General features: G+C 40.1%; 50 protein-coding genes (2 of these 50 cut by a window edge). 2 read left to right on the top strand and 48 right to left on the bottom strand.

What is annotated here, in order from left to right; genetic code table 11:
- From ACPBEH_RS08900 to ACPBEH_RS08800, 21 genes are all read right to left on the bottom strand, one after another.
- Positions 1-758: the 5' portion of a M42 family metallopeptidase gene (locus ACPBEH_RS08900; RefSeq protein ID WP_424348932.1), read on the bottom strand. 355 nt of this gene lie to the left of the window's left edge; the window shows 758 of its 1,113 coding nt (coding positions 1-758); its start codon is at positions 756-758; its stop codon lies off the left edge, out of view.
- 12 nt (positions 759-770) lie between these two features.
- Entirely contained in the window at positions 771-1,835 is a 1,065-nt protein-coding gene (locus ACPBEH_RS08895; RefSeq protein WP_424348931.1) for a M42 family metallopeptidase, read from the bottom strand.
- Positions 1,836-1,849: 14 nt separating this feature from the next.
- On the bottom strand, positions 1,850-2,368 hold the full coding sequence (locus ACPBEH_RS08890) for a GrdB-related putative oxidoreductase (RefSeq protein WP_076632139.1): 519 nt from the start codon (positions 2,366-2,368) through the stop codon (positions 1,850-1,852).
- Between the two features lie 15 nt (positions 2,369-2,383).
- Positions 2,384-3,730: a PTS sugar transporter subunit IIC gene (locus ACPBEH_RS08885; protein WP_104964579.1), complete on the bottom strand. Its 1,347-nt coding sequence runs from the start codon at positions 3,728-3,730 to the stop codon at positions 2,384-2,386.
- 65 nt (positions 3,731-3,795) lie between these two features.
- Positions 3,796-4,512, bottom strand: coding sequence for a GntR family transcriptional regulator, LSA1692 subfamily (locus ACPBEH_RS08880; RefSeq protein WP_025015974.1), 717 nt, complete (start codon positions 4,510-4,512; stop codon positions 3,796-3,798).
- 16 nt (positions 4,513-4,528) lie between these two features.
- The gene (locus ACPBEH_RS08875) at positions 4,529-5,482 is read right to left on the bottom strand and encodes a N(4)-(beta-N-acetylglucosaminyl)-L-asparaginase (protein ID WP_424348930.1); all 954 of its coding nucleotides are present in this window, start codon (positions 5,480-5,482) and stop codon (positions 4,529-4,531) included.
- A 168-nt stretch (positions 5,483-5,650) separates the two neighbouring features.
- Entirely contained in the window at positions 5,651-6,556 is a 906-nt protein-coding gene (locus ACPBEH_RS08870; RefSeq protein WP_424348929.1) for a glycine betaine ABC transporter substrate-binding protein, read from the bottom strand.
- 11 nt (positions 6,557-6,567) lie between these two features.
- Complete coding sequence (locus tag ACPBEH_RS08865) at positions 6,568-7,410, bottom strand: ABC transporter permease (protein WP_035146647.1); 843 nt, start codon at positions 7,408-7,410, stop codon at positions 6,568-6,570.
- A gap of 4 nt (positions 7,411-7,414) precedes the next feature.
- Positions 7,415-8,614 carry a quaternary amine ABC transporter ATP-binding protein gene (locus ACPBEH_RS08860; RefSeq protein ID WP_011375386.1) on the bottom strand — a complete coding sequence of 400 codons (1,200 nt, stop codon included), beginning with the start codon at positions 8,612-8,614 and terminating at the stop codon, positions 7,415-7,417.
- A gap of 330 nt (positions 8,615-8,944) precedes the next feature.
- Positions 8,945-10,429, bottom strand: coding sequence for a glutamate/gamma-aminobutyrate family transporter YjeM (gene yjeM / locus ACPBEH_RS08855; RefSeq protein WP_112260932.1), 1,485 nt, complete (start codon positions 10,427-10,429; stop codon positions 8,945-8,947).
- A gap of 209 nt (positions 10,430-10,638) precedes the next feature.
- Positions 10,639-11,301: a beta-phosphoglucomutase gene (pgmB, locus tag ACPBEH_RS08850; protein WP_424348928.1), complete on the bottom strand. Its 663-nt coding sequence runs from the start codon at positions 11,299-11,301 to the stop codon at positions 10,639-10,641.
- 19 nt (positions 11,302-11,320) lie between these two features.
- Positions 11,321-13,510, bottom strand: coding sequence for a glycoside hydrolase family 65 protein (locus ACPBEH_RS08845; RefSeq protein ID WP_424348927.1), 2,190 nt, complete (start codon positions 13,508-13,510; stop codon positions 11,321-11,323).
- An 18-nt stretch (positions 13,511-13,528) separates the two neighbouring features.
- Positions 13,529-14,914, bottom strand: coding sequence for a PTS transporter subunit EIIC (locus ACPBEH_RS08840; RefSeq protein ID WP_234057543.1), 1,386 nt, complete (start codon positions 14,912-14,914; stop codon positions 13,529-13,531).
- 31 nt (positions 14,915-14,945) lie between these two features.
- Positions 14,946-16,379 (bottom strand): glycoside hydrolase family 1 protein, encoded by a 1,434-nt coding sequence (locus ACPBEH_RS08835; protein WP_424348926.1) that lies wholly within the window; start codon positions 16,377-16,379, stop codon positions 14,946-14,948.
- 228 nt (positions 16,380-16,607) lie between these two features.
- Positions 16,608-17,462 (bottom strand): AraC family transcriptional regulator, encoded by an 855-nt coding sequence (locus ACPBEH_RS08830; protein WP_424348925.1) that lies wholly within the window; start codon positions 17,460-17,462, stop codon positions 16,608-16,610.
- Between the two features lie 23 nt (positions 17,463-17,485).
- Entirely contained in the window at positions 17,486-18,160 is a 675-nt protein-coding gene (locus ACPBEH_RS08825) for an MgtC/SapB family protein (protein WP_035145195.1), read from the bottom strand.
- 138 nt (positions 18,161-18,298) lie between these two features.
- Entirely contained in the window at positions 18,299-19,675 is a 1,377-nt protein-coding gene (locus tag ACPBEH_RS08820; protein ID WP_112260942.1) for an Nramp family divalent metal transporter, read from the bottom strand.
- Between the two features lie 282 nt (positions 19,676-19,957).
- Positions 19,958-20,176, bottom strand: a complete 219-nt coding sequence (locus tag ACPBEH_RS08815) for a hypothetical protein (RefSeq protein ID WP_104964586.1) — start codon at positions 20,174-20,176, stop codon at positions 19,958-19,960.
- Positions 20,177-20,290: 114 nt separating this feature from the next.
- Complete coding sequence (locus ACPBEH_RS08810) at positions 20,291-20,827, bottom strand: phenolic acid decarboxylase (RefSeq protein ID WP_035146637.1); 537 nt, start codon at positions 20,825-20,827, stop codon at positions 20,291-20,293.
- A gap of 142 nt (positions 20,828-20,969) precedes the next feature.
- A complete protein-coding gene (adhP, locus tag ACPBEH_RS08805; protein WP_424348924.1) occupies positions 20,970-21,983 on the bottom strand; it encodes an alcohol dehydrogenase AdhP in 1,014 nt (337 codons plus the stop codon).
- Between the two features lie 97 nt (positions 21,984-22,080).
- Positions 22,081-23,241, bottom strand: coding sequence for a cation:proton antiporter (locus ACPBEH_RS08800; protein ID WP_251933884.1), 1,161 nt, complete (start codon positions 23,239-23,241; stop codon positions 22,081-22,083).
- Positions 23,242-23,594: 353 nt separating this feature from the next.
- Here ACPBEH_RS08800 and ACPBEH_RS08795 point away from each other — a divergent pair, with 353 nt between their 5' ends.
- Positions 23,595-26,255, top strand: a complete 2,661-nt coding sequence (locus ACPBEH_RS08795) for an HAD-IC family P-type ATPase (RefSeq protein ID WP_424348923.1) — start codon at positions 23,595-23,597, stop codon at positions 26,253-26,255.
- A 64-nt stretch (positions 26,256-26,319) separates the two neighbouring features.
- On the opposite strand, the gene ACPBEH_RS08790 is transcribed toward ACPBEH_RS08795, so the two are convergent.
- The 14 genes from ACPBEH_RS08790 to ACPBEH_RS08725 form a co-directional block, all read right to left on the bottom strand.
- Positions 26,320-27,321, bottom strand: a complete 1,002-nt coding sequence (locus ACPBEH_RS08790) for a nucleoid-associated protein (RefSeq protein WP_424348922.1) — start codon at positions 27,319-27,321, stop codon at positions 26,320-26,322.
- Between the two features lie 423 nt (positions 27,322-27,744).
- On the bottom strand, positions 27,745-28,728 hold the full coding sequence (locus ACPBEH_RS08785; protein ID WP_424348921.1) for a serine hydrolase: 984 nt from the start codon (positions 28,726-28,728) through the stop codon (positions 27,745-27,747).
- Between the two features lie 15 nt (positions 28,729-28,743).
- Positions 28,744-29,562, bottom strand: a complete 819-nt coding sequence (locus tag ACPBEH_RS08780; RefSeq protein WP_424348920.1) for a DUF4767 domain-containing protein — start codon at positions 29,560-29,562, stop codon at positions 28,744-28,746.
- A gap of 73 nt (positions 29,563-29,635) precedes the next feature.
- Entirely contained in the window at positions 29,636-31,336 is a 1,701-nt protein-coding gene (locus tag ACPBEH_RS08775; protein ID WP_424348919.1) for a DUF6792 domain-containing protein, read from the bottom strand.
- A gap of 161 nt (positions 31,337-31,497) precedes the next feature.
- Positions 31,498-32,454, bottom strand: a complete 957-nt coding sequence (locus ACPBEH_RS08770) for a beta-galactosidase small subunit (protein ID WP_424348918.1) — start codon at positions 32,452-32,454, stop codon at positions 31,498-31,500.
- Positions 32,438-34,315, bottom strand: coding sequence for a glycoside hydrolase family 2 TIM barrel-domain containing protein (locus ACPBEH_RS08765; protein WP_096584141.1), 1,878 nt, complete (start codon positions 34,313-34,315; stop codon positions 32,438-32,440). The genes ACPBEH_RS08770 and ACPBEH_RS08765 overlap by 17 nt, the downstream gene beginning before the upstream one ends.
- Before the next feature lie 112 nt (positions 34,316-34,427).
- The gene (locus ACPBEH_RS08760; protein ID WP_096584138.1) at positions 34,428-34,943 is read right to left on the bottom strand and encodes a DUF3278 domain-containing protein; all 516 of its coding nucleotides are present in this window, start codon (positions 34,941-34,943) and stop codon (positions 34,428-34,430) included.
- Entirely contained in the window at positions 34,936-35,139 is a 204-nt protein-coding gene (locus tag ACPBEH_RS08755; RefSeq protein ID WP_096584135.1) for a helix-turn-helix transcriptional regulator, read from the bottom strand. Before ACPBEH_RS08755 ends, ACPBEH_RS08760 begins: the two co-directional genes overlap by 8 nt.
- Positions 35,140-35,261: 122 nt before the next feature.
- Positions 35,262-35,999 (bottom strand): oxygen-insensitive NADPH nitroreductase, encoded by a 738-nt coding sequence (gene nfsA / locus ACPBEH_RS08750; RefSeq protein ID WP_096584132.1) that lies wholly within the window; start codon positions 35,997-35,999, stop codon positions 35,262-35,264.
- A gap of 81 nt (positions 36,000-36,080) precedes the next feature.
- A complete protein-coding gene (locus ACPBEH_RS08745; RefSeq protein WP_424348917.1) occupies positions 36,081-36,683 on the bottom strand; it encodes a hypothetical protein in 603 nt (200 codons plus the stop codon).
- A 124-nt stretch (positions 36,684-36,807) separates the two neighbouring features.
- Positions 36,808-36,951, bottom strand: a complete 144-nt coding sequence (locus ACPBEH_RS08740) for a hypothetical protein (protein ID WP_011375404.1) — start codon at positions 36,949-36,951, stop codon at positions 36,808-36,810.
- 63 nt (positions 36,952-37,014) lie between these two features.
- Positions 37,015-37,695, bottom strand: coding sequence for a type 1 glutamine amidotransferase domain-containing protein (locus tag ACPBEH_RS08735; RefSeq protein WP_424348916.1), 681 nt, complete (start codon positions 37,693-37,695; stop codon positions 37,015-37,017).
- Between the two features lie 74 nt (positions 37,696-37,769).
- Positions 37,770-38,405 (bottom strand): YcjF family protein, encoded by a 636-nt coding sequence (locus ACPBEH_RS08730; RefSeq protein WP_424348915.1) that lies wholly within the window; start codon positions 38,403-38,405, stop codon positions 37,770-37,772.
- 160 nt (positions 38,406-38,565) lie between these two features.
- The gene (locus ACPBEH_RS08725) at positions 38,566-38,886 is read right to left on the bottom strand and encodes a helix-turn-helix domain-containing protein (protein WP_251933912.1); all 321 of its coding nucleotides are present in this window, start codon (positions 38,884-38,886) and stop codon (positions 38,566-38,568) included.
- 395 nt (positions 38,887-39,281) lie between these two features.
- Between ACPBEH_RS08725 and ACPBEH_RS08720 the strand changes: the two genes are divergently transcribed.
- A complete protein-coding gene (locus ACPBEH_RS08720; RefSeq protein ID WP_424348914.1) occupies positions 39,282-39,920 on the top strand; it encodes a DUF6287 domain-containing protein in 639 nt (212 codons plus the stop codon).
- 63 nt (positions 39,921-39,983) lie between these two features.
- Here ACPBEH_RS08720 and ACPBEH_RS08715 read toward each other — a convergent pair whose 3' ends face one another.
- The 13 genes from ACPBEH_RS08715 to ACPBEH_RS08655 all read right to left on the bottom strand — a co-directional run.
- The gene (locus ACPBEH_RS08715) at positions 39,984-41,462 is read right to left on the bottom strand and encodes a hypothetical protein (protein ID WP_424348913.1); all 1,479 of its coding nucleotides are present in this window, start codon (positions 41,460-41,462) and stop codon (positions 39,984-39,986) included.
- A gap of 60 nt (positions 41,463-41,522) precedes the next feature.
- Complete coding sequence (locus ACPBEH_RS08710; protein ID WP_424348912.1) at positions 41,523-44,183, bottom strand: AAA family ATPase; 2,661 nt, start codon at positions 44,181-44,183, stop codon at positions 41,523-41,525.
- Positions 44,184-44,187: 4 nt separating this feature from the next.
- On the bottom strand, positions 44,188-44,880 hold the full coding sequence (locus tag ACPBEH_RS08705) for an ABC-three component system middle component 1 (protein WP_424348911.1): 693 nt from the start codon (positions 44,878-44,880) through the stop codon (positions 44,188-44,190).
- Positions 44,873-46,288: an ABC-three component system protein gene (locus ACPBEH_RS08700; RefSeq protein WP_424348910.1), complete on the bottom strand. Its 1,416-nt coding sequence runs from the start codon at positions 46,286-46,288 to the stop codon at positions 44,873-44,875. Before ACPBEH_RS08700 ends, ACPBEH_RS08705 begins: the two co-directional genes overlap by 8 nt.
- 212 nt (positions 46,289-46,500) lie before the next feature.
- The gene (rpsI, locus tag ACPBEH_RS08695; protein ID WP_004270614.1) at positions 46,501-46,893 is read right to left on the bottom strand and encodes a 30S ribosomal protein S9; all 393 of its coding nucleotides are present in this window, start codon (positions 46,891-46,893) and stop codon (positions 46,501-46,503) included.
- A 13-nt stretch (positions 46,894-46,906) separates the two neighbouring features.
- On the bottom strand, positions 46,907-47,350 hold the full coding sequence (gene rplM, locus ACPBEH_RS08690) for a 50S ribosomal protein L13 (RefSeq protein WP_011375413.1): 444 nt from the start codon (positions 47,348-47,350) through the stop codon (positions 46,907-46,909).
- A 134-nt stretch (positions 47,351-47,484) separates the two neighbouring features.
- Positions 47,485-48,234, bottom strand: a complete 750-nt coding sequence (truA, locus tag ACPBEH_RS08685; RefSeq protein WP_424348909.1) for a tRNA pseudouridine(38-40) synthase TruA — start codon at positions 48,232-48,234, stop codon at positions 47,485-47,487.
- A gap of 148 nt (positions 48,235-48,382) precedes the next feature.
- The gene (locus tag ACPBEH_RS08680) at positions 48,383-48,730 is read right to left on the bottom strand and encodes a transcriptional regulator, SarA/Rot family (protein WP_424348908.1); all 348 of its coding nucleotides are present in this window, start codon (positions 48,728-48,730) and stop codon (positions 48,383-48,385) included.
- Positions 48,731-48,905: 175 nt separating this feature from the next.
- A complete protein-coding gene (locus tag ACPBEH_RS08675) occupies positions 48,906-49,871 on the bottom strand; it encodes a WxL domain-containing protein (protein ID WP_424348907.1) in 966 nt (321 codons plus the stop codon).
- Positions 49,872-50,002: 131 nt separating this feature from the next.
- The gene (locus ACPBEH_RS08670; protein ID WP_011375417.1) at positions 50,003-50,155 is read right to left on the bottom strand and encodes a hypothetical protein; all 153 of its coding nucleotides are present in this window, start codon (positions 50,153-50,155) and stop codon (positions 50,003-50,005) included.
- Positions 50,136-51,146: a WxL protein peptidoglycan domain-containing protein gene (locus ACPBEH_RS08665; protein WP_424348906.1), complete on the bottom strand. Its 1,011-nt coding sequence runs from the start codon at positions 51,144-51,146 to the stop codon at positions 50,136-50,138. The genes ACPBEH_RS08670 and ACPBEH_RS08665 overlap by 20 nt, the downstream gene beginning before the upstream one ends.
- A gap of 58 nt (positions 51,147-51,204) precedes the next feature.
- Positions 51,205-52,242 carry a DUF916 and DUF3324 domain-containing protein gene (locus tag ACPBEH_RS08660; protein ID WP_424348905.1) on the bottom strand — a complete coding sequence of 346 codons (1,038 nt, stop codon included), beginning with the start codon at positions 52,240-52,242 and terminating at the stop codon, positions 51,205-51,207.
- A 13-nt stretch (positions 52,243-52,255) separates the two neighbouring features.
- A protein-coding gene (locus ACPBEH_RS08655) for a WxL domain-containing protein (protein WP_424348904.1) crosses the window boundary here: on the bottom strand, positions 52,256-57,671 show its 3' portion. The gene runs 986 nt beyond the window's last position; the window shows 5,416 of its 6,402 coding nt (coding positions 987-6,402); its start codon lies off the right edge, out of view; its stop codon occupies positions 52,256-52,258.

The raw sequence follows: 57,671 nt of genomic DNA, 5'->3' as shown, positions 1-57,671 counted from the left end.
CTGTTTTCATTATCGAGTGGTGTGTCCTTAGCTGTTGTGACATCGAGTGCAATTGCTAAATCCGGTTGAATTTGATGAACCGCTGTCCGTGCACCACGAATCCCCACTTCTTCTTGTGTCGATCCTGTGAAAAAGAGCGTTGCTTCATGCGGCTTTTGCGCTGTTCGTTTCATCACTTCTAGCTCCGCACCCAAACTAAAACGATCATCCCATGCTTTCCCAGCTAAGAGGTTAGGATCATTCATTTGCCTAAACGGAATATACGGTGTAATCATATCTCCAATACGAATTCCTAACGCTTTGATTGCCTGACAATCAGCGACCCCCATGTCCAAAAACATCGTCATTGGCGTCATCACCTTATTTTTGACCTCGTCGGGTAAACCATGTGGCGCTCGACTACCCACAATACCAATATATTTTTGACCAGTTGCTGTCGTAACAGTCATTTCTTGAGCAGGCATCACGTGTCCCCACCAACCACCAACCGGTAATAACTTAAGATAACCTTCTGGTGTAATCTGACGGACCACAAACCCCACTTCATCCATATGCGCTGATAACATCACTTTGGGTCCTTCTGTTGTCGTGCCGTTTTGCTTTAGAATGATTGATCCCAAGTTATCATAACTAATCTCATCTACATATGGTTGGGCATAATCATGCACTAACCGACTCACTTCACGTTCACGCCCACCAATGCCATCAGCTTCACTGAGTCGGCGCAATAAATCTATATCGATTATCTCTTCTACCATTTTTTCACCAACTTATCGATTTTCTGCTTTAAACGCTTGAAGACTATCATTATCGATTTGCTTAATAAATTGAATCAATCCCGCCTTAGCAGCTTGATAATCAGCAGCAGCAATTACCGAGCGTGGCGTATTCATATTTCTAACCGGAATATTCACGAAAAGCGTTGGACAACCCGTCCGTAACTTATTCACCCAACCTGCTTCAGAATCGGCCAATGAATAGTAATATTGATAAGGAATTTGATCTTGTTCACAAGTTTCACGGAAAGTTTGAAGTAATAACCGATTAGGTAAAACCGTTTTATCATAGTAATTCAATAAAACGCCATCCCCTAACACCCCTATTCGGTCATCAGAATCAGTTTGATAATCAAAAGCGGCATCTGTATCTAACATAATTGCTAAATCAGGCGCCACTTTATTCGTCGCCGTCTGGATTCCCCGCAAACCCACTTGTTCCTGAACTGTGCAGCCTACATATAAATCAAATGGTAATTCAATATTTTGTAAGGCTTGCAATAGTTCAATCCCCAGAATAGGTGCATAGCGACCATTCCAATTACGACTCATCAATGCGCCACTTTCAGTTTGAACAAATGATGTTGCAAAACTGAGCGTATCACCTAACTGCACACCAGCCTTTTCAACTGCTGCTTTACTTAAAAAGCCAAGGTCGACTTGCACTTTATTCATCTTATCGACACCTTGATTATTTTCCGTTTGGGCTAAAATTGTGCCTTGATAAGATTGCCCAGCAAAATCGCCTTGAATACTAGCCCCTAACAAACTATTAGTTGGCATGTCGCCGAGTAATAAAGCTTGCAGTAAGCCATTATCTAACACTTTAGTCACGATTAAACCAACCTCGTCCATATGCCCCGAAACCATCACATGCGGCGCATTTGGTGTTTGACTCTTTTTAACCGCATAAATCGATCCTAAGTTATCGTAAATCACTTCGTCTGCTAGTTGCGCATAATCCTGTTTTAAACGCGCCGCAACTAACCGTTCATTGCTAGCAACCCCGTTAATATCGGTTAGTGCCTGCATCAGGTCGATTGTTTCTTGATTTAGCATTTCATCACCCACAATTAATAGATTTTATCGCTTGGAAACTCAGAAATATCACCGTGATTAGCTTTTATCCGGCAGAGTGCCAAGATGTCTTTTAAAGCATCACTCAAGCCAGTCCCACCTTTTTTAGGCATCTTAACAATATCAACACGTTGGCGATATTGATCAATTACTGACTGGCATTCTTTAGACATCGCAGCCACAACTGGAATATCAGTTTTTTCGGTCACTAAAGCCCCCGTTTGGGCACACATTTCAGCGTATTGTTCATAGTGAAAAGCTGGCCCACAAATGACAACATCTGGGTGCAACTTTTTAATCATCGCTGCCAACTTCAGGCTGACCTCATCTTTGTGATCCATGAAATTTTGATCACCACAATATAAGGTCACCGCGATTTTTTCATCCTTTTCTAAATACTTTTCAAACATATCGGCAGAACCCATCGCCATTTTTTTACCACCCAAGGGTAAATCGCCACGTTCGGTGCCACCTAAACCTGCTTGAATTTGATCCAATAAAATTAAAATTTCCATGACTATTCTCCACCTTTACAAATTCAAGTCTGCTTCCGTTAAATCATCAAATGAAATATCTTCTGCTTTAGCCATCTCTGCGTCTTGTTCTTCTTTGATATATTGTTTATCCAATGTCTTAATGAATGGGTAGTAAATTAAACAACCTAATGCTAATAATGCGAATTGATAGAGTGAAGCCACAATGCTCCCGGTTGAAAGGTAGCCGGAAAAACCGATTGGTGTTGTCCATGGTAAGGCCACCCCGTTGGTATATGGAATCAGCCCCCATTTTGTTACCATCGTTGATAGCAAGAGGTTGATAAGTGGTACTAAGTTAAATGGAATAATGAGAATAGGATTCAACACAATTGGCAACCCAAAGATGATTGGTTCGTTAATGCCGAAAATTCCTGGTAAAATAGCCAACTTCCCAAGTTGTTTAATTCGTTGTGAGCGACAGAATAAGAGCATCACGATTAATAGTGATAAGGTACTCCCGCCGCCACCGAAGTTAGTGAAAAAGTTTGAGAATGGGTCAGTGAAGATGTTAGGCAATGCCTTATGCGCTTGGAAAGCATCCAAGTTTTCCATTGTTAACACTTTAGAAATTGGTGCAAAAACAGAATTAGCAACTGCTGGTCCGTTAATGCCAAAGAACCAGAAAATCGTGCAGGCAAATCCGTAGATAATCTGGGCAGTTAAAGTATTACCGGCCCCTTTTAATGGCACTTGCAAAATCTCGAAGATGAAATTATACAGTGTTTCGTATGGTGTTAGTCCGAAAATAATGCGAATTGCGAAGAAAATTAACATCACTACTGCACTTGGAATTAATGCTTCAAATGATTGCGAGACTGCAGGTGGTACACCATCAGGCATTTTAATCGTCCACCCTTTTTCAGTGACATAACAATAAATGGGCACTGCAACAAGTGCGACAACTAGTCCCAAGAAAATCCCATTTGTGCCAAGGTAGTTCATATCCAAAGCTCCATCAACGGGTTCTTTTAGATTTTCAACAACCATTTTAGTCGGTGTTAGGATTAAAAAGGCCACTAAAGCAACTGCGGCTGCTTGAATTGCATCCGTATTTTTTTGTTTGCCATAAGCGTAAGCCGTACTAAAACAAGTGAAAAAACCAACTGTATTAAAGACAGCACGAGAAACGTTAGTAAACCAACTTTCCCAACCAGTCCCTAAGAATTGCCCCCAGAATTCAGACCAATGCGGAATTGGAAAGTTAGCAATTAATAGGAAAATCGAAGCGACAATAATTAAAGGTGTTGTGATCAAGAAACCATCCCGAATAGCGATTAAAACTTTATTACTCCCCAGTTTTATTGCTAACGGCATCAAGAATTTTTCTAATTTATCAAACATGTTTAATCCTCCAGATTAAAATTTTGTCTTACCTACCTGCTAATGAACAATACCTCCTTCTGACATTAATGTTTACGACTCAAGATATTGTGGAACGTGTACTTGTCAGCCCGATAATGGGAATTATCATAAAAGATTGGGTAGCCATCCATCGAATAGGCGACCGTATGCGCCAAAAAGGCGGGCTGTCCTGGTGTTGTTTCTAATAATTCGCTTAACCCCGGTTCTAAGATAACAGCTTCTAATTCTTGTTGCGCATAACCAATTGGCATCTCTTGTTCAATCAAACGGTAGAGAGAGCCTTGCGCTTCGTGGGCCGTCAAGTTGGGGAGTATTCTTTGTTTAAGGTAAATCTGTTCGTGCGTCATTGGTTCGTTATCGGCCATCCGGATGCGTTCAATCTGCCAAACCGGTTCTTGCTCGTTGAGTTGTAATTTAGACGCAACGTAGTCTGGATAGACAATTGCGCGGCGCAAATCTAACACCCGAGTGCTCGCGTCCAAGTGTAATTCCTTGGCGGCTTCGGTAAAACCCACTAAACCGCTAGCCCCACTAGAAATTTTGCCTTCGGTCGCTAAAACATAGGTCCCACGATTCCGATCACGGACCACAACCTGTTGTTTTTCGAGTAAGTCAATTGCCTTGCGGATTGTTAACCGTGTCGTCGCAAACTGCGCGGCTAAGTCCGTTTCTGACGGTAATTTTTGATGGACACCATAGATTCCCGCCCGGACATCTTCGTTTAACGCTTCTGCAATTTCGACATATAGATACTTCGCCATTTTCTAAATACTCCTTCTAATCAATTGGGGCCTTAATTCGTTTTTCGTAAGCTATTAACCAAGCTTCGGATATTGGTTCAATAATAGTGGTCTGATCCGGCCCTGGATTAGCCATATAAATTTGCGGTGTCTGTTCATCATTTCCCGCCGCAAAAGTGAATTCAACATTGGTGGCCACGCCCCATTCACCTTGATTATTCAATGCAATCAGTGAGAATTCACCCACCTTGCCGTAGCGTTTCTTAAGTTTTTCAACAAATGGATAAACGGCTTGATCACAAGCGGCTTGCGGCGATAATCCTGAACCCATCAATCTGACAATTTCGTAAGAAAGACAGCCCTTCATCAAATCTTCGCCTAATCCCGTTGCGGTGGCGCCACCGATGTCACTATCCACATAAAAGCCACTGCCAGATAACGCGGAATCGCCTGTGCGTCCTGGCTTTTTCATGAATAAACCAGAAGTCGAAGTTCCGGCTGCCATGCCAGCATCTTGATCCAAACTCACCATGCCAACCGTATCGTGTCCGTCATAAGGACTAAGATTTTTTTCGTTAATTTCTTGAACGCGTTTAGCCCATAGCTTATGCGCGCGTTCGGTTAACATGTTGCGTGCTTCAAACCCATTGAACATCGCATATTGTGATGCGCCGGCACCTACTAGAAAACTATTAAAATGATCATTGCTCAATTGGCGCGCAACCGAGATGGGATTTTTGACATCGCTAATCCCCGCAACCGCTCCGATCGCAAACGTATTACCATCCATAAAGGCCGCATCCATTTCAACTAGTCCTTGCGCATTCGGTAAACCGCCATAGCCAACCGATTTAAAAAATGGATAATCTTCGACTTCTTTGATAGCGATTTCAATTGCATCCGTACTTTTGCCGCCCGCTTCAAGCGTCGTCATCGCTTTGGATAATCCTTCATAAGCCATTCGCCATGTGCCAATCATTGCATGCGTCATAATCGTTCATCTCCAAATTGTAAGCGTTTTAATAATTGTAGTATAAACAAAATTGTATATACAATCAAGTTATTTTCCAAAATAAAAAAGCGTTGCGGCAAAAGATTCCTTTTGCGACAACGCTCTTTTCAATCATCAACTATTGATGACCGGATAACACCTATTTTTTTATTTCGTTTTTAAATCGTCAATTGAGTTCACATTGGTCATGTACTTCGGCACAGCCAAGCCAACTTTGGCGCCTTCTAAGTTAGGTCCTAAGTCTTCAAACTTGCCTTGATAATCCTTGTAGTACAAACCAGATGTCTTTGGTAACCAAGCAGCAACCTGTGCATCGGCCGCTTTAGTTGCGACTGACGCCCACATTGGTTGGATTTCCATTGCCTGAATTGTTGGTTCATAACCTTGTTGACGGAGTACTTCCGCAACAACGTTGGTTGAGGCAATTTCAGAATCCCAAGCGACATAAGTTAACTTAATTTTCGTACCATGAACTTTTTTAACACCCTTGGTCCATTTAGCAACTTGTTTTGGATTAGCTTTAATCCAATCTTTAGCCGCCTTTTCTGGATCGACGCCATCATTAACTTGTAACATCACTTTTGACATTTCCGCTGGTGTCCAGTGGAACCGGTCAAGGATGGTATAAGCTTCCGGCATATCTTTTTTGAGCCCTTTTCGAACAATCGTATTGATATGTTCAGCCTGACCAAAGACATTTTTAGGATCCTTCAAAAACTTGATTGGATATTTTGTAAACATCCAATGCGGTTGCCAACCCGTAATCACGATTGGCCGCTTGTCAGCAATTGCTTTGTCCAAAGTACTGGTCATCGCAGCGGTTGAACTGGTTTGTAATTGCCAGTTTTGGCCTTCCAAATGATAGGTTGATAAAGCCTTTTGCGTTGAAGCCATAATACCAGCTCCGGCGTCAATCCCTGTAATCGTATAGTTGATTTGTGGGCCTAACTTCTGCTTAGCATCATATGGCTTAGTTTGTGAGCTACAAGCACTAAGCAACGTTACCAACCCAATTAAGGTGAAAAAAGCTATTAATTTATTCTTCTTAATCACTAAATCCCTCCTTAATGTTGTCGTTGTCTGTTTAGCGCTTGTGTCAAACGATCAATGATAATCGCCAAGATAACGATTGCCAAGCCAGCTGCAAAACCGCCCCCAGCATCGTTCCGACCTACGGCGAAGTAAACCCGGGTTCCAAGACCCATTGCACCGATCATTGAAGCAATAACGACCATTGATAAAGCTAACATCATACTTTGGTTAACGCCGGCCATTAAGGTTGATTTGGCAAGTGGTAATTGCACTTTAATCAACTTCTGCCATTCTGTTGAACCGTAAGAATCTGCGGCTTCAATTAATTCGGTTGGCACTTGGCGAATCCCAAGGTTAGTCATTCGAACCGTTGGTGGCATGGCAAAAATCACTGACGCGAAAACGCCGGGCACCATCCCGATGCCGAAAAAGGCAACCGCTGGAATCAAGTAAACAAAGGCTGGCATGGTCTGCATAAAATCAAGAATTGGTTTAAATATTGCCTGGGCAATATCACTTTTAGCCATCCAAATCCCAAGTGGCACACCAATCACTAATGAGATTAAACTAGACGTCAACACAAGGGTTAACGTTTGCGTCATATCCCGCCAGAAATCTAAGTTCCAGATTAAAAGAAGACCGGCCACTTCAAAGATGATTAAGCCCCACTTCTTCGTATCGCGATTGGCGAAGTAAGTGACACCCGCGATAATCACGATAAATAACCAGATTGGAATTAAATCAAAGACCCATTGGAAGCCATTGATAATCCCACCGATAAAGTTTGTTAAACCATTAAAGAAACCTGTAAATTGTGTTAGCCAATCGACAAAACTGTCCATCCAACTAGCAAGTGGTAATTTAGGAATTGTCATTAAATTAAGCAAAATGGTTCACCTCGTTTCCTGCAAGTGCGCCTAAGACGGCACCGCGAATGATGATCCCACGTAATTGTTTTTTCTCATTTAAGACGGCAAATGGAATCCCGGTTTGTGAAATATCGTCTAGAATATCCGCAATCGGTGTTTCTTCAGTGGTTGTCGGTACGTTTGCATTAACAACGGATTGAAGATCCCGACTTTCTTTACGAACTAATTCTAAAACATCCCGCGCATCGATAATCCCGACCAATTCACGTTTGTTATTCACAACATAAACGGTTGAAACTTCATTTTCACGCATACGTTTCAAGGCCAAACGTGGGCCATCTTTTTCGATATTGACCGTTGTTGGGCGAATCATAACGTTGCCGGCCGTATAAACCTTACTACGATCGACATTTTCGATAAATTTCTCAACATATTCATCAGCTGGACGCGTTAAAATATCTTCCGGTGTCCCAGTTTGAACAATTTCGCCATCCTTCATAATCATGATGTGATCGCCGATTTTGAGGGCTTCGTTTAAATCATGACTAATAAAGATAATTGTTTTGTGCATTGTTTCTTGTAAATCAAGTAATTGATCTTGCATATCTGACCGGTTTAATGGATCTAACGCTGAGAAAGCTTCATCCATTAATAGGATTTCTGGATCATTCGCTAAAGCACGTGCTAAACCAACCCGTTGTTGCATCCCACCAGATAATTGTGTTGGATATTGTTCCCCATAACCGTTTAAACCAACGAGATCTAACGCTTCATTAGCTTTTTGATCGCGCGTTTGTTTATCAATCCCTTGAATTTCTAATCCATAAGAAGTGTTGTCTAGGATTGTGCGGTTTGGGAAAAGTCCGAAATTCTGAAAGACCATGCTCATTTTCTTGCGCCGGACTTCAAGTAATTCTTTCTTATCAATCTGCATTAAATCTTCGTTATCTATCAACACACTACCTTCAGTTGGTTCGATCAATCGGTTAATCATCCGCACCAATGTTGATTTACCACTACCAGATAGTCCCATAATAACGAATATTTCGCCAGATTCGACTTCAAAGTTAGCCCGGTCGACACCGATTGTCGCACCTGTTTCCTTTAGAATCTCAGCCTTACTCTTACCTTGCTTCAATAGTTCTTTGGCCCGCGGCACCCGCTTACCAAATATCTTCGTTAAATCTTTGACTTGTAATTTGACAGTCATAGAATCCCCCTTTGATATAAATTTTTCTGAAAACTATACCTAAAAAGTATACTAGTTTATTGAACAGGTTGCATATCGCCAGATAACCCTCTCATCATTTTCTCATTATTAATATTGTTAACAGCTTTTTTAAACAAATTTAAATATTACTTGTTTCCCAATAGGTTGCACCCTAGAAAATTTAAAATCCATTTAGAAAACTTATTTTCAAATTGCAACTATTTTGTTCAAATTATTAAAATGTAATGAGATTCGCAATTGTTTTCTCTCCAAATTTACCGAGAAATAAAAAAACAGGCCCTCTAATGAGGACCTGTTTTTGATAACGTTTTAAGCAACTTTCTTTTGATAACGGTGATAGAGTGCGATCGCCATAATCGCAAAGACGATTGGCCCGATGACCATCCAAAAAGCATCCATATAACTACCTTCTAGTATTGGTTGCACAATCGTGAAAGCAATCCCGAAGACTAAGACTAAATCGACAACAATTGTCACAGCTTGCACTGATGCTTTAGTCTTAAAGAATTCGTATGGCCGTTCTAAATCTTTGCGCGCCTTAAAGTAAGGGAAGGCAGTCACTAAGAAGAGATAAGGTAATGATGTTGAAACGTTCGACATCAAGGTTAATACGTTATAGAATTCGCTGGCAGCTTTACCACCAAATGAGATAACAGCAATTAATAAACAAACCAAAACAGCTTGTGCCCACATTGCCTTTTCAGGCATCCCGTGTTTATTGACTTCAGCAAAGCCTTTTGGCCATAATGCTTTTGGTGTCCCTAGTACGAATGATTTTAATGGTGAATAAATGAGGACGGCAAAGGCCCCAAGGTAACTGATAAACATGATTAACCCGGTAATCCGAGCAAATAACGTCCCAATCCCAACAGCGGCTGTTGTTGACATCCCAAATGCATGTCCAAATTGATATCCTAGGTTTTGCATCAAGACGTACGTGATATTCCCCATGTTGGCTTTATCGCCACCTAAAACTTGGTGCCAGTTCGTTGAAATCCCCCACATGAAGATTGCAATGGCGTAGATTAAGGTAATGAAGGCTGTCGCAATCATTAACCCCTTAGGGAAAGTCTTTTCTGGATGATCCATACTATCCGTCACGCCACCCATTGTTTCCATCCCCGCATAAGCGAAGATTGAAAAGACAACGAACGACAACATCCCGATTGGTGATTGATAAGAAGCCATCGGACTCTTAACGAAAGTTGTCACACCGTGAATTGGTTCAGCAAGCTTAAAGCCTGTCTTAAACCAAATTGCAAGACTGATCACTAAGAAAGCTGCGAATAAAAAGGCCACAGCCATCCCACTGAAAGAAGCAAACTTTTGAATTTTATCAATCCCACGGCTTGATAGGAAGGTTAAGGCTAAAATCCAAAGCACACCTAAAACACCGACGACTTGGGTCCCATTTAACCCGATAAAATGCCAAGTTGTTGTTTGGTCTGATCCTTGTAAGAAAGTTGAAAATGGAATCCACACTTTCGCAGCGGTCGATACCATCCAAACAATCCATGAGGCTAACCAGATGAACGTTCCGATAAAGGCTGCCTTCTTACCAATTGACGCTTCAAGCCATGAATAAAGGCCCCCACGCGCTTCTTTCAATGATGAACCGTATTCGGCAAACATCAATGAGGTTGGTAAAAAGAAAAAGATAGCTGCTAGGATATACCAGATAATACTGGCATATCCCATTAAATAAAAGGCAATGGTGGTATTCGCAAAGCCAAAAATTGATCCAAAGATCATCAAGATTAAGCCATTGACATTAATCTTCTTTGATTTCTCCATAATATACACAAGTCCTTTTTGTTGGTCTAAGTTAGAATAAATATACAATTCTACCAGTATAATGTCAATCTTATATGAATAAAGAATGGCAAGTAATCGTTTTTATTCATATATTCATTATTTTTATACAGCAACGGCCTTAACCACTATTTAAAAACAAAAAAAGATTGGGACAAAAATAAATTTGTCCCAATCTCTTATTTTAATGATTAGCGTGCATCATAGGCCTTTTGTAATAAATCATATGATAGCGATTCTGTCGTCGGTACAACCCAATCAGCTTCTGGAAATTCAGCTGGATCACCAATCAAAACTGATACTGCATGTGCCGCATTAATCGCAGTCATCCCAGCAATTGAATCTTCTAGCCCAACACAATGTTCAGGCGCGATCCCTAATTGCTGTGCTGCTGCCAAGAATATATCTGGTGCCGGTTTACCATTTTTAATCTGTTGCGGATCGACCAATGTATCGAAGTACGCTGTCAAACCCAACTTATCCAAAATAATTGGCGCATTATTACTTGCTGAAGCTACCGCAAGTTTAACGCCATGTTGTTGTAGTTCGTCTAACAGTGCTTTGATTCCTGGTAAAATATCAGCTTTTGTCAAACTGTTAATCAACTTTAAATAATTCGTATTTTTCTCAGTTGCGAATGTTTGAATTTGAGCTTCTGAATACACGCCCGTTTTTCCAGCAAAGTGAATAATCCGTTGGAGTGATTCAAGGCGACTAACGCCTTTTAAATCAGCTTCAAAATCAGCCGGTAATTCAACACCGATTTTTTCACGGGCTAAAACGCACCACGCACTAAAATGAAATTTAGCCGTATCAGTAATAACACCATCTAAATCAAATAAGACACCTTCCATATGCAATCCCTCATATTAATTAAATTTGTTTCAGATTTCCTGCAACTTTTACTTGAATCGACGCACTATCGTTTAATCGTTCCACTGCGACGGTATTTGGTTGCAGTGTTATCTGAAGTAGTGCCCCTTGGTAGCTCACTCTGAAGCGCACTGTTTTTAATTGTGTTGGTAAGTGCGATTCAACAACTAACTGATTGTTTTCACTATGGAGATTTGCAAAGCCATAAACAATTCCTAACCAAGAGCCACCCATATTAGCAGCGTGTAAGCCATCACTAGTATTCCCCTGTAAATCGGTTAAATCCATCAATGCTGAATCCATATAGTAGTCATATGCATCTTTGCGATCTAACCGACTAGCAATAATCCCAAAAATCGAACGTGATAATGAGGAGTCATGCGTCGTAATCTGACTATAATAATCGAAATCACGCGTTAACTGTCCTACATCAATATCATCTTGGAAGAGCATATCACTCAATAGTGTATCTGCTTGCTTATTAACGCGGTGCCGGTAAATCATTAATGGATGATAATGCAATAGCAACGGATAATGATCTTTCGGCGTTTTTTCAAACGGCCAAGTTGCCATTAATGGTGATTCATCATCTTGTTGTTTGATTTGGCGAACCTGATCATAAGGTAAATACATCGCATCTGCAGCGACCTTCAAATCAGCCACTAATTGCGCACTATTTTCAACAGTGGGCCCTTTGTGTTGTTCCAACAAGTTTTGTGCAAATCGCATATTTTCTTGTGCAATTCGGTTAGTATAGTAATTATTATTCACTAACGCTGTATATTCATCTGGCCCAGTAACTTTAAAGATGCCAAAATACTGCTGGTTGCCTTTTTCGAACCAAGCGCCGTATGATAACCAGAACTTAGCTGTTTCAATGACAATCTCTGCCCCAAATTGATTTAAGAAATCCTCATCCTTGGTAATCTCATAATATTGTTTTACCGCATAGGCAATATCACCGTCGATATGAACTTGTGCCGTTCCAGCTGGATAGTAGGCACTTAGTTCTTGACCACTAATCGTTCGCCATGGGAATAAGGCTCCAGCCCCGCCCATTGTTTGCGCGCGTTTTTTAGCTTCTTCTAGAATATGGTAACGATATAACAATAATTGCTTAGCAATTTTAGGATTCGTATAGCTGAAAAATGGTAGCATATACATTTCTGTATCCCAGAAATAATGACCTTCATACCCAGCGCCACTAACTCCTTTAGCCGCAATATTCGTCTGTCCATCACGTCCTGCTGATTGGTAAAGTTGGAAAATATTGTAGCGAATGCCCTTTTGTAAAGCATGATTACCTTCAATAACGACATCCGACTGATGCCAAAATACGTCTAGTACTTGCTGATTGGTTGCTAGTAGCTCATCATCTGTGAAATTGGCTGCGACCTTCTCAGTTTGATTAATCCGACCAATCGCACGATCAAATCCAAATTGATAATGGTGTAGTGCTGCTATTGTCCCAACAATTTGAAAGCCCGTTGCATTTTGGACAACTTGCCAACCTTCTGGATAGCGTCCAATCATTTCTTGTTGCACGATTGTTTGCCCTGATGATGTACTCGTTGTTTGCCAGTTAAATACTGCCGGGGTTCCCGGTAGTATGATCACTTCAATTGGCAGTTCGCGATTAGCAATTCTTGGATCATCATCGTCTACTTTTTCATGTTGACCCTGTTCGATTAAAAGCCGTTCAAACTTAATTGGACCTCGATAGTCAGGTGCTGATAAGTCGAAAAGTAAACTAAATGCATTGCGATCACATGCTAACAGCGTTTCAACACCTAGGTGTAACACCACGCCTTGACTAGAAATCAGTTCGTATTGCTCAACTAACCGATTTTCACGCATCTTCAGTATCGTTTCTTTTAGTATGATTTGCCAATCATGATTGCTTAGTTGGTCCGTTTCACTAAGTACGATATTAATTGCTTTGGGATTAAAAAGAGTCATAATCGTTTGATGATTATCGGCATACCCCACCGCTTTTTCACCGTATTCAATGGGCGTTGTGCCGTAAAAACCGTTGATTAGCATTCCCGGATGGTTCTTTTGGGAATCATTAGTTGGTAATCCGGCACGAATACCAACTTGTCCATTGCCTAATGAGAAAATTGTTTCTAAATAGGCGCGATCATGGTGCTTAACATCTGCCAGCGTTAATTCATATTGTGCATCGCTCATTGCTTTACCTCCACCACGCTATTTCGCGTCTTTTAAATCTGCTTCTTTTTGGAAAATTAATGTCATGATAAATGATAGGACTAATGATAAGACCATCATCGTAATCCCAGCAATCACATTGGCTGTTCCTTTGGCGCCTGAAAAACCAAGGATTGCCATCACACTATTTTGAGGAACATACAATGTGACATGCATTAAACCACCGAAACAGCCTGCAATACCAGCACTAATCGCTGCTGCCACTAAAGGTTTACGGTACTTCATCGTTACCCCATACAGGGCTGGTTCTGTAATCCCCATGATGGCTGAAATACCGGCCGCTGTTGCTAGTGATTTAACAGATTGATTTTTTGATTTCAAGGCAACTGCTAGTGTTGCGCCACCTTGGGCCAAATTGGCACAAACTTGCGCAACAAGAATTAATGATTCTGTACCGGTCGCCGCAAAAGAGGCCACGAAGATTGGTGTTAGCGCATGGTGCATCCCCGTCATCACAATGAATGGCATTGCTGCAGCTAATACAGCCACCATGATGAACCCTAATTGGCCTTGTAATAGATTAATAACCCAAGCTAAGCCCATTCCGGCGTAATTACCTAAAGGTCCCACAACAATCAAAGCTAATGGTGCTGAAATGAGTAACACCAAAGTAGGATTGAGAATAATTTTTAATGATTTAGGGGTAATCCGATCGACCCCTTTTTCAATGTAAGACATCATCCAAACTGTTAATAGCGCAGGAATAACTGATGCCGCATAACTAACACCTTGAATCGGAATACCGACAAATGAAATTGGCTTACCCGACGTCACCCAAGCTGTAAAACTAGGGTGTAAGAAAATACCAACCACAATCACAGCAATCGATGTGTTCACCTTAAATTTACGTGAAGCAAAAATCGCTAATAGAATTGGCATGAAGTAAAAGGCACCATCACCGATAAAATCAAGTACCCGATAAGTACTAGAAGTTGTTGCCATCCACTTAAAAGTTGTCGATAGCGATAAAATAACTTTAATCATCCCGGCTGCAGTCAATGCGGGAATCATCGGTGTCATACAACCTGTAATGGTATCGATAATTTGATTCCAAACAGATGTTTTCTTAACTGCCTTTGTAGTTGCTGATTCGGCGACTGTTTCAGTATCGCCACTAACAATGCCGTTTGCTAGAATCGCATCAAAAACTTGGTTCACTTGCGCGCCGATAATCACTTGGTATTGCGTTGGCGTTGGATTAACACCAACAACCCCGGCCATATTCTTCAGCTTTTCCGCTTGAACCTTTGTTTCATCCTTTAAACTAAATCGTAATCGAGTTGCACAATGAACAACCGAATTAATATTTGTTGGACCGCCGACAGCTTCAATAATTGCTTTTGCTAAATCATTGTATTCACTCACTATAATCACTCCTTGGTTAACTTAACTTCATTTATTCAAAGACACTAGCACCTTGGCTATTAATTACTTTTTGGTAGAAATAAAAACTATCTTTTTTATATCGTCGATGACTACCGCCGCCGTCATTATCTTGATCGACGTATAAGACACCGTAACGCTTAGCAATCTTACCTTCACTTACACTGGTTAAATCGATAATGCCCCACATGAGGTAACCCATCAATGGCACGCCATCTTCTTGCACTGCTAATATCAAATTCTTAATATGTTCTCTCAAATAATCAATCCGATACGTATCATGAACTTGATCATTATCTAGTTCGTCTTCGGTTCCTAAACCATTTTCTACAATAAATAATGGCAACCGATAACGATCATATAATTGATTCAATGTAATCCGCAAACCTAATGGATCATTTTGCCAAACCCCTTTACTCTTAGGCAGATAAGGATTTCTGAGTGTTGTAAAACCGTTGGTAGCAACCGTTTCTAAATCCTTGTCTTCTGCTGATGTACAAGCACTTGAATAGTAGCTAAATGAAACAAAATCAACTGTATTAGCTTTTAGAATCGCTTGATCATCATCTGTCATATCTAAATGGATTTGTTTTTCTTCAAAGAAATGCGCAATATAGTTGGGGTATGCTCCGAATACTTGAACATCCGCAAACAATAAGTTCTCACGATCACTCTTTACCGCTGCAAAAACATCCTTAGGATCAGCTGTATAAGCATATGTTTTCCCAGCAGCCAACATCGTGCCAAATTGGAAATCAGGATTAATTTTTTTCCCGGCTTCAATGACCAACGCGTTCGCTAATAATTGATGATGGCCCGCTTGATACTGTGTTTCAAGGTTATTTGCGCCAGTTGTAAACTGAACACCACCCCCAATAAATGGAATATGCAAAATCATATTCATTTCATTAAAAGGAATCCAATATTTAATTCGCTTTTGATAACGGGTCATCAAACACTCTGCATAACGGACAAATAATGCGATAACTTCCCGACTTGCCCAACCATTGTATTTTTTAACGAGGTGCAACGGAATTTCAAAATGGCTAAGGGTTACAATCGGTTCAATGCCATACTTATCAAGTTCATCAAGAATGGCATCATAGTAAGCTAATCCTGCTTGATTAGGTTCTGTTTCTTCGCCTGTTGGAAAAATTCTCGACCAAGAAATTGAAAATCGGAAGCTATTAATCCCTAATTCACTCAGTGTTTTAATATCTGCTTGATATGTTTTATAAAAATCGATACCAAAACGGCCTGGATAAATTTCTTTCTTTGCTGGCTGCATTAAATTAGGCACTTGATCCTGATAGACCGCTTTCAATCTTTGGTTATTTAATGGGACTTGATCATAATTAGAGGGTTGGCGACCATCTTCTAAATAATGACCCTCAGTTTGGGCTGCTGAGATTGCGCCACCCCATAAAAAGTTTTCAGCTAATTTCATTATTAATCATTCCTTTTTCTCTCAAAAATAGTTTTTGCCGTTATTATTATTTCTCTCTAAAATACCTGTTAAATTGGCTTATTTATCAACAATTAAATTATACAAAACTATAAATCGCTTTCATTCCCTTTTTATTGCTTAGTTATTCTCATATATTGCGCTCTATATCTTAAACATACAAAAAGCCCAGAACCGTTAACGTAACGGTTCTGGGCTTCGCTTACAGCGCTATTCCTTATCCAAGCGCATTTGTTTACGGTACGCAAGTGGCGAGATTGCCATTGATTGTTTAAACAACCGATAAAAAGTCTTATCACTTTCGAAACCAACCTGCGAAATAATCTCCGTAACACTTAATGTCGAGTTGATCAGTAGCCATTTAGCCTTATCAATTCGGTAATCATTTAAAAAGGTGATGAACGTCTTCCCTGTATTCCGTTTAAAGAAGCGCGTGAAATAAAACTGACTATAACCTATTTCAGCAGCCACTTCCTCCAAAGACAAGTGACCTGTGTAACGTTTTTCAACCATTCGAAAAACAATATCTAGACGCGCTAATATTTCGTCACTTTTAACCTGTTGGCTGGCAGCCGTTTTAACTTTAGTCCGTGGCACCTCACGGATAAAGCGCGTTAATATTTTGTATAAATCTGCTCGCACTTCAAACGTCATCGCAGGCAATTGGTTGGTTTCCTCTTGATAAATCTGGTCTAGTAGTCGGCGGATATCAGTAACCGCCGCGCCCCAGTCTCGACTTAAAGTTGGTAATTCGCTGAATAATACAGGTAAATCGACTTGCGCCATCGTCGTTTTAAAAAATGCTAAATCAAACTGATAAATAATCCGCTCACTGCCTGGTGAAGCCAAAACATAATGTAACTCTCCGCCATCGATTAATACAATTTCACCAGCAGAAACAATATACGGTTGGTCGTTAATCCCTAAATTAATCGTTCCTTTAATGACATAAATTAATTCAATTTCACGATGCCAGTGAGGCGTCGTGAGAATATCGCCTTCATTAACTAACAAACGAAATGGAAATTCCGGACTAAGATGTAGCATCTCTAAGTAAATTGCCATCGTTCATTTCCCCTTCTTTTCAGTTAAATGCTGACCATTCTAATCGTCATAATATTCTTATTCATCGAAATGTCTTCTACAATTTCTGAGTATTGCATCTCTCGTGGAATTTCGATTCGATAAACGTTGGTGTAAATCGTATCCCGTTCATTTTGAGTCACCGAGAAATTGACATCCCGAATCTGAATATGGTGTTCTTCAAAATAAGTTTGGATAAATTCCTTGGTTTCTAGTTTGTGCTTATATTTAATTTCAATTTTCTTCAACGTATTGATATGAATGATTTTCTTTAAAAAGACGATCACAAAAATGACGAAAACGGCACTAATAACGGCAATTTGGTAATAGCCCATCCCAATCGCTAAACCAATGCCAGCTGTCGCCCATAACGAGGCTGCCGTTGTTAACCCTTGAATTTTGTGGCGGGTCACGACAATCGTCCCGGCCCCTAAGAAACCAATCCCACTGACCACTTGCGCAATCAAACGCGCCTGATCAGAACGAATCGTGGTGGCAATCGCTAAATGGTGTAGCGCAAATTGCACATTTTGAGCAGCAATTTCCTGTTGAATCATCGCAATGACACAGGCCCCCAAGCAGACCAGAATATGCGTCCGAATCCCAGCCGGACGATTTTTATACTCCCGATCGGAGCCAATAATCCCAGCGATTACGGTCGCTAGGGTCAACCGAATCATAATATGGACTGTTGTTACTTCAAACAAAATATCATCCCTCCAGAATAGTAACTTCCTTCTAGTCTAGCATACCTATTGGACCGCAATCAAAAAAGCGATTAGCTGCCTTAATATCGGCCAAGCTAATCGCTTATTTTATTAGGCTGCTAGGCCCACTGTTTGTAAAATTAAATAGATATTCAATAATGTTAAGACAATTGTGACGAACCAAGCCGTATATTTCACCCAAGGGCGGTTAACGAATGGTCCCATGATTTTTTCATCACTGGTAAATAATGTCAATGGAATCATTGAAACTGGCAATGCGATACTCAAGAAGACTTGTGAGTAAATCAAAAGGTTTTCAACTTGGGCTTCATTCCCATGATAATAAACCGTGAAGATGATAACTGGTAAGATTGATAACCCCCGCGTGATAACACGACGAGCCCACAATGGAATCTTCATGCGGACGAAACCTTCCATGACAATTTGTCCTGAAAGCGTCCCTGTAATCGTTGAGTTTTGACCTGATGCCAATAAGGCAACAGCAAAAAGTAAACTCAACATTGGGCTAGCAATACTCCCAACAATTTCTTTGTTTTGTAAAGCGTTAAATAAATCAACAAAACGACCTAAATCACTGTTAGTACCATAGAACATTGCTGCCCCAAGGATTAATAGTAAACAGTTAACGACAAAAGCGACTGTTAATTGGATGTTTGAATCGATTACTGTAAACTTGATTGCTTTACGTTTTTCAGCAACATCATCCCGATCGTATTGACGTGCTTGCGCAATTGAAGAATGCAAGTACAAGTTATGTGGCATAACAGTTGCACCAACAATCCCTAACGCTAAGAACAACATCTTCTTGTCAGTCATAATTCTTGGGCTTGGTACAAATCCACGCACAACATCACCCATGTTAGGTTGTGCCAAGATTACTTCGTATAAGAAGACGAATAAGATAACAGCCACTAAGGTTGCCACAATCGCTTCAATTTTCCGGAAACCAAGTTTCATCAATAATAATAAGAGCAAGACATCGAATGCGGTGATTAAGACACCCCATAATAATGGAATATTAAAGATTAATTCTAACGCAATGGCGGAACCAATAATTTCTGCAATATCAGTCGCCATAATGGCTAATTCTGTGACAATCCACAGGAAAATACCCATCTTTTTACCGGTTTTGGCACGCGTCATCTGCGCTAAATCCATCCCGGTAACAATTCCTAAACGTGCCGCCATTGCTTGTAATAGCATGGCAATTAAGTTCGATACTAAAATAACACTGATCAAGGTGTAAGCAAATTGTGCCCCACCGGCAATTGATGTAATCCAGTTACCTGGATCCATGTAACCAACCGCAACCAACGCACCGGGTCCCATGAAAGCCATCAAGGTTTTCCAGAAACCAGCGTTCTTAGGGATCGCAACGGTGTTGTTAATTTCTTCTAGACTACTACCATCAGCATAATGAATAAATTTCTCATGCTTCTGTGAATCTTCTCGCTGTTTCTTATCCATATAAGTACCTCTTTCTCTTCGATTGAGTTATTCAACTATTAGGATTCAATGACTTTGATTTTAGGATGACCTAACTTTAGTCGTCCCCACTGCTCAAATAATCCTTCATTATTCTATCACATCCGAATTGACTTGTCCCTATCCAAGTTTAAAAAAAATACCGATTTGACGGTCTTTTTTTATGAAGCGTTTTCCCTTCATCACTTTAACACGAAAAATGCCCAGATGTCTAAGAACACATCTGGGCATTACTAATAGGAGGAAAATCGTTTAGGTTGATAGCTAACCGGCAACTCTCGTTAACGAAATTCGGCATAATTGCTGCGAATTCACGATAATCTGTTGCATCAGTTCGTGGACAATAAAGCGATCATTCGGCATATAATTCAAAATTAAGACATGCACGGTCTCTTCGCATTTCTCCAAGACCTTGCCTAAATAAGGTTCCGTCATCATTTCATTGGCTTGACATCGTACCAAGTCGCCTACTTTAATCGTCATCTATCATCCACCTCGTTAGCTTATTTGACTACAACTACATTATACCGTAACCGCTTCCTTTTATCAAATATTATCTTATGCTAATGATTAGTTTTGCCAGGAAACTAAATTAGATTAACGATTAATCTTCTTGTAATTTTCATCGAAGTAACGACCTTCTTGAATATCTTCAATCATCCCTTCATATGGTGCTTGGCTAATAACATCTTCATTGTTTTGACCAGCATCACCCATGTAAGTAATTGTAGCGAATTCAGGTACCAATAACTTAGGATATGTTTCGTATTTTTCACGTGATTCTTCCATCAATGCGATATGGTCGTTTTGATAAGTGACCGTAATTTCTGGATGTTCTTCAACCCATTTAGGGAAGAAGATTGTACCGTGTAACTTGTTTTCGTTAGGCATGAAGTCCAAAGCAACATCTGTCCCAGTTGGTTCAGTCCAAGTAATCTTGAAGACACCGTCCGTTAGTTTAACAATATTAGCTTCTTGATCGCGAACCCAACGCCCTGCAACCATCCCACCATGGATACGGTAGTCAACGGTATGGTCGTTTTTAGCATACCATTCGTACTTCCAACCATTATCATACGTGTAAATAAAGTGTGTGCCTAAAAAGTCTTCTAATTCTTTAAATTGTTTTGTCATTAAAATTACCTCCGCGTTATCATGTAATTAATTACATGTTTTTATTACTACGTAAGTGTACGGCTATTTTTAAAATTTGTCAACAAAAAAAGCATTGGGCTAAAAGTTGCCTTTAGCCCAACGCCTCATTTTATTTTTAAGTTTATTTTGTAAAATCAATCACCATTCGGCCTGAAATCTTACCTTCAGCCATTTCAGTCATAATATCATTGATATCTGCCAAGGGTCTGGTTTGAACAATTGGTGTCACTGCGCCTTCTGCAGCAAACTCAAAAGCTTCCGCTAAATCAGCCCGTGTCCCAACAAGTGAGCCGATGACTTCAATCCCATCTAATACTAATCTTGGAATTGAAAGATCCATCGTTTCAACAGGCAATCCAACAGCCACCACTTTGCCCGTTGCACGCACAGCATCTACAGCTTGGTTGAAAGCGACCTTAGAAACAGCCGTAATCACAGTTGCGTGGGCGCCATCGCCAGTTACTTCTTTAACCCGGGCTACCACATCTTCTTGCTTGCCATTAATGATAACATCAGCACCTAATTCTTTAGCAATTGCTAACTTGTCATCATTAATATCTACTGCAATCACTTTAGCATTGAAGACATTCTTGGCATATTGAAGCGCTAAGTTGCCTAAGCCCCCCATCCCAAAAATAACCAACCATTGACCTGGTTTGATGCCTGAAACCTTAATTGCTTTGTAAGTTGTGACACCAGCACAAGTAATACTGCTGGCCGCAATTGGATCCAAATCTTCAGGGACCTTCACTGCGTAATCAGCGGTGACAATACATTCTTCAGCCATTCCACCATCAACCGTATAGCCTGCGTTTTGTGCTTGGCGACAGAATGTTTCTTGACCATTCACACAATAATCACAATGCCCACAGCCTTGGAAGAACCAAGCAACACTGACCCGATCGCCGACTTTTAACGACGTTACCGCTGAGCCAATTTCACTAACAATTCCAACACCCTCATGCCCTAAGACACGGCCAGGTACTTCGCCAAAATCACCATTTTTAACATGCAAGTCGGTGTGACAAACACCGCAGTATTCCATCTTAACGAGCGCTTCATTGGCTTTAATTGGACGTAACTTCTTATCAATAATATCAACTGTATGTTCTTTGTTTGCGACCGCTGCTTTCATAATGGCACCTCTTTAACTAGTTTTTGAAATCGTTTCCATAACTAATTATAGCGCATTATGATTTTTTTCACAATCTTTTCTTATGCGCTTAGCAGCATTATTTAGTTGCTGCCAATTGTTTCTTGATAGCTGACTTCAAAATAAAAGGTGCTAGAATCGTTGTCAAAATAATGACGAAAATAATCGCTGAATAGTACATTTCACTCAATAACTTCGCTGTATAACCGATTTGCGCAATAATCAACGCCATCTCACCGCGCGAAATCATCGCTGCCCCAATTGTGTAGGCACCCGCTTGTGGGACACCCATCATTTTGGCACCCCAGCCACTGCCTAATAATTTTGCCAACACGGCTAAAACGGTTAGTACAATAATGAAGACTAAATGCCGATTTAAATCGGCAAACGTCATCGATAACCCAATGCTAACGAAAAAGACAGGAATGAAGACTGTATAGCCCAGTGGTTCAATATGACGGCTAATTTCAGATTGATATGGTGTTTGCGAAATCGCAATTCCTGCAAAAAAGGCACCTACAACCGTACTCAAATCAACGGCTTCTGCTAGCCAAACAAAAACAAAACAAATCACTAACGACATAATCGCATTTGAATAAGGCACCAATAACCGCTGACTCAAGCGCATCACACCCGGCACTAACCACTTAACACTGAAGTAAACCACTACGAAAAAGGCAATTTGTAAGGCAAAGGTTAGCCCAAGTCCCATCTGATTAGGCGCAGCGGTGGCTAATTGCGCACCGAAGAGACTTGTTAAGACGCTTAGAATGATTACCGCCAATAAATCATCAACGACTGCAGCCCCTAAAATAATCGTACCTTCGCGACTCTCAAGGACTTTTAATTCTCGCAAAACTTCGACCGAAATCGATACTGAAGTCGCAGCGAAAATAACACCAATAAATAGACTCTCCAATTGATTGATGCCAAACGCTAAACTCATCGCGTAAATTGATCCCACAGGCACAATCACACCCAAAATTGCGACAACTACACTGGGTTTGAAGTACTTCTTCAAAAGCGTTAAGTTACTCTCGAGACCGGCTGTAAACATCAATAAGACGACACCAATCTCTGAAAAGGTATGAATAAAGCTATTCTCATGTAATACACCTAACAATGCCGGACCCAGAATGATCCCGACGAGCAGCTGGCCAATCACCGCTGGCATACCGATTCGTTTACTGAGATGACCGGCTAATAAAGTACTGATTAAGATAATTGCTAATGTTGACATTTTCTAATTTCCTCCATAAAAAAAGCGCACTAAAATTCCCTTCTACCACCCTAAAGAAGGAAATCTTGAATGCGCAATGCTTCAACCGAATTTTTTCACTTATACAATTATGATACCATATCGAATGCACAATTACAAAAGTATTGCTTAGCTATTGCTAATAATTTTTATTAGATTGACACAGCATCAGTTTCTTGATAATTTAAATATAGAGACTATTCAGGAGGTGAACGTTTTTGAAAGATAACCCCGACGCTGCGGCGTGTTATTGCTTAAAAAGCAATCTTTATTGGCGAAAGGAATAATGGCGTTAATTTTAACTATTATGAATTTCAATATAAAGGAGATCAACAATGACAACCCAGATTAACCCTTACAATCAATCGATTGAGGATTTACAGAAAGATTACCCGGGAAATGATTTTGAACAAGGTCTTTCCCTAGTCGAGGCACAAAAACGTTTAGCCACAAACGGCCCTAACAAGCTAGAAAGTAAAAAAACACCTAAATGGCAACTCTTCATTCGCCAATTTAATAACCTGATTATCTACATCTTAATTGCAGCTGCGCTACTCACAACTCTGATGGGTCACTATTCTGATGCCATCATTATTGGTTTAGTGGTCATCATCAATGCGATTATCGGTTACTACCAAGAAGCCAACGCCTCAGATGCACTTGAACGCATCAAAGATTTATTGGCGACCGAAGCAACCGTTTATCGCGATGGTCAACGAATCGATATTCCCACCGAAGATTTAGTGGTTGGTGATGTCGTCTTCTTAGAAGCCGGCGATAGCATCCCTGCCGATTTAAGAATTGTCGATACCGATAACTTGCGCCTCGAAGAATCAGCACTGACCGGTGAGGCTGATTCAGTCGATAAACAAGCAGCAGCGCTCACACCAACAACCGTCCCATTAGCGGACCAAATTAACATGGCGTTTGCCTCAACCTCCGTTACAAACGGGAGTGGCTTGGGCGTGGTTGTCGCGACCGCTGAACAAACTGAAATTGGTCAAATTTCAAAAGCAGTTACGCATACACAAAGTCGCCCCACACCGCTGACCCGCGAGATTAATAAGTTAGGGGCCGGTGTTTCTTACGTGATTATTGCCGCTGCCATCTTGTTATTCATCTTAGGCTTTATCAGTGGCCTCTATTCATTACCGGTGCTTGCTATCGCCATTGTCACGATGGTTGTTGGTTCAATTCCGGAAGGACTCCCTGCAACAACCTCCGTTATTTTAGCTATGGGCGTTAGTGACATGGCCAAAAATAAACACGCGATTGTTAAAACCCTACCCGCTGTTGAAACACTAGGTTCCGTTGATGTGATTGCAACTGATAAAACGGGGACTTTAACGAAAAATGAAATGACGGTCAAAGATATTATCACTGCTGATCAAATCTACCATGTTTCTGGTAACGGGTATGCGCCTGAGGGTCAAATTCAACAAGCCGATCAACCAGCTGTTATCGATGACACCCTCGCCCTATTCTTAGAAGCCGGTTTTGAAGCCAATGATACCACTCTTTTCAAATCAGATGAGGGTTGGGCAATTAACGGTGAACCAACCGATGGTGCCTTTTTAACGGTCTACCACAAAGGATTTTCGATTGAGCAAGTACCGCAAAATACCGAAATCGACATGTTGCCGTTTGATTCTGATTACCGCTACATCGCTAAATTAGTTCAAACACCAGCTGGTCAGCGCCGCCTCTACATTAAGGGGTCACCGGACAAACTGTTCCCAATGGCACAACAAAAAGACGCTGCCTTCCCACTAGATACTTGGAATCAACACGTGCAACGACTCTCCGAACAAGGTAAACGGGTCGTGGCTGTCGGTTACCTCGACGTACCAGCATCAACAACGACGATTACGCATGAAGGTCTTAACGAAGGGATTACCTTGCTCGGCTTAGCCGGCATTATTGATCCGCCTCGTGACGAAGTGATTCAAGCACTGGCTGAAATGAATGCGGCCGGTGTCGATGTCAAAATGATTACCGGTGACCATCCCCTAACCGCCAAAGCAATTGGGGAAAAGTTAGGCTTGGCACCGGTCATCAAAACCATTACCGGCCCCGAATGGGATCAGTTAACCCCTGAGGATAAAGAAATTGCTGCGGTTGACCATCAGGTTTTCGCGCGGACCACCCCTAGCAACAAACTCGAAATCGTCGAAGCGCTCCAAAAACAACACAAAGTGACTGCAATGACCGGTGACGGTGTCAATGACGCGCCTGCTTTAAAACGGGCCGATATTGGCGTCGCAATGGGGATTAAAGGGACTGACGTTGCTAAGGATTCTGCGGATATGATTTTAACCAACGATAACTTTGCCACCATGTCCGTCGCAATTCAAGAAGGTCGGCGCATTTACGATAATATCAAAAAGAGTATTCTCTTCTTATTACCAACGTCATTTGCTGAAGGTTTAATTATCGCCTTCACGATTTTAATGCAACAATCAATGCCACTCCAAGCTGCCCAGTTACTCTGGATTAACATGGTTTCGGCAATTACGATTCAATTTGCCTTCATCTTCGAACCTGCTGAAGATGGCATTATGGCGCGGGCCCCACGCAAAACGGGTCAAACCTTAATGAACAAACACGATATCTTCCAGATGGCCTACGTGTCGGTCTTAATGGCGTTGATTGCCTTGTGGGCCTATGATTGGTTACTCGGCCGGGGTGTTGATCAAGTGACCGCAAGTACGATGATGGTTAATATCATCGTGATTAGCAAGATTTTCTACCTCTTCAACATCCGAACAACGAAATTAGCCTTTTCAAAAGCTTTCTTCTCAAATCCAAAAGCCTTTGGGATTATTGCTGGCATGATTGTTCTCCAATTGATTTTGACTTACGTACCGTTTATGCAAAAACTATTCTATACAGAACCACTAACACTATTAGAATGGGCGGTATCAATTGGCGCTGGCTTCTTGATCTTGATTATTACGGAATTTGATAAGATTATCAGACTTAAACTAAAACGATAAGCGCCAAAAAGGGACTGTGCAAATTTACTTTTGCACAGTCCCTTTTTTTATACAACAACGTATTCTATAATCGACTGATCACTTCGTCGACATTCTTAATTTCAACTGACATTGTCCCATCCGGATGATTGATAAATTCAAATAAATCCGGATTTTGATAGACGTCAATTGGGACGATTAATTCAATCCCATTTGATAATTTTAATTTTTGTTTCCCGTATTTCTTCTCGGCAATTTCACGAACGGCAGGTGAAATCGGCGCATCTGCTGGCGCCTTTTCAACCATCGCTGCTTTAAATTCGGTTTGTGCTGAGACATTACCCTTGAAGACCTTGGCCGCAACATCTTGCGTGTTAATTTCACCCTTCGCTTCGATCGTTTCGTAAATCGCCTCTTTCACATTGGCGACAATATCGTGCTTGGCGACTTCGAATTTCGCACCGATTTTTTCAGCGGCCTTCTTCACAACGCGCACGTTTTCTTCTAAGGATGGCTGTGGTTCACTCTCAATGACTTCCGTTGACAGGTATGGCCGTTTATCCCCAGAGAAGGTATATTGTTTTTCGATTAGTTCAAATCCTAAGGTCTGCAGATTGATGGCAAAGCCTTCGTCCGCTTTTTGCGTCTTATTGGATAGAATTGATTGGTGAATAATCAACTGATTGGTGAGTGGCCCTTCTTCAGCATTCACATAATGGGTATAAGCTTCATGATAATTAACCTTCAAAAAAGCGACATAGGCCTGCGTATCCTGTTCATAAAGGGCGATAAAAACATCGGCACTGGGCGCATCATCACTCTTTTGGTAAGCTTGATACCACTTATCCACAAGTTGTTGACTGACACCTGTAAAGTCTGAAGCGATATTCAACAATTGGTTAGCAACCTCAGACCCCTGACGAATCACGCCTGTTTTACTCTGCGCTGACGATAATTTTTTAATTTTATTGGTTAAATAATCCCGCGTATTGCCGTTGGTTAAATCCAGCGGTTGTTGGGAATAAATTGGTGCGCCTAATTCGCGATCAACCACTTGTAATATAGCCTGTTTTAAATAAATATCCACAATATATCCCCTTCATTTCACACGATTTGCTTTCATTAGCGTATCAGCATCGTTCCTATTTGGCAACATCAAAAAAAGACTAGGATAACGACCCTAGTCTCATTTTGATATTGATACCTGTCTAATTACGAGTGCCCACTCATAATTACAATAATTAATCGTCTCCGATACTCTTGCTTCATACTGGTTCATCTAATTGAACAGTCACCAAGGCATTACTCCCCCCGAAATAACGCTTAGTGGCTATCAATCCCCTGATCTAGATGCACCCTAGCTATTGTGCAATAACCTTCAATAGTTTATAACCGATATTATTATACCCTAAAACGACTATCATGACTATGCCCGCCAACGCCCATTTTTCAACAAAAAAAGAACATTCGCAATAAAATGATATTTATCACAACGTCCTCTTAATGATGCTTATTTTTGGAAGGCCGCTAAACTTAACGCCCCAATTGCTTGGCGTTCAGCTGCCGGATTTTGGACTTGATTTGTTAAGACAACAATCGCAAATGGGTCATTGTCTTTAAAAACAATCCCCACATCATTTTCAACATCGGCTAACTCGCCGGTCTTGTTAGCAACGACCGTATTAGCTGGCAATTGACTTGGGATTTTAGTCCGCGTTTGTTGGCCCTTCATAATCGTCAACATCTTACTGTAAGGTGCCTGATCCCGATTTTGATAGAGTTGGTTCAAGAATTGTAAGACGTCTTTCACGGACGTATAGTTATCCACCCCTTTATTACGGGCTGCATCATCTAACATTTTCCGTTCTAACTTAGTCTGTGTATAACCTTGTTGTTGGATATACTGATTGATTTCGGTCATTCCCGCAAAATCAATCAACAAGTTGGTCGCGTTATTATCACTCTGTTGAATCATCAATTGAATCCATTCATCGACTGAATGGTTATCGATATAGTGACCGCCAGAAATCTTACCTTGTTTAATCTGGTCATAGAGATAATCCATGATGAATAACTTAATCACACTAGCTGAAATAAAAGGTTGGTCCTGATTACTACCGACTGAGCGTTTACTGTTGTAATAGTAGATCCCATAACCGACCTTTTGCGCATTAGCAGTTAGATTTTGTGTATCAAAGGTCAACGCTTTTTCAGTTGGTTGCTTCTTAGGTTTTTCAGTCGCTCTGGCTGTTTGTTTAACCGCCTTTTGTGACCGGTTAGCAGCGGCCTTTTTGGCTTTTGACTGAGCTTTTTTGCGAGCAATCAATGATTGTTGTTTAGCGCGACTTTGAGCAGCTTGATCTTGACGATTTTTAGCGACCGCGATACCAATGCCAGCCGCAATAATCACGATAATGCCAATCACAACAACCAATATGTTCCGACCCAAGCGTTGATTCTTTTGCCTACTAAACTTTTCTCTACGCGGTTCCATCTGTCATCCTCACCTTCAGTTGTCAATAATATCGCTGAACCCATTTCTTAAATCGGTGTTCTCTGTTTCCTTAAACGCAATCGAACTTGATGTGCTCCCTTGACCTTCTTGTGCAATCAAGACCACTGGTCGGCCATCATGAATGGTAAATAGATAAAAATGATCTTCTTCACCACCACTGTTGGCATCCGAGTAAGCTGCGACAACTTTATAATCTGCCTTGGCCGAAACACCATCTTCAGACCATTTAACAGTTACTGGGCTCCCACCAACTTCGGTTTGAATGGCACCAGATAATAAGTCGCCAGGTAAATCAACACCATACAGCGAGACGTTATGATGGTCGCTATATTCTTGGTAATCCTGATCCATTTCAGTGCCCCAGTCAGCCATAAAACTCTGCAGACTATCCTTCTTAGACTCGGTCCATAACGGATTTGCCACGGATTCCGAACTACTTGATGACACTTCTGAATCACTGATACTTTCACTGTCACTTGCTTGTGTGCTTTGTTGTTTTGAAGAAGCACTTGTTGCCGTTTTAGTATTTGCTGCCGGCTTTTGTAAATAAAAACCTGCCCCCACAGCAATTGCTAACACAACTAGTCCCCCAATGAGGACTGGTACCCACTTTTTAGATTTTGATTGTTGTTTAACTGCCTGGCGACTAACCACCGGTTCATGGGGTGTGCTAGCCGAGTTGCTAGGTGTTACCATATCTTCCTTAGGTTGTTGCGCTGCTGGTTGTTCTGTAGCGTCTTCTAGTGGCTTACCACAATTAATACAGAATCGTGAATCGGCTTCATTTTTAGTCCCACAATATTGGCAAAACATGTTGTTCCTCCCGAGTAATATAGTTTCACCCTTATAATACCATTTATTTTAACCCCTTAATAGGTCACTAACCTTATACAGATTTAAAATAACGGGCACCTTCAATGGTATGAAAATAAATCACCGTTTCGACCATTTCGTTATTCACGCTACTTAAAAATGGCCACTCACCTTGCAGCACACGTAAAGCCGTTTGTGGTCGCGATAATTCTCGTTGGAAGTTCTCCTGAACCGCGACTGGCGTATCTTTGAAAATTTTGGCATCGGATAAATAACGCGCATAAGCACTAAAGAGGCGCTTGGCTTCTGGTGTTTTAATAGCACCGTAAACTTCCCGTAGCGCTTGGAGCCCATAAGTCACCAAACTCGCCAAAATAATCGTGCCATTCCTGTTCTCAACTCGTTTGAGGTAATGAATTAGATTACCCCAGAATTGACTGTAAGCCTGCATCTCATCATCTTTGAGATACTCTCGAATATCCGCCACAAACGGATAGGTCCAGTTACGGGCGTTCAAATAATTGGCCGTTCCAATATAGAACGTATACGGAAAGCCAAAATAAATCCGCGTTAAATCCTTGATAAACCATTCATTATTAATTTCGGCATAGTGTAAGCCGGTTTTAACCTGTAGAAGTTGCTCAATTTTCTTATCTTGCGTGTTTTGTTTGGTTAATTCAAACAGTGCCTGCCAAGTCGCGTCATCACATAAATCTGGTCGATAATGCTTAATTTGTTTGAGCTGGACCGGTGCCGCATTCAAGGTATAACCAGCGTTAAACGGTTGATCCAATAACTGCAGTGTTTGGACAAAATGACCACCCAGTGAATGGCCGAGGCCATAAATCCGTGTTGTCGCTTCAATCTTTTTAACATGCCGAACTACGTAGCGGGTGAAACGCCGTGCTAGTTGTAGTTGCTCGTCGTTATCGGTGTGACCAATCAACATCGCGTCGATATTATATTTCCAGTCCTGATAACTCTCGCGAACATAATTATCCAAACGCTGACGAAACGATTTGATTCGCGGATCATCCATCGTCCCCTCTGTTCCTTTATACGAAATAAAGGTCATACTTTGTTGTTTGAAGGTGAAATAATACGCAACGGCTGAGAACCCCGTTTTCTCAGCATTCGGTAAAATAGTTCGCGCATCATATATCAACACATTATCCACAGATTCTTGGGTGTAGCGATAAACAAGTAAGCGAATATGGCGCTGTAACTCAACCGGCGTGAACATAATATCCATATAGTTGAGCATCATCATCGCCATCTTGAAATCCCGGCTTAAAAAAGGCACCGCCACCGGCGCAACATTTGGCCGGTAGTGCGCGATAAACGCGTTTTTTTCGGTTTCGTATAAATAAGCCAGTACTTGGTCACATAAGACGATACTGGTTTCGATTTTTTCACCTTGTAGGTTCAGGATTAACTGGCGCAGGCGATTAATTTTGCGCTGCCGATTGTACTCTGGTGCCGCAACTAATGCTGCTTGGCTTTGCTGATTCAATTCGTTCAACTGACTGATTTTCTGGCGTAAATAAATATCGCCACTCGTCATTTTTAGCAATTGCTTCAACAACTTTGTTTTTTGATTCCGTAGCTGTTGGTATCTAAATTCAAAGCGATTATTTTGCCGCAACAGTTCTTGTGATTGTTCACGGTCCAAGGTGAGTGGCACCTTTAAGTGCGCTTTGAACAATAGCTTCCCTAAATCATCTAAAACAGTCTCTAGGCGGGTTAAATAAATTATCATTTGTTCAGTTTCCATTATCATTACCTCGATTTCACCTTTATTTCCCAGGCAATTGCCCACCAATTAAAACTTGTTACTTACTATTATAGCTGATTTGAAAACAGGACGCCCGCCACAGCCCTTTCCATTAAAAAAGTTGCGGCAAAAATGATTTTTGCCGCAACTCTTTTTACTTTTTAAAATGAAATTTCAAATTCAAAATGATGATCCTGCGTCGCATCGATTTGATAGGCCGATTCTACGTCGCTGCCCCAACTATCGATACCGCCCACGCCACGAACGGCCCCTAAGACACTTAGGACTGTTCGGTGTGGTGCGGGTAGTTCTGAATGATGGGTCGCATTTTCCAATTCTTCAGCGGTATATGGCAAGCATGAAAAGGCAAATGGTTGATCGACCATCTTAAACTTCAAGCCGGTTTCGACTGGTTCGTGCAAACGATTATCCAGCACCGCTTGCCGATAAATCGTCACCCAATCGGTTGCCATATGCACACCACAATCTTGTGGCACTAGATAAGGCGTCACAGGTAGCCCGGTGACTTCGTATTCGCCAGCAATCCCACCAGCCATTCGATCTGGATAAGTCTCCCCTGACAACCCTTGATAAATAAAGCGCGTCGCTGGGGTTGGCATGACAAAGCGTAAACCAAAGACTGGTAATGATGGTAACCCAGCTTGGCCATGATAAGTCACCGCCACACGAATTTTACCACTGGCCTGAATCGTATAACTGACTTCTACCGGCGTCTGCGGCGTCGTAATTGTTTGATAGGTATACGTAATTGTTACTTCTTGGGCTGTTTCTTGACCATTATAGCGATTATTCTCAGGTGCAATTGGTAACGGAATCGTTTGACCATCAATCGCCACTGCAATCGACTGACAAGCAATAAACTGATCAGCCGCGAGCCACATTCCCGATTTCAATGGGAATTGATTGCCACGATCATTATCGGTAGTTGCCCGCCAAAAAGTCGGTTTTGGTGAGCGGTATAACCATTCTTTGCCTTGAATCCGCAATGATTCTGGGCCACCCGTTTGATACGAAAAGAGGTAGTGAAAGTCTGGGCCTTTAAGCCCTAAAGTCACGTCTCCGAAGATCACTGCTAAGCGTTTATTTGTGTTCGCCATAATAGTATCTAACCTCCTGCATTGCTGGTTTTTCATCGCGGGTAGCAAAGACTAACCCATCCCCCGAAAATTCATAGTCTGATGGGCGGTCATCAAAATCGCCACCGTAGCGTAATTCACGTTGGCCAGTCACCGGATCTGTCACCAAGAGTGCTTGATCAATGAAATCCCAGATAAAGCCGCCTTGGTACATGTCATATTGTGACAATAAGTCGATATACGATTGCATACCACCCAGCGAATTCCCCATATCATGCATATATTCGCAGAGAATAAATGGTTTTTGTGGGTCGTTATCTAAATAAGCCTTAATCTCAGCCGGTGTCGCATACATCCGACTTTCAACATCCGAAATCGTCGCCTTATACTCGGGCGCCCGGAAGACCCCTTCATAATGCACTAAGCGCGTTGGATCTTGTTGCTTGTAATAGGCGTTCATCTTCTCAAGAACACTACCAGCGTAAGATTCATTGCCTAATGACCAAAAGAGAATTGAGACGTGGTTTTTAAACGTTTCAAAATTAGTCCGCGCGCGATCGAGCGTCGCCGCTTCCCATTCATCATATGAACCTGGGACGTTCCAAGAAGGTTCGACCGCCCCCATTTTTTGCCAAGAACCATGCGATTCCAAATTGGTTTCAGCCATCATATAGATGCCAGCTTGATCGCAACCATTATAAAAGGATAACCGATCTGGATAATGCGATGTTCGGACGGCATTGATGTGATTACGCTGCATACAGGCGATATCCCACGCTTCATCTTCGGCCGTAATTGTCCGACCAGTTTCAGGATGCCATTCATGCCGATTGACGCCATTAATGACTAACCGTTTTCCGTTGAGCAACATCACTTTATCTTTAATCTCAATTTTACGGAAGCCAAATGGTTGCTGACTAATTTCAATCGTCTCCCCAGCTTGATCCACAACTTCTAGCTCTAATGTGTATAAGTTAGGGGTTTGGTTGGACCACGCTTGAACCAATTCGGGCATCTTATAAAGGTCGTTCACCTGAGCGCCACTTGTTAAATCAGCCGTTAAGATGATTTGATGTTGGTCCCTAATGCGTAGATGAACTCGGTTTTCATCCCCGGAAAATTGGAGGTGAAGTTTCACCTGTCCCGTTTGTTGTGCCACATCATATTCGGGAATCACCCATAAATCTTCCAAATGCGTGCGAGGTTTAGCCAATAACTTAACATCCCGGAAAATCCCGAAGAAGCGGAAGAAATCTTGATCTTCGATGAAAGCCGCACTACTGCGCTTATGCACTTCAACCGCCAAGCAATTATCAGTTTCTTTAAGATACGGGGTTAAGTCAAATTCGGACGGTGTAAAACTATCTTCAGCATAGCCGATAAATTGACCGTTTAGCCAAACATACATCGCTTGTTCGACCCCTTCAAAGCGAATGATGACCCGTTGATTTCTTAAGGCCGGGGTTAAATCGAAATGGTGCAGGTATGAACCGACGGGATTATAATCGGCTTCGCTAAACATGCCAAGATGTTGCTTATCATCGGACGTTGAAAAAGCGGGACGCCGATAATAATGCCCTTCCCACGGATACATTGTGTTGATGTAGTGCAATTGCTCATAACCCGCCAATTCGATATGTTGGGGTACTGTGATTGGTTCAAAATCTTGCGCATCAAATGCTAATTCATAAAAAGATTTAGGACGACTCGCCGCATTAACACTATAGTGAAATTGCCACGTGCCATTCAAAGATTGTTCAAACGAACTCTGTTGTTGGGCCATTTCGGCCAGTGTCGCATAGTAACGGTGATCACTGTGGGCAGGCAATTGTCCCACTCTGAATACGGCCGGTGTATCTAACCATTGAATATTAGGTTGCATAAGCTTAACCTCCAAGTCTAAATTAAAACGGTTTCATTTTCGAGTATAGAAGTTTGTTACTAGGATGTCAAAAAGAACCCTACACAATTAGTGTCAGGGTTCTTTTTAGATTTTATTCTCGTATCAGATGTAAATCCTTTTTCTTTCTAAAGTAACTGCCCACGCCGACGATGATCCCTGATACACCCCAAATAATGGCTACCGTCCAGCTGGCATCTGTCGGGCGTTGTTGGATGAATGGAATCACAATTGTCAGCCAAATGAACATCCCGACTGCCCAATTGATGCCCCGCCAGACCGAACGGACCTTCAATTGCTTAAGTGCCGCTTGGTAAGTCGGCATATCATAAAATTCAGTCTGATCAACCGCGGCTTTGCGGACCAAACGCGCCGTATAAACGCCGTTAATCAGTTGCGTTAGAATCAAAAAGAAAGTCCCCAACGTCAACATTGCACCGTGAGATAAGTCCCAAATTAAACTGACGAACATCAAAATTGTCAGCACACAATAAGTTAATAAGTTGGCCTTTACCAAAATATGATTAATCGTCGCGCTTTGTTGTTCATCGCGTGCCCCCAAATAACCAATTTGTTGTTTTAATAACCACTCTTCAAAACGGTTAAGCATTACGCTCCCCCACCTTCCAAAATAACGTATTGAGATCCGTTTCTAACACTTGCGCTAATCTAATACATAAATCCAATGATGGATTATATTTATTATTCTCAATTAAGTTAATCGTCTGGCGTGCCACCTGGACACGTCTAGCCAATTCAGTTTGTGATATCCCGATTGACTGCCGATATTGTCTAATATTATTCATGTCTATCCTCTCGCAACTGTCATATATAAATGACTAACTATAGTTTACAATTTTTGCCGAAATTGTCAATTATATGTGACAATTCCAACTAAAAAAAACCACTATCACTAGTGATTCTCTTTCTATGCTAACGTAAACCCCTGTTTCTTCAAAAAGGCCCCGACTTCTGGACGGCGTGGTGCACTGAAAAAGTCTAAATTCTTACTTGTCCAGTCAGCCTGTTGTTGATTTGACCCCCGATTGGCGTAATAATCTGCGATTTGTTGATCGTATTGTTTTAAATCCGCAAATTGCGCCCGCGGATATTGATTCTGGGCCACTTGATTGATTTGTGGCAATCTTGGTTTAACCTGATTTTTCGTCTTTGGAATGCCGACGGTTAACCCAAAGAGGGGCACTGTATATTCTGGCAAACCAAGTAACTCAGCCACCCGCGCGATATCATTGCGAATCCCGCCGATATAACAAATCCCGAGCCCTAATGATTCCGCAGCGACCGCCATATCTTCAGCAGCAATCGTTGTATCAACGCTCGCGACTAGCAAGGCCTCCATATTTTGGATGCCGGCCAAAGATTGACCCTGGGCTTTCAACATGCTAGCTTGACGATACAAATCCGCAACGAAAACGTAAAACGTGCCGGTCTGATTGACGTAGCTAGCACTATTAGAAATCGTCGCAATCTCGGCGCGCAACGCTAAGTCCGTCACTTCAATGATTGAAAAAGCTTGGACGAAGTTAGATGACGAACCACTCTGGGCGGCCGCAATTAATTGCTGTTTTACCTCAGCGCTCAAGGGTGTCGCTTCAAAATTCCGAACAGAAACATGGTGTTGCATTTGTGCGATTAAATCAGACATTGGTAAACTCCTATCACCTTAGAATAAACTATAATATGCTTATTTTAAGCTAATCCCAACCACTGTCAATCGATAACCCTTCTACAATACGACCTGTGAGCCCTTCTTAGCATCGAGATTGGGACAATCACGCTTAATTGCCTTAATCCGTTCATTGCTTAAAGGTGCTTTGCGTTTCGTTACTTTTAATCGCAATAAATGATTAGCATCTTCTTTTTTAGGCGCTAATAACGTTAATTTATAGTACTTATGATTAATCACGTCTGTCACATACCAGCTGACGTAATCTAGCGCTGGCGTCACTTCGCGATCATCATTGAGTTTTAATCCATAGCGTAAATTACCTTTAAACTGACACAACGGTGTATTCTCTTGCGGCTTAACAATCACGTCCGCATAAAAAGGTTGTTCCACATATTTAGACTTATACAAACCAGTCGCTCGTGGCACTTCGTTTTTTAAAACGACGTAATTACTCGTACTATTATTGAGCACTAGAATTTGATAACCTTTCGGATCACCTTTAGAATCTTCACGCTCATCAACAGACACGTTGGTCAAAATAAAGTTCAACTCTGGATCACGTTGCTTGCGATATGACCAAAAACTCCAAACCCCTGCGATTAACGCTAATATCGCTGTTGCGACTACATTTACCCAATCTGCCCATGCACCTATTTCCAATTTAATAACCCCCAATATTGATTTAAACTAATGTGGTTTTATTATAAAAAAGGCTGGCGACATATACTGTCGTCTTGCAGATTAATTTTAAATTAGGGCAAAAAAATAGTAATCGACAAGTCGATTACCAGTGAATTTCTGTAAAAATCTTTGGGCCTTTACGCATTTTTGTCCGATCATTCTTAGCGACGTCAGTTTGTTTTGACTTACCGCCACCCTTTTTTTGATCGATTAAGGCTTGCATTTTTTCTTTTTGCTTTTGATCCATTTTCATACTCCCAACTATTCTGTTCCTATCAGCTTAACATAATTTGCACCACTACGGCACCCATTATTTTTGAATTGCGGGAATTAATAAGTCAGTGACTGCTCGGACTGAGAACGGATTTTGGCCCGTTACTAATTGGCCATCTTGGACAGCGAATGACTTATACGCCCGCTTTTTAGTGAATTCGGCGCCATTTTGAGCGGCCACTTCTTCATTTAAAAACGGCACGACGTTCTTCTTACCTGCCAACACTTCTTCGGCTGTCGTGAAGCCCGTCACTTTTTTACCGGCAATCACAAACTGACCTTTTGTATCTTTTAATTGCAAGAGTCCTGCAATACCGTGACAGACTGAAGACAGGTAGCCACCTTGTTGGTAAATTGCCCGCGCAATCGCTTGGATTTCGGCATTATCCGGAAAGTCCCACATCACGCCGTGGCCCCCTGTGTAGTAAATCGCTGCATAATCCGCCGGGTTAACGTCGCTAGGCTTCAATGTGGCAACTAAGCCGCGTTGAACGTAATCTGCTTGTTCATATATTTCCAAAATGGCTTCATCCGTATATTTCATCCCCCGTGGATCAAGCGGCACAAAGCCACCTTGAGGACTGACAAAGTCATAGTCGATACCCACCTTTTGCATCTCCGCGACAAATTCTGCCGATTCACCTAACCATAAACCCGTGGGATCAGTTGTGCCTTGATACCGCGTGACGTTGGTATGCACGATTAATACTTTTACCATTTTAAAAAGCCTCCCGAAACTAGTGATGTGGGTTTATTAAATCATTAATGGGAATGACTGTCAATTGAAAGACGTTACTTTCTTTGTAGCAACCCAAACAACGTTTTGAACTGATTTTTAAAGGACAGCATATCATTAAAAATGTCCTCGCCATCATTAAGCATTTTAACCGTCAACCAGCCCAGCGCTTCGGTGATCGATATCGCAACCGTTGCGTTAACCGCTGCCCCAGTGACTGTCCCGACAACTGGCACAAGCTTCAAGATATTTCCGACAGCACTGCGACCTAACCCAACTAAGACTAATTCCTTCGACAAACTTTTACCGAGACTCGCCGACCAAGATTGGCCGAACAATTTGTGCAAACGGGCCATCATTGTCAACTGAACAGGGACTAATAGGAAAGCATCTGAAAATGGGATTGGTGAACAGCCGATAATCGCCGCCGTTAACGAGGCTGCATGAATAATATTATGGGCTTGTTGCCGTTTTTGATCGTCGACCCCCACCAAAAAATCGGCAAAGACGCTATCAAACTGCGTCCGACTCTTGGCCATCGTCTTTTCTGCCAACGCTTTAGACTGGTTGAAGGACTTGGCAATAATCGCCGCTGATTGTCGTGGTAACTTTTGCAACACTTCCGCAAAAAATGAATCGAACTCTGGATTATTATCCTTATTCACTTGCCGCTTATCAAATAACTTTTTCATCACGCCACGCTCCTTATCTGATTAACTAATACTGCTACTTTAAGCTGATTATATAATATTGAACCGGACTTCGTCTATCGAGCGGAAGGCTGACTTTTTTAGCCATAGAAAAACACCCCACAACTTATAATCGTGAGGTGTTTGCTTAAATAATAGCGGCTTACTTCCTATTTAAATCATTCAAGGTTTCATTGGCCTTTTCAATCAACGAGACAACTCTCAAAATACTTTCAGTTTGCTCGTCCGTTAAGCCGCCCATTTTAAAGGGCAAGTCATCGGAAATATTTAATAAATAATCCGCCGACGTATCAAGAATACTGCAAATACTGACCAGCGTTTCTAGGGATGGGTACGACAGCCCCTGCTCATAAGCAGAAACAGTGCCTTTACTAACCCCTAATCGTTGTGAAAGTTCTAACTGGGTTAGCCGCTTTGCTTTACGGACCGCTTTCAACCGCTCACCAAAAAAATTAATTGTCATAAAATTAAACCTCCGTTTAGCGTAGCAAACCGACGTATGGGTATTATATGTATAAAGTACATGCTACATTGACACTTTCGAGGTTAATTGATACTATTAACAGCATAAAGTGACTGTTATGCTAGTAATATAGCTAGCTTATCGTCAACTAGCTTAACAGACTTTAAAATATCGTAAAATTCTTGGGGGGGAATGTATGATTACAAAAATAAACAGCTTGAATGACTCACCAGCATGTTACCGTGAAATAGCTGACAAAGGATGTGCGACCACAGGGTCTATCTCTTAATTGAACACAATTCGACACGATACTGTCAAACATATTGCCGTTGTCAGAAAATATGCGGTAAAAATAATCACAACATCATTATCTAACTCGGGGGAGTATTAGAAATATGCAGAAGCATTTAACCGTCATTTTGAGTGTCATAGCCATATTAACGTTAGCCGCCTGTGGGCAAGCACCAACAAAGACCCCACAAATTAGTCACCGTAAGTCTGCCAAAGTTGCTTCAACTCATCAGCCAAAATCGACGTCACAAAGCACAACGTCGCGCGTTGCCAAGAAAGAAACGACTAGCCAAAGCACCACGGCTAAAAGCAGCTCAGCAACATCACAAACACCGGCAAAGCAAACTGGCATGAATTTCACTCAGATCCAAGCGGGCGATTACAGTAATATCGCCGGTCAATGGCAGTTAAGTCGTCGCCAAGCTAAAGGTCGCGAGATGACAATCGATAATGCCAAACCTTTAGCGATTACCAACGCTCAACTCACATCAGACAGTATGACGCTCAGCAAAGCTGGCTTAAAAGACAATATCGGTTTGCATCCAGTCAATTTTAAAACCGTTAATGGTAGCCTAGCAGTCCTATTAGCGGATTCAGTTGCCACTAATTGGTCTGTCACCTTCTATCCAATTGGTACCAGCACCGAATACGGCCTCGAAGCCGGCAATACCACCAATTCAAAAAACGTGATTGTCATCTGGACCAGCAACATGTCATTGACTGACGTCTATGTGCAAAGTTAAGCGATGGTCATCAAAAAAGACCGTTCAAGTTTAAAAACTTGAACGGTCTTTTTATGGTGCTAATTAACTTATCTTGTAATAGACCTGGTCAGCCTCGACAGCTGTTGGACTATTTTGAGTCCCAACAGCAATAATTTTGTCCTTATTCACATCACCGCCAGATAAATCGCCCATCATTCCTTTTGGTAAAAATGAGACACATAACATTGCACCCGGTAACGTACTTTTTAAAGAAAATACACCGTTATACTCTTCAGTTATAAGTGTTTGTTTATAGGCCTTCATTGTTGAATCACCGATATATGATACTTCTTTAGGTGTCCCATCTGGTCCATCTGAACCCGGAATATCTAATTGTTGACCAGTGATTGTCCCCGGTTCCTTGTTGCTCGTAATATCTGTAAATTGCATAGTCTCATTTTTGACTGTGATTTGATTTCCCATGCCGTTTTGCCAAGTGCCGTTTAGGCTCTTGTAATTACCAACTTTAACCTCATCTAAAGCCATTGATTGCTTAATTTCAGATTTTTCATCATCAACCGTTGTCTGTGTTGTGCTGCCACCATCTCTTTGGAAGACCTCGATATAGTTATTATTGCTAGTACGGATAATGAGACGATCTTTATTTTCATCAACCGTTGTTGGTACATCAGCACCCCAGTTTGTAAGCGCGACGCCCTTCGGATAAAACGATACGTTCCAAATAACTGCTGCATCATTGGTGTCAGCGGTTAAATAGCCCGCTTTATCACCAAATGTAAGCTTATGAGAATCAGTCCCGTCATTTAACGTATTTCCAATAATCGTCATTGGTCCATTCTTAATTTGATTAGCAGTAATGGTCAGTCCATCCCCACGACTTCCCGACTCCCAGATATTTCCTTTTCCATCATGACGATTAAACGAAACTGCCACTTCTTGCCAGTCACCTAGCAAACTTTGATAATTACCGGTTTTAATTTCATCTAAAGCCATCGCTATAGATTTCTTCTCCGGTTGAGTCGTTACCTGTTCCGTCTCAACTGATGATGAAGTTGCCGTATTGGTCGCTTGTTGTTGATTGGCCTTAATCGTCTCTTTCACCTGATTGGTAATTGTTTTCAACGCCGGTTTGGTATAAACGGTTGTTCCTTGGTCCTTAACAGTCGTTAATAAGCCATTCAATCGACGATTCTTAGTTTGAATCGTTGCATCACTCACTGATTTATCCTGAATTGTATTCGCTTTTAAAACTTCTTTATTTTGATCTTTAAAATAAAGTTGCGCCTTTGAGATGGCTAATTGATAGGTTTGATTAACTTTAGTACTCTGATTAGCTTTTTGATGATAATGATCCGCTGATGTCAGCATCCTTTTCAAAGTTGTTAATTTTTGCGAATCACTCTTAACCCGATTAAAAGCCTTTACTTCTGTCTGAATAGTATTCAATTGCTTAGTGATTTGTGCTTCTTTGTGCTGTTTTTGAAAACTGGTATAACCCCAAGTACAACCAATAATTACTAATAACACTATAATGATAATTATCCATACTTTACGCTTCACAATTACTTCCCCCATTATTTACGCTTTTGACACTATACCATGAAAAAACAATGAATTAGCTCATAGCAACTTATCATTTATTTTTGAACTGTAGAATTTTTCCTGAACATCGATAAACTTCACTTCTTTTTTAGAATCAAACCGTTCCATTTTATATTTAATCAATGCTGCACTATTATCGCTATGTGTAGCAACAATAATTTGATTATCTTCCAAATAATTACGCCTTAACACATCAACAAATGCTTGAATGTTCAACGAATCCATATCTTGTATTGGATCATCAATTACTAAAAAGTTCATCTGGTTTGCAACATCATAACATTTTTTACATGCCAACGTAAAAGCAAGTGAAATTACTGATATTTGTCCTGTACTTAAGTGGTGCATAGCATCGTGGTCTGATGATTGATCCGTTATGAAACGAATTCCGCCATTATCACTAGAAGTTATAAATACGCCCATTCCTTGTTGATAATTTTGCAAAATCTTTCCTGTCAAAATAAAGAACGGAACTTGTAAAATCTGAATCATATTAGCTTTATAACTAGTAATTTGCTCAGTATATATTTTCTTCAGTTGCTTTAGATCATCTGTTGCACTTTCTAATAACCTAATTCGTTCATTAATTATCTGAAGTTTCTGATTATTTGTTTCAGCAAATTTTTCTTGAATATACTGATTTTTAAGTTTTAGTTTTTCTACTGTAACCGAATAAAAATTTTGTTCTGACTCATTAAATATATTTTCATAAAGATTATTCTTATCTGTTGCCTGCTCTACACTATATTCGAATTTTTTTCTTAACGATTGCAAGTACACCCTTAACGTTTCGACCCTATCATCAATCAGTTGAGATGATAACTTAATATCTCTTGGTAACTTATATTTTTCAAAATTCTCTTCAGGGAATACACTCTTTAGAAATTGCTTTTGTTTTTCAAAGTTTTTTGTTTCCAATGATCTTAAAGTATCTATGATTTCTTTTGAATCTAACAACTTATCTTGGAGATATCTCAACAGATTTTTACCATCAGTTTCTAAATCTTCAAGCCTTTCATAACGTTTATTTGATTGCGGTAAAATATTTCCATCCAGTTCATTCTGAAAATAATTTAAGTAAGTAACATTTAGATCTTTCCGTTGATTTTCTTGAATATAGCTAATTAGATTCCTTGGCACAGGTACTATATTTTGACATATGTTCTTTGCCCTCTCACTTGCCGGATTAAAGTAGTCTTCCACAATCTTTTCACTTGTCGTTTTGATTAATTCGTGAATTTGGCGGTTCTCCGTTGTTAATCGAGTTGTTAGTTCATCATATGCTGCTTCTAGTTTCTCCTTTAACTCCCAATTACTACCACAGTATGGACAAGTATGATTATCTAATATACCAAACTCATTTTGATGTTTCTCACGCAAATCCCTACGAGTACTTTCCATATCAGCAATTTTCTTGTTTAAATCATTCAATCTATTCTCATACTTATATTTTATTTGCATTAATACTCTGAACTGTACAATCTTATCTTCATTAAAACCCGTCATTTTTAGATATTTTTCTAAAGTTGTTATTTCAAGTTTAAATAATAATTTATTATTCTCAATTTTCTCTTGTAGAAACTCATATTTATCTGCGTCTTCCGCAAGTTGATCACCCTTCACCTCTGCATTATTAAGCAATAATCTCGCTGGATAATCGATATTATTCAGCGAGACTGATTTTTTATATTGGAGGTCCAAATATTGGGAATCGTAAAGGAAGGCCTCTAAGACCATTGCTTTATAAAAATCATTGGATTGTACTTGACGCATAAAGTAATCATCTTTTATTTTCTTTTGATATTCCTTTGGAGAAAAACTCAAAATAAATTCTTTAATGCTCAATAACATCTCCATTATTTCTTTATTAATCTGAGCCACTGGCTTAGTACTTATTCGTTGAAAAGGATCTACTACATCCAGTATTTCATCCTCTTTCCACTGAAATACTTGTTCATACTGAGTATTGTGAGAATAGTCCATATGTAATAAACTATTTTTCTTATCCCTCAACTTTGTTAACGCTTTATTGAACTCAGTTATCTGAGTTGTATATTTGCTTACCTTGTCTTCTTGATTTGAGCTCTCAACTAAAAATCCTAACGAAGTCTTTCTATCCTTCTCCCCTTGTTTCAAAAAAAATGTTGTTTCTTCTTGTTGTAAGTAGACGAATAATCTATAGATGTTTGAAATATCATAATCATCCTTATCCAATTCTAGATAGCTACTGATTTGATCTTCGTTTAGAGTACGCATATTATTTTGATTGACTGATTGATCAAAATAATCAGGATCTTGCGTATATAATCTGAAAAGTTTATCAAAATCGCTCGGCTTATTTTTTCTTCCAGAATAATTTAGATCATTACTGTGATCGTAATACCTTACAATAATTAAATCATGCCCCCCATCATCTTCAAGCCAAACTTTGATGCAAACATCTTTATCCTTCTCATTTTGAAAGAAAGGTTTCGAATAATCTTTGTAATCTTTTGTTACTTTTGTTACCGTAGTACGGTAAATACTATTTGTAATACACAATTCCATGGCATCAAAAATGGTCGTCTTCCCAAACCCATTAGGCCCCACTAAAAGAGAAGAGTCTGAATCTAAATCAATTATTCTTATCCCTTTGACCCCTTTAAAATTTTGTAAATAAATCCGTTTAACTTTGGTCATAAGGTTAGTAAATCTCCTTTAATAAATTGATGATTTTTGATTCTGTCTCAGAATCTACCAGACTTTCTATTTCGTCTTCACTATTATGAACATCATCAATAAATTCAAAAATTTTGTTAACACGTTCTGCTACTAAATTTTGTTTTTTTTCATTAACTTCTCTAATAATTAAGCTTTCTAGGCTAAGATATTTCTCCTCACGAACTGGTAAATTAAAAAAAGGGAACTTAATGTAGCACTCCATAGCTAGAAAGTACTCAGGCATTTTGAAAATATCCTGTTCAAACTTCTCATAATTATCATTTTCCAATACAAATTGTTTCAATTCCGATAACGTATATTCACGAATTTGATCTAAGGATGTTTGCGTGTACACCAGTACGTATTTTCTAAAATAATAAGGATCCTCTTCAATTTTCATGATCTGATTTTTATTACTATTAAAAAATAATTCAAAATCATCCACTTTAACAAGAATAATTTGTATTGAATTTATTTTTGCTGAATCCTTAACCTCTATCATTCTTTTATAATTTTCTACACTCCTTTTTGTTACTTCAGTCTGAAAATAATTTAATAATTCCTCCTCTGTGTATTCGTCGATTTTAAAATAATCATCATTTTCTTTAGAATAAAAATCATATTCATTTTTATGATATTTCAAATAGCCTAAATTTTTTTTAACGTAGTTAATCATTATTTTCTCCGTTCAATTTCTTTATCGCATCTTCTACAGAAATAAACTGCAAGTTAGCTCCCCTAATATCCATTTTTTGAACTATATCAACATTTTCGCCCCAATTCTTAGTGGCCTTTTTTACGTTATCATTTCTAAAATAATCTAATACTAATATATCATTAATAGATTTATTTATTAGATAGTCTTTTTCGTATATATTTTGTAATAATACTCTATTTTCAATAATATTTTTGACTGTTACTTTAATCTCTGTTGCATCCTTATTTATTATAGATACGGCGTATCCGCCATCTTTATTATACGTTGTATTTTGAAGTGAAAAGTCGCTTTTTCTTACTTCCAACAACAATTGAAAGAAAATCTGTTGCATTTGTGATTCTGTACAAAGGGAGTTAAGATCAGCCGAGGTTAGCACCACATCTAAACTTTTTTTCGTCGTTTGAATCTGATAAATAAACTGTTTCAGTTCTTCTTCATCAAAGCTAACAATCTCTTTTAAAATCTCTTCCACTCGTTCAAAATCTGACTCATCAATTTGATTAGAGATATCACGCAATCCACTAAAACATTCTGCTCGATAATCATCCCAATATTTAGAAATTAATTTTCGAAATATACCTAAAACTCCTATTTCAATCGAATGATCATTTAAAATAGCATTTACTATTTCTTGAAATGTAAATATCGGGTAAACCGTGCCATTTTTATTTATATGGCATCTATAAATTTTTTGATCAAGAATATCCAATAGCTGGTTATATCGAACATCTATAATATCTGGTTCACTTAATAACTCTGGATTTTTTAACTTAATAATTTTAGCTATCTCTAACTCACAGTAGGTCTTTAAATCATTATCTTCATTATCTGCCTGCAGCTGACAGTATCTCTTATTTGGTTCATACTCATAAAGTCGAATTTCATTTGGGTTACTTACATATTTTACGTTTCCCCTCCCAGCTTCTTGATTCTTCCATTGAGAAAATTCGTCTTCTGACAAACCAAATCCAGGTACATCATTTATTACATGTAAAAAGCGATTATCCTCATCGACAACATTTTTAATACATTCTCCGTTACTTTTAAATTCATTTATTTGAAATCCTTCTTCATCTAGTGTCCAATGTCCATTCAAAAAAGTGCGTTTCTGAACATTCAATACTTTTTTATAATGCGTCATTGTAGTAGCATTTTTATAACATTTAACCTGATGTCGCGATACTACTTTATTTGATCTCTGTATATCAAAATCCTCCGCATTTTCAAAAATAAGAGAATATTCCTTAATTTCATCACAAGACTTCTCTGCAATTAGAAAACTTAATTTTCTCAAAGCAACTAATAGTCCAACTCTCCCCTGATATACGTATCCACTCCAACTGCTAGTAGCATTTCTATTATCCATATGTATCCCCAATTCTTACTAGTTCAATAGTACACTTGCTAAATCATTATTGCATTCAACTAAGTATCAATACTTTATGATTATATTCACTATCTATTACCTATGTCAATGCTATTCTGCATAGATTCTTATGATTAAAAATTCTAACAAAAAACACCCCACAACCAAAAGTTGTGGGGTGTTTTGCAAAACCGAATAATATCGGATTGATATTAACGTTTTGAGAATTGACTTGCTTTACGAGCTTTCTTAAGACCTGGTTTCTTACGTTCCTTCATACGAGGGTCACGTGTTAACATGCCAGCACTCTTAAGAGCTGGACGGAAGTCAGGGTCAACTGTCAATAGGGCACGTGAAATACCGTGACGGATTGCACCAGCTTGGCCTGAGAATCCACCACCATTAACGTTTACCAAGATATCATAGCTATCTGTTGTTTCAGTAATTGTTAAAGGTTGTTTCATATCTAAAATCAAGTTAGCAAATGGAATGTAATCAACAACGTCTTTGTTGTTGATAGTGATCTTACCAGTACCTGGTACTAAACGTACACGAGCTACTGAGTTTTTACGACGGCCTGTACCGTTATAAGTTACTTGAGCCACTATAGTTTCCTCCTTAAATAATGTCCGTAATGTCTAAGACTTCTGGATTTTGTGCTTGGTGTTTGTGTTCGCCACCAGCGTAAACGTGTAACTTCAAGAATTGGTTGTGACCCAATGAGTTCTTAGGTAACATCCCTTTAACTGACATTTCAATTAAACGTTCTGGGTTGTTTTCACGAATTTCGCCAGCAGTACGAGTTTTCAAACCACCAGGATGATTACTATGGTGATGATATAACTTGTCGGTTGCTTTGCGACCTGTTAATTTAATTTTTTCAGCGTTGATGACGATGATGTTATCACCTGTATCAACGTTAGGTGTAAATGTTGGTTTATTTTTACCGCGTAAGATAGAAGCGACTACAGTTGATAGACGACCTAATGCAATATCTGTTGCATCGATCACATACCATTTACGTTCTACTTCGCCTGGTTTAGCCATGTAAGTTGTACGCACGATTTATTCCTCCAATATTCTGTGTTTGTTTGACACTCAATAAGTTTCCGGGGCCTATCGTGGGGCAAACAATACCAGATACTATAGTACCGTAATTTCTTGATTAAGTCAATCGAATCTCGTATATTTCCAGTCTATTTATAATAAACTTCTTTTAAATACAAACCGCTTGCTGGCGCGGTTGAGCGCGCCTGTTGCCGATCCTTGACTTCGTACAATCGTAAAAAGTCATGTACGTCGCGGCGACCGTTACCGATTTCCAATAAAGTGGCCACTAAGATGCGAACCATATTATATAAAAAGCCATTGCCGTGGAATTCGAAAACGAGTTCGTTTTCAGCTTCGTTGTATTCAACGGTTGCTTCATAGATCGTTCTGACCTTATCCTTGATGACCCCACCAGCGGCCGCAAAACTCGTATAGTCATGCGTCCCCATCACATCGGGCAATGCCGCCTTAATCCGTTCAACATCGATTGGATAAGGATAGTGACCCGTATAACGCCGTTTAAACGGATTAGTATAATGGCCCAGGTCAACCCGGTACATATACCGCTTGCCAACCGTTGAAAACCGGGCATGAAAATCAGCATCTGCCAATTGGCTATCAACGACTTCCATATCTAACGGTAAAAGGCTATTTAAGGCCCGTAGCATGCTTTTAGCGGGGAGCTCAGATGGATAGTCGAAATGCACAACTTGACCCATAGCGTGGACGCCAGAGTCTGTTCGGCCGGAACCGTAAACTTGAATATAGGCGCCCTTACTCATCTTGGTTAAAGCTTTTTCCAAGGTGCCTTGAACTGTTCGTTGCTTAGGCTGAACTTGAAAGCCGGCAAAATCAGTGCCATCATAGGCGACCGTTACTCGATAGCGTTGTGTCATCGTTTCTCCTCTTACTTCACAAAATCATTATATCTATTCTAGTCAATTTTCTGAAAAGTAGCAACCCTCTCACCAAAATAAACACCAATTAATAGGTAACAAAAAAGACTGCGATAAAAGTCATCTTATCCCAGTCCCTTTTTAACGATTAACTAATTTTATATAACACATCCCGTAAGGCAGCGTACTTCTCTCTGCCTTCTCTGGTCACTTCTAATTGCACTGTTCGTTGATCATCATCTATGTTGTGGGCCTTCATAATATAGTGCTTATTTTGTAAAGCATTCAACTTACGTGAAGCGGCTGGTGGTGACGTGTTAAACTTCTTAGCGATTTGCCCAGGTCGGTTATTCCCAAGCTCGATGATTTGTTCCAAAACGAGGAATTGATCGTAGGTTAAGCCGTATTCTCCACTCGCTTTATTCAACCGGTTAATCTTTTGCTGCGCATCAAGATACCATTCACTGATACTTAGAATTTCGTGTTGCTCCGCCATTTTTGTTCCCCCTAAGCCTAGGCACCTTCATTTAATACCTGCTTCTGTGTTATGATAGCTATGTATGTAAAAGCAATCGGCAGTTGGTTTTCGAAGGCAAACTACCGACCACTTTTACGAATATCTTTACTTATGAGCTTTAGTCTAATCTGTTTCAGATTGGATTAAAGTTTTTTTATGCAACTGTTGAGCTTAATGTCCATGTTAAGTTAGCTTTGTAGATAGCATTTGTAACTTCTGCACCTTCTGGCATTGTTAAAGTAATGTTTTCTGGAGCCCAACCGAAGACGTTAGCACCTTGGCCTTCACCGTCTTTAGCTTCTGCAACTTTAACATCTGTACCACTAGCAGTTAATGGAGTTGAGAAGTTAGCTTTGATTGATGAAACTTTGGCAACTGCTGGCGCTGGTGTAACTGCTGCTAAATCAGTTGTATAAGAAGCATCTTGTGTATCTTTTGTTAATTCAGCTACTTTTTGTGTTTGACCGTATTGTGTGTTAGCGAATGCTAACTTAGCACCTGTGATTGTTTCGGCAGTTGGTTTTGAAGGATCAGCATTATCCATAGCTGTTAAAGGATCTACTGATTTAACTGATAATGTCCATGAACCAGCTTTTGAAGTTGTACCATCGTAGAAATCACTTGTTGGATCAGTTGTATTGTTAGGATTTTGTGTATTGCTCTTAGAATCTTTACGTGTTACTTGTTTATCAACAACGGTTGCCCAAGCAGTGCCTTTAACCTTTGATAATTCTGAATCTGATGTATTTAAAATAACAGTTTCGTTAGTCTTGCCACCTTCATAACTTGCTTTAAGGTTATTTGTTGGTAATGAAACGTTCTTACCATCAGCAGTAAAGTCTAATTTTGAGTCATCTAAAAGTTTGTGGTTACCAAAATCTAATGTATGTGGCACCATTTGGAGACGTAAATACCCTTTGTTACCATTGTCAGTGTTATCACCAAATGAGATCCCAGCAACTGTTTTGTCAGTTTGTGGTAATTTTGTGCCACCATTGTCATTTGAAAGTGCATCTTGTGAACCTGCTGTTGATGTTGCAGCAAATGTTGCTGTTGGTGCTAAAATTGAAAGTAATGTTGCGCCAGCTAATACTGAGCTTGTTAATTTTGTGAATTTCATGAGAAATTCCTCCCTAGAATTTTTAGCGCATGAAGCGCTTTTTTATTATATCACTAATATCATATATAGTCAATACAATATTTAGTGTTTATAACCTTTTTTATGTGGTACGTTTAAAACCCGTCCAACAACTACATTGTAATCGTCGTATAGACGTTATAACTATGGTAAACAAGAGCTGCCATGATGCCAGTTGCAATGAGCGTGATTGATAGTATCGTTACTAGCGCAATCATGCCCCATTTCGTCTTTTTATAACCAAATTTATTTACCATTCTTTGCATGGAGATCCCTCTTTCGTCTTCTAACTCGGTATACTCTAATCAAAATACCACCGATTATTACTAATACACCCGCTATCCCACCTAGAATCCAATTACGGTTTCTAAGATAGGCCGCATTCAGACTATTGATATATTTGGCTTGCGAAGCCGTAATCAAAACCTCTTTACGCAGTGTCTTACTGTACTGATTGCTGTGCATTGTCAGAATCATATTATATGTCCCTGGCACCAACCGTTTCCCCCCAAGCAATAGATCAACATAGAAACTCGTTTTTGGTGCAATCTTACCGTTTTTGACAGTTGTTGTGTATTGGATAAATTGCCATTTTTGATTCTGCAATTTAACTTTAATCTTCGCTTTTTCGAGGTACATCGGATCAGGATTATTGAGTTTAATACTAATCGCAGCTTTATTTGCTTTAGTGAAGCGCGTTTTAATTGACGGTGATTTCAAATGATCATAGTCGCTTTTTTTAACGACTTGACCATTTAGAATTAACCCAATCGCATAACGGTAGGCATTTTTCACTGCTGATTTTTGATTAAATTGATTGGCACTTAAATTAATCGCCGTTGCTTTAGTCCCCTTAAAGCTATCATTTGTTTTAATTTTAATGACAATTCGCTTAGTGGCACCAGCTGGCAAGCTCGTCTTCTTAGGAACAGTCACTAACTGACTTCCCGGTTGTTTCAAAAGTTGTCTGTTAATCGGATGGGAGCCTAGATAATCAACTGTCGCCTTATCATTTGTTGTTGCATCTTTTACCTGACCATAGATATTAATCGTATGTTCAGTCGGATTATAAACTTTAATGCGCACCGTCTTTGTCTGATTAGGCTTTACATGAAGGTTAAAGTACCCTAACTGCTTACCGCCGATATTGTCTTTTGGTAATTCCGGCATTAACATAAAGGTCGCCTTGTTAGCTGTCGGAAGCTTGATGGTACTCTTCTTTTTAGCCGCCTGTACTTGCCCAACTCCTAGTGTCAACACCATACCCACCAGCATGGTTATTATTAATACATAACGCCAGTATTTCCGCATGGCATTAACCAATCCTAATAACTTTATAGAGGCCATATGCCGCAACTAACAGCAAGACACCGTTGGCTGCCATGACATACAACCATTTATTAGTTGGTCGTTGAATAGAACGTTTATTCAAGTCGGCTGCAGCTTCCTTCGATACTTTTAACGTCTTTTTAAAAGTCCAAGACATCGGTAATTTATTCCAAAGATTTTCGCCAGTAACTTTTACCGAAACTTGATATGTTCCGGCCTTCATATTGTTATACTCCCATGAAATTGGAAGCGTTACAGATGAATTAGGCGCAATGCTTGAACCTTCTTTTTCATAAAGACGTTTATCAGAGAAAATACCTTTTTTTGAGACGACCGCTTTAAAATGAACATTCTTCAGAACCATCGGTTGCGGATTGCGAAGCTTAACGCCCATCGCAGGTCGACTATTGTACAAAATCGGTTTGGTCGAATCATATTTTAATTCTGGATAAACCTTGTAATGTGAACCTCTTAAAACGACACTAATCATATACGCGTAATTACTCGAGATTGTTTGTTCATCGGTTTTATTATCTCGGTATTCAATGAAGTGCCACCCACCAGAGATCATGCCGCTAAAGTTATCTTCCGGCATCTTGATTGTCGCTTGAATCACCGTCGTTTCCTGCGGACCTAAATGAAGGACACGATCTGATTTTCGAACAGCACCAATTGTTGTTAGTGGGATTTTATCACTTGGATCTAACCCTTTAGTAGGCGTCTGAAATTTCATATCCCCACCCATTTGAGTCATCCCATTTTGGAATTCATTCTTGATCGTAATTTTCTTATCCGTAAAATTTTGGACACGCATCTTAATGGTATGTGTTGTTCCTGGTTTGAACTTAACATCAAAATAATTCAAACTTGTATCAACTTGGCCTTCTGGCATAATTGGTTGAATTTCAAAATCTGCTTTTTCAGCATTTGAGTCCGCTTGAACTTGTTGCGATAGCGCAAATCCACCCAAGACACCTAGCGCCAAGCCTAAAATTACATTTCTTACTAATCGTTTTCTAAACACGATTTTCTTCCTCCTATGGTGCAACCGTTAATGTCCAATCTAAAGTCGTTGTATAGGTTGTATCATCCCGTTTAGTTGTGTCTGGGACATGTAAGCCAATGCTGATATCAGCATTTTGCTTGTTGCCGAATTGATAGTACCAGCTCCCCTTACCTTGATCATCACTATAGCGATTGGTTTCACTACTTTTATCTTGATCAACATCAGCATTCTGGAAAATACCAGACTTCGTATAGGTCATCAAATTCTTGACAGTATCACCAGACTTTAAGTTGAAGCTATCAATTGAAGACATTGCTTGATTTGGCGTCGTGTTACCAGCGTCCGCAATAACAGTCCCATTTTTAAATTCTAGTTCTGCATCTTTCAAAACTTGTTTACGATCATCCGTAAATGGTTTTTCTTGTGCTACTTGCAATTGCCACGAATCAACACCGTAATGATCAGTTACTTTAACGGCTTGTGGTGTCTTGCGATCTTCTAAATAGTAGGTGCTATCTGTTTGCGTCCGATTATGAGTACCAAAATCCCAATAACTTGGCGCTTCAACTGAAAGCATTCGCTTATAATAGCCGTACGTAATTGTCCGAACCTTATCCGTAAAGACAGGGTCATCCTTATACGCTTTAGACCAGTTAGCATTCGTCAAATCAGCATCTTCCGTTACTGCATGAATTGTGTACCCATCGATTAGCTTAGGTGCTACTCGCGCTGAGTTAACAGTTGATAATTTAACACCTGAAGTGCCTTTTTCATCAACTTCAGTGGCAATATAGGTTGGCTGACTTAAATCGTTATCTTCTAAATCAACATAACGGATAATGATTTCACCAATATTCTTCTTCAAATTCAATATCGTTTGATTGAAATCCATCGTATTACCAGCAATTAAGACATTTTCAGTACCAGTTGACGTCGTCTTAGTTTCTGTTAATTCGTCCGCTGTTAATTTAGCATCGTTTGTCACAACTTTATCTGCTGCCAAAGTATTATCATCGACACTAGCAGTCACTTGCATTTTATAACTGATAGTTGCCACATATCCCGGCTTCAGCGGTTGCGAAAGTGTGATTGTTTGATGATCACTGCTAAACGTTGCGCCCGTATCAGTTGTTTCATTTGTCCCATCAGCTTTGCTGATTTTAACAATCAATGGGTAGTCCTTACCCGTATCGGGATCACTAAACGAAAGCTTATCCGATTTCTTCATCGTAATCGTGTTGACTTTCATATTAGTGATGTTTCCCGTATTATCAGCTGCTGCCGTTACCTTATAACGGTAATCTATGACGTCTCCTTTACCGGCAGTTGTTTCTACACGATAACCATCCTTATCAGGATATTTAGGATCCGTTGACGCTGATGTATCTTCTGTTGTTGTATTCTTGAGCGTTTGTTCGAGCTTAACTTCTTTTTTATTCCGAATCTTCAACTTCGATTGGTTAGCCTTCGTCTTATATTGATAGTTAGCAACCGTCTTATCCGTTAAATCACCGGTTAAGTTATCAGCGTAGAAGTTAGCATCGTTCGTGACATCTTGCGTTTTAGCATTGTCCTTAACTTGAACTCGATATTGAACCATTACTTTTTTATCTGCATCAAGCGGACTCTTCAAAGCAATATCTTTAAGCGTTGCTAACGTCCCTGACACCGTGGAACGCACAATCGTTCCGCCATAACTGATTTGAATCTGTTTATCTGGATAGCCTTCGAGTGATACTAATTCCAAATCATCCGGCACATTCATCGTAATATCTTGAATAGCCGCATTTGTTAAAGCTGCATCATTCGTATACTTTCCTGATGTACTATCAGTTGGTAATGTGATATCAAACCGATAGGTGACGTAATCGCCAGGTTTCCCAGTTGTTTCAGCTTTACCATCTCCAAATCCTGGACCAAACCATGCTTGTCCTGGCAGAGCTGTTGCCGGATTTCTAATAAACTGCTGAATTGTAGCATGGTTAACTTGTGGCACCACGTTCAATTTCGTTTGATTGAACGCTTCTGAATTACCAGTTGTATTATCCAAGCGTGTTGCTGTCAGATTACCATCATTAAAGATTGTCTTCGTCTCATTAGTCTTAATCTTCATGAGGTAAGTTACCTTAAATGATTTTTTTACGGTTGACGCCACATCGACACTATTACCAGTCATGTTACCGTTACTCATGACAACCGTGTCATCAACCGTGATGTTCATTGATTTCTCAGCGAAAGTCATCGTATCGGTTGCATCGACCGCATTTGCTTCAGTTAACTTGATATTCTTGATGGCAACTTGTTTAAGAACTTCGGTATTACCCGTTGTAGTTTCACCCTTGAAGGTATAGCGAATTGTATCGCCCATCTTCCCGGATGTTTCGATTGCTTCTTTAGTCGTTGCATCATTCTGATCATTAGCTGGTTTTGTTGTATTACTAATTGTTTGTTTTAGATTTGAAACTTGTACTTGTGTTTTCTTGATAATCAAATGTGTCGCGTTAGCTGGAATCAAATGACTTGGATCTGCCGGTTGATTTCCTGGGAAAGTGCCGCTGCCAGTTAAATTGCTTGCATAGAAGTTAGCGTCATTTTGAACATCAACAGAATCGTCTACTATGGGTTCCATCCCAATCTTCATCTGATAGGAAATCACAATCTTTTGATCGATGCCGTTAATCAACGTCGATGCGAGCTTAACCGTCCCATTCTTATTATTTAAGAATTCAGCTTCAGACGGTGCTGTCGCAATCGGCTGTCCATTAATCGTCGCTTTCAAGGTCCCTGGTACCAAATCAAGTAAGAATGGTTCATTGTTAATCGCATTATTGATATCTTGTAATTTGGCATCTAATAACGCTTCATCATTCCCTTTTGGCACATCAATTGTAAATTGATAATTAATTAAATCACCCAATACACCGGATGCTTTAGTATCATCACCTATTGTATCCATTGCTGGTCGCGTAATATTATGAACGGTTTGCGCAACTGTTGCTGTATTGTGTTGTGCAATAATATTTAAATACGCCTTATTAAAAGGAGCGTTTGTATCAGCTGAAAGGCTATCACCTGTAAACCCTGATTGGATATACTGATCACCTGCAACCGCTGTATCTTTAACCGTTCTTTCCAGATAAACTTTGACAACATCGCCCGCCTTAATACCCTTGCCACTAGCTAATGTCACTGTGTAACTATCTTCACCAGAACCGCCTAGCGTTGCAGCAATCGGTGTATCACTTGCGCCTGTTGTCACTTTCAAGTTAGTTGGCGCTGTTAATTGATCAGCTTTTTGAATCCCAATTGCATTCAAAATTTGCCCTTCAATATCAGCTGTATTGTCTGATTTCGCCGTAAATGAGAATTCATAAGCAATTTCATCGCCGATTTTACCTTCAGTTTCCGCTTTAGGGTCCTTGGTATCATCATATTGCCAATCTTCACCAGCCGTTTTATTCTTAATCTTTTGTTTCATATCTTCAATTTCACGTTGATTCTTAATGTGCAAAATTGATTGGTTAGCCGCCGTTTTGTGCGCCTTATCAGCAACTGTTGAGGTCGCTGGCATATCACCCGTTAGGTTTGATGCGTAGAAGTTAGCATCGTTGGTCACATTTTGTGTATAGGCACTATCATTAATCTTGGCACTATACTCAATCGTCATCCCTTTGCCTTTTTCAAGCGGATCAACAATATCGTTAAGTTCTGCACCGTTACCAATCGGATTACCACTTATATAGATTGGCGCTGAACCATCAATTGTTATTTTTACTTGCTTGGTATCGTCCGCCGAACCTTCTGGATTGACCAACGTCATCCCACCTGATTCTTTCATCGTGATATCTTTCAAGGCAGTTGCTGCTAAAGCAGCGCCATTCTTCGCACCAGGTTTAATCACAAATTTATAATCGATGATATTTCCAGGAACGCCACTCGTTTCGGCTTTATCGTCGCCAATACCAGGTCCCTTCCATGTTTCAGCAGCAACACTTCTGTTTTTAATAAATTGTTGAATATCAGCTGTATTATTAGCAGCCGTTATAGTGATAACAGCCGGATTAAATAGATAGCCATCCGGCACTAAATTATGACCGTCAGGAGCAGCAGTTAAGGACGCAGCCTTTAGAAAGCCGGTTTGCAGATACAACAAGCCGGTTTTATTAGCGGTTCTTTCGAATGTTACCGTGACTATCTCGCCTTTTTTGATTGGTGTATCAATTTTAATTGAATAAACACCAGCTTTTGACCCCTCAACAACCGTACCATCCGTTGTTGTTGAACCGACAGTCACTTTCGCATTAGTTGGTGCACTCATCCCGGTGTTGACCGAAATCGCATTGATTGAAGCATCCGTAATGCTTGCTGTATTTGAATCTTTAGCTTTGAAAGAGAAGCGATAACCAATTTTATCACCCACATGACCTGCGGTTGTTGATGTATCATCGACAATCGGTTGCCAGTCTTCACCAGCCGTATCTTCGTTCTTGATTTCTTGTTTCATATCTTGAACTTCACGGACAGGGTCTGGAATCTTAACATGCCCATAGGCTTCATTACTATCCCAGCCTTCCGCTGTTGCACCAGCCACTTTAACAACATCTAAGTGTGCGGTATTGGCAATCTTGGCATACGTATGTTTGACGCCCTTATCATCCGTTGCCGTTTCAGTTGGTAAGCTACCTAAATCAGCATCGGCTGCAACTGATGTTTCAACCTTCATATCATACGTTTTAGCGTAGTTATCTTCCTTGCTTAAAAAATCAGCTTTGGCTTTTGCAACAACCTTATTACCAGTCGTATCGATATCGAAATTGGCGGTTACATCCGTTACCCCATCTTGCATAATCGTTACTTTATCGACTTTTAAGTTTTTATTAATCGGATCGGTTAGTTCAAACTTGGTTGTTGGATGGAAGGTACTAATTGTGTCACTTTCCAAATTACCATGTTGCGGATTCTTAATCTTACTCCCACGATATGGTAAGGTTGCAACAACATTATAGTTAATATTATTGTCATCCCAATCTTGATTCCATTCATCGCCATCGCCTGACTTCCCGGGTGCAGAAAACGCCACTGGTACAAGCGCTGTTGCTAAGAAATCCATCCGTTGCCAATCTGAAACCGCATATTCGACAGATTGTGTCTTATTGAAGGTAATGGTTGCCCAAGCATCTGTATTGTCGGGGTTAATAACTTCATTTTCGTCGCCCCATTCGCCATAGTTATTAGCAAAATTCCCATTTCTATCAGTATATTCATTATTCCCGATACTATTAACAATCACAGTTGACGGATCCGATGCAGGATTAAATGTTCCTTTTAATATATTATTAGAAATCGTATTATTTGTGACATAAACGCTTTGAATATTACTATCTCTAGAAAATTGTAGAAAATCGCGGTGATCTAAATCGGCAACTGTGAAGAAGCCAGAAATCGTA

It is taken from the genome of Latilactobacillus parasakei, from assembly GCF_049674265.1.
GTDB classification, from domain to species: domain Bacteria; phylum Bacillota; class Bacilli; order Lactobacillales; family Lactobacillaceae; genus Latilactobacillus; species Latilactobacillus sakei.
The sequence above is the reverse complement of the archived record's forward strand: the minus strand, read 5'-3'. Positions and strand labels throughout refer to the sequence as shown.

Excerpts from the sequence above, each read along its gene's own strand:
- truA (WP_424348909.1), bottom strand. The coding sequence starts at position 48,234 with ATGACACAACGCTATCGAGTAACGGTCGCCTATGATGGCACTGATTTT.
- ACPBEH_RS08835 (WP_424348926.1), bottom strand. The coding sequence starts at position 16,379 with ATGAAATTAGCTGAAAACTTTTTATGGGGTGGCGCAATCTCAGCAGCC.
- ACPBEH_RS08890 (WP_076632139.1), bottom strand. The coding sequence starts at position 2,368 with ATGGAAATTTTAATTTTATTGGATCAAATTCAAGCAGGTTTAGGTGGC.
- ACPBEH_RS08795 (WP_424348923.1), top strand. The coding sequence starts at position 23,595 with ATGACAACCCAGATTAACCCTTACAATCAATCGATTGAGGATTTACAG.
- ACPBEH_RS08785 (WP_424348921.1), bottom strand. The coding sequence starts at position 28,728 with ATGGAACCGCGTAGAGAAAAGTTTAGTAGGCAAAAGAATCAACGCTTG.
- ACPBEH_RS08680 (WP_424348908.1), bottom strand. The coding sequence starts at position 48,730 with ATGGCGGAGCAACACGAAATTCTAAGTATCAGTGAATGGTATCTTGAT.
- ACPBEH_RS08710 (WP_424348912.1), bottom strand. The coding sequence starts at position 44,183 with ATGACCAAAGTTAAACGGATTTATTTACAAAATTTTAAAGGGGTCAAA.
- ACPBEH_RS08780 (WP_424348920.1), bottom strand. The coding sequence starts at position 29,562 with ATGTTTTGCCAATATTGTGGGACTAAAAATGAAGCCGATTCACGATTC.
- ACPBEH_RS08865 (WP_035146647.1), bottom strand. The coding sequence starts at position 7,410 with ATGACAATTCCTAAATTACCACTTGCTAGTTGGATGGACAGTTTTGTC.
- yjeM (WP_112260932.1), bottom strand. The coding sequence starts at position 10,429 with ATGGAGAAATCAAAGAAGATTAATGTCAATGGCTTAATCTTGATGATC.
- ACPBEH_RS08800 (WP_251933884.1), bottom strand. The coding sequence starts at position 23,241 with ATGTCAACATTAGCAATTATCTTAATCAGTACTTTATTAGCCGGTCAT.
- ACPBEH_RS08755 (WP_096584135.1), bottom strand. The coding sequence starts at position 35,139 with ATGAATAATATTAGACAATATCGGCAGTCAATCGGGATATCACAAACT.
- ACPBEH_RS08825 (WP_035145195.1), bottom strand. The coding sequence starts at position 18,160 with ATGATTCGGTTGACCCTAGCGACCGTAATCGCTGGGATTATTGGCTCC.
- ACPBEH_RS08765 (WP_096584141.1), bottom strand. The coding sequence starts at position 34,315 with ATGCAACCTAATATTCAATGGTTAGATACACCGGCCGTATTCAGAGTG.
- ACPBEH_RS08875 (WP_424348930.1), bottom strand. The coding sequence starts at position 5,482 with ATGACGCATGCAATGATTGGCACATGGCGAATGGCTTATGAAGGATTA.
- ACPBEH_RS08885 (WP_104964579.1), bottom strand. The coding sequence starts at position 3,730 with ATGTTTGATAAATTAGAAAAATTCTTGATGCCGTTAGCAATAAAACTG.
- ACPBEH_RS08720 (WP_424348914.1), top strand. The coding sequence starts at position 39,282 with ATGCAGAAGCATTTAACCGTCATTTTGAGTGTCATAGCCATATTAACG.
- ACPBEH_RS08760 (WP_096584138.1), bottom strand. The coding sequence starts at position 34,943 with ATGCTTAACCGTTTTGAAGAGTGGTTATTAAAACAACAAATTGGTTAT.
- ACPBEH_RS08845 (WP_424348927.1), bottom strand. The coding sequence starts at position 13,510 with ATGAGCGATGCACAATATGAATTAACGCTGGCAGATGTTAAGCACCAT.
- ACPBEH_RS08675 (WP_424348907.1), bottom strand. The coding sequence starts at position 49,871 with ATGAAATTCACAAAATTAACAAGCTCAGTATTAGCTGGCGCAACATTA.
- ACPBEH_RS08740 (WP_011375404.1), bottom strand. The coding sequence starts at position 36,951 with ATGGATCAAAAGCAAAAAGAAAAAATGCAAGCCTTAATCGATCAAAAA.
- ACPBEH_RS08730 (WP_424348915.1), bottom strand. The coding sequence starts at position 38,405 with ATGAAAAAGTTATTTGATAAGCGGCAAGTGAATAAGGATAATAATCCA.
- pgmB (WP_424348928.1), bottom strand. The coding sequence starts at position 11,301 with ATGGAAGGTGTCTTATTTGATTTAGATGGTGTTATTACTGATACGGCT.
- nfsA (WP_096584132.1), bottom strand. The coding sequence starts at position 35,999 with ATGTCTGATTTAATCGCACAAATGCAACACCATGTTTCTGTTCGGAAT.
- ACPBEH_RS08770 (WP_424348918.1), bottom strand. The coding sequence starts at position 32,454 with ATGGCGAACACAAATAAACGCTTAGCAGTGATCTTCGGAGACGTGACT.
- ACPBEH_RS08830 (WP_424348925.1), bottom strand. The coding sequence starts at position 17,462 with ATGGCAATTTACTTAGAGATGCTACATCTTAGTCCGGAATTTCCATTT.
- ACPBEH_RS08735 (WP_424348916.1), bottom strand. The coding sequence starts at position 37,695 with ATGGTAAAAGTATTAATCGTGCATACCAACGTCACGCGGTATCAAGGC.
- ACPBEH_RS08895 (WP_424348931.1), bottom strand. The coding sequence starts at position 1,835 with ATGCTAAATCAAGAAACAATCGACCTGATGCAGGCACTAACCGATATT.
- ACPBEH_RS08700 (WP_424348910.1), bottom strand. The coding sequence starts at position 46,288 with ATGGATAATAGAAATGCTACTAGCAGTTGGAGTGGATACGTATATCAG.
- ACPBEH_RS08880 (WP_025015974.1), bottom strand. The coding sequence starts at position 4,512 with ATGGCGAAGTATCTATATGTCGAAATTGCAGAAGCGTTAAACGAAGAT.
- adhP (WP_424348924.1), bottom strand. The coding sequence starts at position 21,983 with ATGAAAGCAGCGGTCGCAAACAAAGAACATACAGTTGATATTATTGAT.
- ACPBEH_RS08725 (WP_251933912.1), bottom strand. The coding sequence starts at position 38,886 with ATGACAATTAATTTTTTTGGTGAGCGGTTGAAAGCGGTCCGTAAAGCA.
- ACPBEH_RS08810 (WP_035146637.1), bottom strand. The coding sequence starts at position 20,827 with ATGACAAAACAATTTAAAGAATTAGAAGACTTTTTAGGCACACACTTT.
- ACPBEH_RS08860 (WP_011375386.1), bottom strand. The coding sequence starts at position 8,614 with ATGACTGTCAAATTACAAGTCAAAGATTTAACGAAGATATTTGGTAAG.
- ACPBEH_RS08670 (WP_011375417.1), bottom strand. The coding sequence starts at position 50,155 with ATGCAAAGAATGGTAAATAAATTTGGTTATAAAAAGACGAAATGGGGC.
- ACPBEH_RS08705 (WP_424348911.1), bottom strand. The coding sequence starts at position 44,880 with ATGATTAACTACGTTAAAAAAAATTTAGGCTATTTGAAATATCATAAA.
- ACPBEH_RS08815 (WP_104964586.1), bottom strand. The coding sequence starts at position 20,176 with ATGACGATTAAAGTAGGCGACTTGGTACGATGTCAAGCCAATGAAATG.
- ACPBEH_RS08775 (WP_424348919.1), bottom strand. The coding sequence starts at position 31,336 with ATGGAAACTGAACAAATGATAATTTATTTAACCCGCCTAGAGACTGTT.
- ACPBEH_RS08820 (WP_112260942.1), bottom strand. The coding sequence starts at position 19,675 with ATGGATAAGAAACAGCGAGAAGATTCACAGAAGCATGAGAAATTTATT.